The sequence below is a fragment of the Streptomyces sp. NPDC050528 genome (assembly GCF_044457795.1).
GTDB lineage: Bacteria > Actinomycetota > Actinomycetes > Streptomycetales > Streptomycetaceae > Streptomyces.
This window is the reverse complement of sequence record NZ_JBITHH010000006.1, coordinates 229,184-286,854: the sequence shown is the minus strand read 5'-3', so window position 1 is coordinate 286,854 and position 57,671 is coordinate 229,184. Positions and strand designations below refer to the sequence as shown.

At 69.5% G+C, this 57,671-nt stretch carries 39 protein-coding genes and 1 pseudogene (2 of these 40 running past the window's edge); 27 read left to right on the top strand and 13 right to left on the bottom strand.

Annotated features, from left to right (window positions below; all coding sequences use genetic code 11):
* Positions 1 to 213: pseudogene (locus tag ACIBK4_RS22730) on the bottom strand (class I SAM-dependent methyltransferase) (it extends 455 nt beyond the left edge of the window).
* A 456-nt stretch (positions 214 to 669) separates the two neighbouring features.
* On the opposite strand from ACIBK4_RS22730, the gene ACIBK4_RS22725 reads away from it, so the two are divergent.
* The 5 genes from ACIBK4_RS22725 (at position 670) to ACIBK4_RS22705 (ending at position 7,752) form a co-directional block, all read left to right on the top strand.
* Complete coding sequence (locus tag ACIBK4_RS22725) at positions 670 to 1,593, top strand: virginiamycin B lyase (protein WP_398996865.1); 924 nt, start codon at positions 670 to 672, stop codon at positions 1,591 to 1,593.
* 13 nt (positions 1,594 to 1,606) lie between these two features.
* A complete protein-coding gene (locus tag ACIBK4_RS22720) occupies positions 1,607 to 2,386 on the top strand; it encodes a methyltransferase domain-containing protein (RefSeq protein WP_398996863.1) in 780 nt (259 codons plus the stop codon).
* A gap of 242 nt (positions 2,387 to 2,628) precedes the next feature.
* Positions 2,629 to 5,343 (top strand): aconitate hydratase AcnA, encoded by a 2,715-nt coding sequence (gene acnA / locus ACIBK4_RS22715; protein WP_398996861.1) that lies wholly within the window; start codon positions 2,629 to 2,631, stop codon positions 5,341 to 5,343.
* 145 nt (positions 5,344 to 5,488) lie between these two features.
* Positions 5,489 to 6,214 carry a response regulator transcription factor gene (locus ACIBK4_RS22710; RefSeq protein WP_398996858.1) on the top strand — a complete coding sequence of 242 codons (726 nt, stop codon included), beginning with the start codon at positions 5,489 to 5,491 and terminating at the stop codon, positions 6,212 to 6,214.
* Positions 6,211 to 7,752 carry a sensor histidine kinase gene (locus ACIBK4_RS22705; protein WP_398996856.1) on the top strand — a complete coding sequence of 514 codons (1,542 nt, stop codon included), beginning with the start codon at positions 6,211 to 6,213 and terminating at the stop codon, positions 7,750 to 7,752. The genes ACIBK4_RS22710 and ACIBK4_RS22705 overlap by 4 nt, the downstream gene beginning before the upstream one ends.
* Positions 7,753 to 7,801: 49 nt before the next feature.
* On the opposite strand, the gene ACIBK4_RS22700 is transcribed toward ACIBK4_RS22705, so the two are convergent.
* Complete coding sequence (locus tag ACIBK4_RS22700; protein WP_398996854.1) at positions 7,802 to 10,069, bottom strand: NEW3 domain-containing protein; 2,268 nt, start codon at positions 10,067 to 10,069, stop codon at positions 7,802 to 7,804.
* A 607-nt stretch (positions 10,070 to 10,676) separates the two neighbouring features.
* Between ACIBK4_RS22700 and ACIBK4_RS22695 the strand changes: the two genes are divergently transcribed.
* The 3 genes from ACIBK4_RS22695 (at position 10,677) to ACIBK4_RS22685 (ending at position 15,648) form a co-directional block, all read left to right on the top strand.
* A complete protein-coding gene (locus tag ACIBK4_RS22695; protein ID WP_398997295.1) occupies positions 10,677 to 11,606 on the top strand; it encodes a lytic polysaccharide monooxygenase in 930 nt (309 codons plus the stop codon).
* A gap of 324 nt (positions 11,607 to 11,930) precedes the next feature.
* Positions 11,931 to 15,206: a GH92 family glycosyl hydrolase gene (locus ACIBK4_RS22690; RefSeq protein WP_398996852.1), complete on the top strand. Its 3,276-nt coding sequence runs from the start codon at positions 11,931 to 11,933 to the stop codon at positions 15,204 to 15,206.
* A gap of 67 nt (positions 15,207 to 15,273) precedes the next feature.
* Positions 15,274 to 15,648 carry a hypothetical protein gene (locus ACIBK4_RS22685; RefSeq protein ID WP_328828119.1) on the top strand — a complete coding sequence of 125 codons (375 nt, stop codon included), beginning with the start codon at positions 15,274 to 15,276 and terminating at the stop codon, positions 15,646 to 15,648.
* Positions 15,649 to 15,655: 7 nt separating this feature from the next.
* Here the strand turns inward: ACIBK4_RS22685 and ACIBK4_RS22680 are convergent, their stop codons facing one another.
* Positions 15,656 to 19,447: a GH92 family glycosyl hydrolase gene (locus ACIBK4_RS22680; protein ID WP_398996849.1), complete on the bottom strand. Its 3,792-nt coding sequence runs from the start codon at positions 19,445 to 19,447 to the stop codon at positions 15,656 to 15,658.
* A 369-nt stretch (positions 19,448 to 19,816) separates the two neighbouring features.
* Between ACIBK4_RS22680 and ngcE the strand changes: the two genes are divergently transcribed.
* The 9 genes from ngcE to ACIBK4_RS22635 all read left to right on the top strand — a co-directional run bounded on the left by ngcE (position 19,817) and on the right by ACIBK4_RS22635 (position 31,980).
* On the top strand, positions 19,817 to 21,265 hold the full coding sequence (gene ngcE, locus ACIBK4_RS22675) for an N-acetylglucosamine/diacetylchitobiose ABC transporter substrate-binding protein (RefSeq protein ID WP_398996847.1): 1,449 nt from the start codon (positions 19,817 to 19,819) through the stop codon (positions 21,263 to 21,265).
* A 59-nt stretch (positions 21,266 to 21,324) separates the two neighbouring features.
* Entirely contained in the window at positions 21,325 to 22,260 is a 936-nt protein-coding gene (locus ACIBK4_RS22670) for a carbohydrate ABC transporter permease (RefSeq protein ID WP_398996845.1), read from the top strand.
* Between the two features lie 17 nt (positions 22,261 to 22,277).
* A complete protein-coding gene (locus ACIBK4_RS22665) occupies positions 22,278 to 23,213 on the top strand; it encodes a carbohydrate ABC transporter permease (RefSeq protein ID WP_398996843.1) in 936 nt (311 codons plus the stop codon).
* 199 nt (positions 23,214 to 23,412) lie between these two features.
* Positions 23,413 to 24,612 (top strand): ROK family transcriptional regulator, encoded by a 1,200-nt coding sequence (locus ACIBK4_RS22660; RefSeq protein ID WP_026179345.1) that lies wholly within the window; start codon positions 23,413 to 23,415, stop codon positions 24,610 to 24,612.
* Positions 24,613 to 24,744: 132 nt separating this feature from the next.
* Complete coding sequence (locus ACIBK4_RS22655) at positions 24,745 to 25,839, top strand: sugar ABC transporter substrate-binding protein (RefSeq protein ID WP_398997293.1); 1,095 nt, start codon at positions 24,745 to 24,747, stop codon at positions 25,837 to 25,839.
* A 209-nt stretch (positions 25,840 to 26,048) separates the two neighbouring features.
* Positions 26,049 to 26,837 (top strand): ATP-binding cassette domain-containing protein, encoded by a 789-nt coding sequence (locus ACIBK4_RS22650; protein ID WP_398996841.1) that lies wholly within the window; start codon positions 26,049 to 26,051, stop codon positions 26,835 to 26,837.
* A complete protein-coding gene (locus ACIBK4_RS22645) occupies positions 26,834 to 28,147 on the top strand; it encodes a sugar ABC transporter permease (protein ID WP_398996839.1) in 1,314 nt (437 codons plus the stop codon). Before ACIBK4_RS22650 ends, ACIBK4_RS22645 begins: the two co-directional genes overlap by 4 nt.
* Before the next feature lie 195 nt (positions 28,148 to 28,342).
* Positions 28,343 to 30,271, top strand: a complete 1,929-nt coding sequence (gene dxs, locus ACIBK4_RS22640) for a 1-deoxy-D-xylulose-5-phosphate synthase (protein ID WP_366429299.1) — start codon at positions 28,343 to 28,345, stop codon at positions 30,269 to 30,271.
* A 185-nt stretch (positions 30,272 to 30,456) separates the two neighbouring features.
* Positions 30,457 to 31,980, top strand: coding sequence for an amino acid permease (locus tag ACIBK4_RS22635; RefSeq protein ID WP_398996837.1), 1,524 nt, complete (start codon positions 30,457 to 30,459; stop codon positions 31,978 to 31,980).
* A 73-nt stretch (positions 31,981 to 32,053) separates the two neighbouring features.
* Here ACIBK4_RS22635 and ACIBK4_RS22630 read toward each other — a convergent pair whose 3' ends face one another.
* A complete protein-coding gene (locus ACIBK4_RS22630) occupies positions 32,054 to 32,425 on the bottom strand; it encodes an NTP pyrophosphohydrolase (RefSeq protein ID WP_398996835.1) in 372 nt (123 codons plus the stop codon).
* A 67-nt stretch (positions 32,426 to 32,492) separates the two neighbouring features.
* Here ACIBK4_RS22630 and ACIBK4_RS22625 point away from each other — a divergent pair, with 67 nt between their 5' ends.
* Entirely contained in the window at positions 32,493 to 33,512 is a 1,020-nt protein-coding gene (locus ACIBK4_RS22625; protein ID WP_398996833.1) for a hypothetical protein, read from the top strand.
* 87 nt (positions 33,513 to 33,599) lie between these two features.
* Here the strand turns inward: ACIBK4_RS22625 and ACIBK4_RS22620 are convergent, their stop codons facing one another.
* On the bottom strand, positions 33,600 to 34,688 hold the full coding sequence (locus tag ACIBK4_RS22620; protein WP_398996831.1) for an LCP family protein: 1,089 nt from the start codon (positions 34,686 to 34,688) through the stop codon (positions 33,600 to 33,602).
* Positions 34,689 to 34,962: 274 nt separating this feature from the next.
* Here ACIBK4_RS22620 and ACIBK4_RS22615 point away from each other — a divergent pair, with 274 nt between their 5' ends.
* The 6 genes from ACIBK4_RS22615 (at position 34,963) to ACIBK4_RS22590 (ending at position 45,509) form a co-directional block, all read left to right on the top strand.
* The gene (locus ACIBK4_RS22615) at positions 34,963 to 36,081 is read left to right on the top strand and encodes a hypothetical protein (RefSeq protein ID WP_398996826.1); all 1,119 of its coding nucleotides are present in this window, start codon (positions 34,963 to 34,965) and stop codon (positions 36,079 to 36,081) included.
* 252 nt (positions 36,082 to 36,333) lie between these two features.
* Entirely contained in the window at positions 36,334 to 38,160 is a 1,827-nt protein-coding gene (locus ACIBK4_RS22610; RefSeq protein WP_398997291.1) for a stealth family protein, read from the top strand.
* Positions 38,157 to 39,128, top strand: a complete 972-nt coding sequence (locus ACIBK4_RS22605; RefSeq protein ID WP_398996824.1) for a hypothetical protein — start codon at positions 38,157 to 38,159, stop codon at positions 39,126 to 39,128. The genes ACIBK4_RS22610 and ACIBK4_RS22605 overlap by 4 nt, the downstream gene beginning before the upstream one ends.
* Before the next feature lie 8 nt (positions 39,129 to 39,136).
* On the top strand, positions 39,137 to 42,007 hold the full coding sequence (locus tag ACIBK4_RS22600) for a stealth conserved region 3 domain-containing protein (protein ID WP_398996822.1): 2,871 nt from the start codon (positions 39,137 to 39,139) through the stop codon (positions 42,005 to 42,007).
* 60 nt (positions 42,008 to 42,067) lie between these two features.
* Complete coding sequence (locus tag ACIBK4_RS22595) at positions 42,068 to 44,071, top strand: PIG-L family deacetylase (RefSeq protein WP_398996820.1); 2,004 nt, start codon at positions 42,068 to 42,070, stop codon at positions 44,069 to 44,071.
* A 49-nt stretch (positions 44,072 to 44,120) separates the two neighbouring features.
* Positions 44,121 to 45,509: a GDSL-type esterase/lipase family protein gene (locus ACIBK4_RS22590; protein ID WP_398996818.1), complete on the top strand. Its 1,389-nt coding sequence runs from the start codon at positions 44,121 to 44,123 to the stop codon at positions 45,507 to 45,509.
* Positions 45,510 to 45,584: 75 nt separating this feature from the next.
* On the opposite strand, the gene ACIBK4_RS22585 is transcribed toward ACIBK4_RS22590, so the two are convergent.
* From ACIBK4_RS22585 to ACIBK4_RS22565, 5 genes are all read right to left on the bottom strand, one after another.
* Positions 45,585 to 47,714 (bottom strand): 3-hydroxyacyl-CoA dehydrogenase NAD-binding domain-containing protein, encoded by a 2,130-nt coding sequence (locus ACIBK4_RS22585; RefSeq protein WP_366429310.1) that lies wholly within the window; start codon positions 47,712 to 47,714, stop codon positions 45,585 to 45,587.
* Positions 47,711 to 48,928: a thiolase family protein gene (locus tag ACIBK4_RS22580; RefSeq protein ID WP_390160514.1), complete on the bottom strand. Its 1,218-nt coding sequence runs from the start codon at positions 48,926 to 48,928 to the stop codon at positions 47,711 to 47,713. Before ACIBK4_RS22580 ends, ACIBK4_RS22585 begins: the two co-directional genes overlap by 4 nt.
* 375 nt (positions 48,929 to 49,303) lie before the next feature.
* The gene (locus tag ACIBK4_RS22575) at positions 49,304 to 50,581 is read right to left on the bottom strand and encodes an HRDC domain-containing protein (RefSeq protein ID WP_398996815.1); all 1,278 of its coding nucleotides are present in this window, start codon (positions 50,579 to 50,581) and stop codon (positions 49,304 to 49,306) included.
* Between the two features lie 176 nt (positions 50,582 to 50,757).
* Entirely contained in the window at positions 50,758 to 51,420 is a 663-nt protein-coding gene (locus ACIBK4_RS22570; RefSeq protein WP_030605794.1) for a response regulator transcription factor, read from the bottom strand.
* A gap of 237 nt (positions 51,421 to 51,657) precedes the next feature.
* A complete protein-coding gene (locus ACIBK4_RS22565) occupies positions 51,658 to 52,284 on the bottom strand; it encodes a DUF3000 domain-containing protein (RefSeq protein ID WP_366429312.1) in 627 nt (208 codons plus the stop codon).
* 146 nt (positions 52,285 to 52,430) lie between these two features.
* Here ACIBK4_RS22565 and hemE point away from each other — a divergent pair, with 146 nt between their 5' ends.
* Complete coding sequence (gene hemE / locus ACIBK4_RS22560) at positions 52,431 to 53,498, top strand: uroporphyrinogen decarboxylase (protein WP_398996812.1); 1,068 nt, start codon at positions 52,431 to 52,433, stop codon at positions 53,496 to 53,498.
* A 6-nt stretch (positions 53,499 to 53,504) separates the two neighbouring features.
* Here hemE and ACIBK4_RS22555 read toward each other — a convergent pair whose 3' ends face one another.
* A complete protein-coding gene (locus tag ACIBK4_RS22555; protein WP_398996810.1) occupies positions 53,505 to 54,329 on the bottom strand; it encodes a rhomboid family intramembrane serine protease in 825 nt (274 codons plus the stop codon).
* A gap of 125 nt (positions 54,330 to 54,454) precedes the next feature.
* On the opposite strand from ACIBK4_RS22555, the gene ACIBK4_RS22550 reads away from it, so the two are divergent.
* Positions 54,455 to 54,763 carry a hypothetical protein gene (locus ACIBK4_RS22550; protein WP_398996808.1) on the top strand — a complete coding sequence of 103 codons (309 nt, stop codon included), beginning with the start codon at positions 54,455 to 54,457 and terminating at the stop codon, positions 54,761 to 54,763.
* Positions 54,764 to 54,768: 5 nt separating this feature from the next.
* Here ACIBK4_RS22550 and ACIBK4_RS22545 read toward each other — a convergent pair whose 3' ends face one another.
* Both ACIBK4_RS22545 and ACIBK4_RS22540 read right to left on the bottom strand, forming a co-directional pair.
* Positions 54,769 to 56,169: an FAD-dependent oxidoreductase gene (locus tag ACIBK4_RS22545; protein ID WP_398996806.1), complete on the bottom strand. Its 1,401-nt coding sequence runs from the start codon at positions 56,167 to 56,169 to the stop codon at positions 54,769 to 54,771.
* A 27-nt stretch (positions 56,170 to 56,196) separates the two neighbouring features.
* The gene (locus ACIBK4_RS22540; RefSeq protein ID WP_398996804.1) at positions 56,197 to 57,156 is read right to left on the bottom strand and encodes a DUF4349 domain-containing protein; all 960 of its coding nucleotides are present in this window, start codon (positions 57,154 to 57,156) and stop codon (positions 56,197 to 56,199) included.
* Between the two features lie 174 nt (positions 57,157 to 57,330).
* On the opposite strand from ACIBK4_RS22540, the gene hemG reads away from it, so the two are divergent.
* A protein-coding gene (gene hemG, locus ACIBK4_RS22535; RefSeq protein ID WP_398996802.1) for a protoporphyrinogen oxidase crosses the window boundary here: on the top strand, positions 57,331 to 57,671 show its 5' portion. Its footprint extends 1,090 nt past the window's final position; only the first 341 of its 1,431 coding nucleotides appear in the window; its start codon is at positions 57,331 to 57,333; its stop codon lies off the right edge, out of view.

Here is a 57,671-nt window from a genome sequence, read left to right as displayed (position 1 = left end):
TTGACGCAGATCGGCCTGGCGGAGATCGACGTCCGGCAGCCGCTCCCGCGCCCGAGCGAGCATCTCCGGCGAGGCGTCGCAGCCGATCACACGATGGCCGAGCCGGTGCAGATGGGCGGTGTGCCGACCCGTGCCGCACGCGGCGTCCAGCGCGGTGCCGACCGGCAGCCCGTCCAGGATGCGCTGGACGACGGGCTGCTCGGCGTCGATCATCCCGTTGCCGGGGTTGTCGTAGTGCGGCGCCCAGTCCTGATAGACGGCGGCCGTACTGATCGCCCCGGGGACCGCCGTGACGCCCTCGGCACGAGCAAGCTCCGGGCTGTCCAGCAGCCTGCGGATCTCGGCGGTCCGGGCCTCGACGAACGCCTGGTCGGCGCTCCCTTCCTTGAAGCCGCGCAGCAGGGCGGCACCCTCAAGTCCCAGCAGATACCCGAGCGGACTCAGATAGGTCATTCCGGGGACGGTACTGGCGCGCGACGGGTCGGCTCCAACGGTTTTCGCGGGGGAGTGGACCACGGGGGCCGGGTACCCGTACCAGGGGTCGGGGTGGGTCTCGCGGAGCCGTATGCGGAGCCGTCGTACGTGGACCGACCGAGGCGGTCGCGGAGCGCGCTGGATAGCATCCGCAGTCGCCGAACTCCCCAGGCCCGCTGAGGAAGGAACCACCCCATGGCACACCGTCCGACCCCGCCGATCGCGGAATTCCGCGTGTCCGACAGCAGTGCCGGCCCCTACGGAATCACCTGCGGCCCGGACCGCGCGCTGTGGTTCACGATGGTCCACCACGGTCGGATCGGCCGGCTCACCCCGGACGGCGATGTCACCTCCTACCAGCTCGACCCCGCTTCCGGCGGACCGTCGATCATCACCACAGGGCCCGACGGCGCGCTGTGGTTCACCGAGTTCCGCGGCCACGGGATCGGCCGTATCACCACGACCGGCGAGATCACGTCGTTCCCGCTGCCGACTCCGGACGCCGGGCCGTTCGGCATCACCGCGGGCCCCGACGGAGCCCTGTGGTTCACCGAGGCGAACTCCGGCCGCATCGGCCGCATCACGCCCGACGGCGACGTCACCGAGTTCCCTCTCCCGCTCTCGGGAGCCTTCCCGTCGGCCGTCGTCACCGGCCCGGACGGCCGGCTGTGGTTCACGATGAACCAGGCGAACGCGATCGGCGCCATCGCACTCGACGGCCACGTCACGGTCCACCCCTTGCCCGCGCCGGACAGCGCCCCGGTCGGTATCACCGCCGGCGCCGACGGCGCCCTGTGGTTCGTCGAGATCGGCGCCGGGCGGATCGGACGGATCACGCCGGACGGGAAGATCGACGAATTCGCGCTGCCCGACCGCGCGTCACGCCCCCACGCCATCGCGGCCGATGACGACGGAAACTGCTGGTTCACCGAATGGGGAGCCAACCGCATCGGCCGGATCACCCCCGAAGGCCGGATCGACGAACACGACCTCCCCACCGCGTCCTCCGAGCCGCACGGCATCACCCTGGGACCGGACGGCGCCGTCTGGACGGCCCTGGAGATCGGCACGGTCGCCCGACTCGACACCACCAACACCCCTTCCCCTCGCCGGAGTTGATTGACTGCCTCCCATGACCTCACCAGCGTTCGAGACCACCACCCCCGACCGGACCGCCTACCTCGACCGGGTCGCCGCGACCGACCTGGGCCGCTTCTACAAGGGGCGCATGCTCGACGAACTCGACATCCGTCCGGGCCAGACGGCACTGGACCTGGGCTGCGGCCCCGGCACGGATCTCGCCTCGCTCGCCCAGGCCGTCACCGCGACAGGCACGGTGATCGGTGTCGACCACGACCGGGCGACGGTCGACACCGCCAGGGAGCGCACCGCCGACCAGTTCACCGTCACCGTGCGGCTCGGCGACATCCACGACCTCCCGCTGCCCGACGACACCGCCGACCGTGCCCGCACCGACCGGGTCCTGCAACACGTCGCCGACCCCGCTCAGGCGCTCCGGGAAATCCACCGCGTGCTACGGCCCGGCGGGCGGCTCGTCATGGGGGAGCCGGACTGGGACACCCTGGCCGTCGACCATCCGGACAGCGACCTCTCACGCGCCTACACCCGGTACGTCACGGACAAGGTCGTCCGCAACGCCCGCATCGGCAGGGAGCTCCCCCGACTGGCGGCGGAGGCCGGATTCGCGGTGCCCACCGTCATCCCCGTCACGCCCGTGTTCCGGGACGCCGAGGCAGCCGACAAGATCCTCGGACTGGAACGGACCACCCGCCGAGCCGTCACCGCCGGACACCTCACCGAGGAAGGGGCGGCGCGCTGGCTGGACCACCTCTCCACCGGGCCCTTCCTCGCGGCGGTGACGTTCTACATCGTCGTGGCCGAGCGGCCGTAGCCGCCGATCCGGCCGGGACGGGCCGCCGGGAACGGCTCCGAGCGGGTCCGGGCATGACCAGCCCGCCCCCATGTACTAGAGTTATCTCGACATCGAGATATCTGCCGAGGTGCACCGCAGCCGCACACTCCGCCGATCCCAGCAGTAAGGCTTACCTAACTTAGCCTGACCTTAGCGGATCGGCCAAGACGTCGTAGCGGCAGGATGCGGTGGGAACGCGCACATCAATGAAGGAGACTGTCGTGTCGGCGAACAGCTTCGACGCCCGCAGCACGCTGCAGGTGGGCGACGAGTCGTACGAGATCTTCCGCCTGGACAAGGTGGAGGGCTCGGCCCGGCTCCCCTACAGCCTTAAGGTCCTGCTGGAGAATCTGCTCCGCACCGAGGACGGCGCGAACATCACCGCCGACCACATCCGCGCCCTCGGCACCTGGGATTCGCAGGCCCAGCCGTCGCAGGAGATCCAGTTCACGCCGGCCCGTGTGATCATGCAGGACTTCACCGGCGTGCCCTGCGTCGTGGACCTCGCGACCATGCGTGAGGCCGTGAAGGAGCTGGGCGGCGACCCGGCGAAGATCAACCCCCTCGCGCCGGCCGAGCTGGTCATCGACCACTCCGTCATCGCCGACAAGTTCGGCACGCACGAGGCGTTCGCGCAGAACGTCGAGCTGGAGTACGGCCGCAACCGCGAGCGCTACCAGTTCCTGCGCTGGGGCCAGACCGCGTTCGACGAGTTCAAGGTCGTCCCGCCGGGTACCGGCATCGTCCACCAGGTCAACATCGAGCACCTCGCTCGTACGGTCATGGTGCGCAACGGCCAGGCCTACCCCGACACCCTCGTCGGCACCGACTCGCACACCACCATGGTCAACGGCCTCGGTGTGCTGGGCTGGGGCGTCGGCGGCATCGAGGCCGAGGCCGCGATGCTCGGCCAGCCGGTCTCGATGCTCATCCCGCGCGTCGTCGGCTTCAAGCTCACGGGCGAGCTGACCCCGGGCACCACCGCCACCGACCTCGTGCTGACCATCACCGAGATGCTGCGCAAGCACGGCGTCGTCGGCAAGTTCGTCGAGTTCTACGGCGAGGGCGTCGCCGCCACCTCCCTCGCGAACCGCGCCACCATCGGCAACATGTCGCCGGAGTTCGGTTCCACCGCCGCGATCTTCCCGATCGACGGCGAGACCCTGAAGTACCTGCGCCTGACCGGCCGCAGCGACCAGCAGGTCGCGCTCGTCGAGTCGTACGCCAAGGAGCAGGGCCTCTGGCTGGACCCGGCCGCCGAGCCCGACTTCTCCGAGAAGCTGGAGCTGGACCTCTCGACGGTCGTCCCGTCGATCGCGGGCCCGAAGCGCCCGCAGGACCGCATCGTCCTCGCGAACGCCGCCGAGCAGTTCAAGAGCGACGTCCGCAACTACGTCTCCGACGACGACGAGGCGGGCAAGGAGTCCTTCCCGGCCTCCGACTCCCCGGCCGCCAGCAACGGTGTGCCGAGCAACCCGGTCACCGTCACCGCCCCCGACGGATCGACCTACGAGCTGGACCACGGCGCGGTCACCGTCGCGGCCATCACCTCCTGCACCAACACCTCGAACCCGTACGTCATGGTCGCCGCCGCGCTCGTCGCGAAGAAGGCCGTGGAGAAGGGTCTGACGCGGAAGCCGTGGGTCAAGACGACCCTCGCGCCCGGCTCCAAGGTCGTCACCGACTACTTCGACAAGGCGGGGCTCACCCCCTACCTCGACAAGGTCGGCTTCAACCTCGTCGGCTACGGCTGCACCACCTGCATCGGCAACTCGGGCCCGCTGCCCGAGGAGGTCTCCAAGGCCGTCAACGACCATGACCTGGCCGTCACTTCGGTGCTCTCCGGCAACCGCAACTTCGAGGGCCGGATCAACCCCGACGTCAAGATGAACTACCTGGCGTCCCCGCCGCTGGTCGTCGCGTACGCCCTCGCCGGCTCCATGAAGATCGACATCACCACCGCCGCCCTCGGCACCGACCAGGACGGCAAGCCGGTCTACCTCGAAGACATCTGGCCGACCGAGGCCGAGGTCAACGACGTCGTGGCGAACGCCATCGGCGAGGACATGTTCAACAAGTCCTACGCCGACGTCTTCGCGGGCGACGCCCAGTGGCAGGCGCTCCCCATCCCGGAGGGCAACACCTTCGAGTGGGACGCGCAGTCGACCTACGTGCGCAAGCCCCCGTACTTCGAGGGCATGACGATGGAGACCACCCCGGTCTCCGACATCGCCGGCGCCCGCGTCCTCGCCAAGCTCGGCGACTCGGTCACCACCGACCACATCTCGCCCGCCGGTGCCATCAAGGCCGACACCCCGGCCGGCAAGTACCTCACCGAGCACGGCATCGAGCGGCGTGACTTCAACTCCTACGGCTCGCGCCGAGGCAACCACGAGGTCATGATCCGCGGCACCTTCGCCAACATCCGCCTGCGCAACCAGGTCGCGCCGGGCACCGAGGGCGGCTTCACGCGTGACTTCACGCAGGCCGACGCCCCCGTCTCCTTCATCTACGACGCCTCGCGCAACTACATCGAGCAGGGCATCCCGCTGGTCATCCTGGCCGGCAAGGAGTACGGCTCCGGCTCGTCCCGCGACTGGGCCGCCAAGGGCACCGCGCTCCTCGGCGTCAAGGCCGTCATCGCCGAGTCCTACGAGCGCATCCACCGCTCGAACCTCATCGGCATGGGCGTCGTCCCGCTCCAGTACCCGGCGGGTCAGACCGCCGAGTCCCTCGGTCTGACCGGCGAAGAGTCCTTCTCCGTCACCGGCATCACCGAGCTGAACGACGGCACCACCCCGAGCACGGTCAAGGTCACCACCGACACCGGCGTGGAGTTCGACGCGGTCGTCCGCATCGACACCCCCGGCGAGGCCGACTACTACCGCAACGGCGGCATCCTGCAGTACGTGCTGCGCAACCTGATCCGCAACTAGCAGACCAGGCAGGGCAGTTGAGGGCCGCATCCCCGGAGACGGGGGTGCGGCCCTCCGCGTTTGTCCGCCGCATGTCCGCGCAGGTCATCGCCAGTGCTCAGGTGGAACACAGGGTTCCCCCAGCGGGCCGGGACAGAATCAGGACATGACTGGCACATCGGGGTCCCGCAGCAGCCGCGTACGCGTGCTCATCGTCGACGACGAGCCCGCGCTCACCGAGCTGCTCTCCGTCGCGGTCACCGAGGCCGGCTGGCGGCCCTACCCCGCGCCGGACGGCCAGAGCGCGCTGCGGATCGCCCGCGCCTGCGCCCCGCACGCCGTCGTCCTCGACGGCATGCTGCCCGACCTCGACGGCGTCCAGGTACTGCGCAGACTCCGCTACGAGAACCCCCGGCTGCCCGTCCTCATGCTCACCGCCCGCGACGCGATCGAGCACCGCCTCGACGGCCTCGAAGCGGGCGCCGACGACTACGTCACCAAGCCCTTCTCCCTGGAGGAGGTCGTGCTGCGGCTGCGCGGACTGCTGCGCCGGGCGGGCGGCGAACGGACCCCGGCCGACGACTCCGTACGCGTCCTCGGTGATCTCGTCCTGACCGGCGAGACCCGCGAGGTCCGGCGCGCCGGTGAGCCCGTCCAGCTCACCGCCAAGGAGTTCGACCTGCTCACCCTGTTCCTCGACCATCCCCGCCAGGTGCTGAGCAAGGCCCAGATCCTGGACCAGGTGTGGAGCAGCTGCTTCGACGGCGGCGGCAACCTCGTCGAGGTCTACATCTCCAGCCTCCGCCGGAAGATAGACCGGGGCCGGGCCCCGATGATCCACACCGTGCGCGGCATGGGATACGCCCTACGGCCCGTGGAGGACGGCAGATGAACCTCCTGACCCGCAACCGAGGCCGCCTGCACGGCCGTTCACTCCGCACCCGCCTCCTCCTCTTCATCAGCGCGACCCTCGTCGTCGTGTGCGCCGCGATGGCCCTCACCACCGTCTTCGTCCAACGCGCGTATCTGCTCGGCAACTTGGACGACCGGGTGGGCAACGCCGCCGAACGCAGCCTGGGCGGCGCCCAGCACCACCCGGACTTCGACGGCGACCTCGGGTTCCTCATGGAGAACGGCCACGCCGTCGGGACGCTCGCCGCGCGGTTCGACGACAAGGGCACGATCATCGCCGCGGCAGTGGTCCGGCAGGACGCCCCGCCCCAGAACCTCACCGCCGCCCAGCGCGCGGCCCTCGCGGGCGTCACCGCCGACAGCGCGATGCACACCCGCACCGTGCCCGGCCTCGGCACCTACCGGCTCACGGCCCTCGACAGCGATGGCGTCCGGGTCCTCACCGGCCTTCCGATGGACGACGTCCAGGACATGATCAGCGGCATGGTGGCGGTCGAGGCGGTCGTCGCCCTCGCCGGACTGACCGCGGCGGGCTGCCTGTGCGCGGTCGTCATCCGACGGCAGCTACGGCCGCTGGGCCGGGTCGCCGCCACCGCCGTCGAGGTCTCCCGCTCGCAGCTCGGCCACGGCGAGGTCACCGCGCTCACCCGGGTGCCCGAGCGGGACACCGACCCCGGCAGCGAGGCCGGCCAGGTCGGCGCCGCGCTCAACCGCATGATCGACCACGTCGAGTCCTCGCTCGCCGAACGCCAGCGCAGCGAGGAGCAGATGCGCCGCAGCGAGGAACGCATGCGCCGCTTCCTCGCCGACGCCAGCCACGAACTCCGCACCCCGCTCGCCTCGATCGCGGGCTACGCCGAGCTGATGAACCGCGGCACCGACCGCATCGAACCGGGCCTCGCCTGGCGCCGGGTCACCGCCGAATCGGCCCGCATGACGGGCCTGGTGGAAGACCTCCTGCTGCTCGCCCGGCTCGACGAGGGCCGACCCCTCCAATCCGCCGAGGTGGACCTCGCGGCGCTGCTCGCCGAGGCGGTGTGGGACGCCCGCGCGGCGGGCACCGGCCACGAGTGGCAGCTCCAACTCTCCCTGGACGCCCCGGCGTTGGTCGTCGGTGACGAGGCCCGCCTGCACCAGGTGCTGGCCAACCTGCTGGCCAACGCGCGGATGCACACCCCGGTCGGCACCACGGTCACGGCGAGCGTCGAGGCCACCGCCGACCGCACCGTCGTCATCCGGGTCCGCGACGACGGCCCCGGCATCCCCCCGGCCCTCCTCCCCACGGTCTTCGAACGCTTCACCCGCGCCGACGCCTCCCGCACCCGCGCCGGCGGCAAGGAGGGCGGCTCCGGCCTCGGACTCGCCATCGCGACGGCGATCACCGGAGCCCACGGCGGCCGCATCGACGTGACCAGCGTCCCGGGCCGCACGGAGTTCACCATCGAACTCCCGGCGGCCACGACCACCGAACTCCCGCCCGCGGAAACGGCGATGCGCGCCCGCACGGCACCGGTCTAGAGGAGCACCGAGCACCGGACGGACGCGCATCACCGTCGTCGCCGCAGACCTACGGCGTGGTCGTGAACGAGTCGAAGTCGGCCTCGCCGGTGGTGCCCGAGGCGTGTGACGTCTGGGTCAGGCCGACGTCCTGGGTGGCCGCGGCGGTGGGGACATCGATCGTCCCGACCAGGTTCCAGGTGGCGTTGTCGGTCGAGTAATAGCCGCTGTAGCTGCTGCCGTCACGGACGAGCTTCAGCCACGAGGGGTAGGCGGCGGTGCCGGTGGAATCCTGCGAGTCCAGCTTTCCGTCGCCGTCGCTGTCCCAGTCGAGGAGGTAGCCGTTGCCCGGGGTCGCGACGAGGGCCACGTACCCGGGTGAGGTGTTCGGCTGGGTGATGTCGTTGCGGACCATGATCCCGGCCTTCGCCCAAACGTCCGTGTCCGACTGCGAGTTGAGCTTCACCGTCGTCACCGAACCGTCGTGCTCCGCACCCGGCAGGTAGATCGAGCCGTACTCGTTCGTGCCGTTGTACAGATCCGCACCCTGCGCCCGGATACCGAGTTGCGTGCCGGACTCGCTGAAGCTCGCCGTGGTGGAGGCGAACGTCCGGTAGGGGGCGGTGACTTGGTGGTTGACGGTGATCGTGTCACCGGCGGTCAGCCGGGTCTTCCCTGCGGACCGGAAGCGGTAACTCGCCGTCCCCTGGAAGTCGTTGGAGGCGAAGAGCTTCGTAGAGGGCGGGATGGAGACGGAGTAGGTGACCTTGAGCGCGTGGCCGCCGCGAATCGTCCGGGCCCGGGTCGCGGAGTGCGTGGTGATCTTTGTACCGGCCGGCCCGGTGAGGGTCAGGTCGGCATCGGTGATCGACCGGGACCCGTTGTCGGACAGGACGGCGGTCACCGTGCGGGTGGTGCTGTCGCTGGGCGCGGGCGCCCAGTTGAGCCCGAACGAGACATCCGGAGCCGCGCCGGTCACCGTGCGGTGGCTGCCGTGGACCCGGTACAGGGCCACACCGTGCGCGGGCACATTGGCGGCGATCCGGCCGGTGGACTCGGTGAGTTGGTGGCTCCACAGGTCCCGCAGGCCGTAGTCGCGCGCCTTGGACAGCCCCAACGCGGCTGCGGTCGTGGCGACTTCACGGGGAGCCGACCCGGTGTTGAACAGCCCGACCACGACATCCCCGTCGGCCTCGGTCTTGGCGAACACCTGCGAGTCGGTGTCCGAGGAGATCCGCTTGGCGTCGATGCCGTCCTGGTCGACGGCGAGGACATCGGTGTTCTTCAGCAACGCGAGGTCGGCCGGGTCGAGATGGGTGAGGTCGGTGCCGAGGATGAGCGGAGAAGCCGCCAGCGACCACAGGCTCATCTGCGTCCGGCGCTCGTCGGGGGTGAGGCCGTTGTTCGCGCCGTTCCCGATCTCCAGGGAGTCGTAGTCGTTGTAACCGCCGGGCCCGCCGTACGGCGCCCAGGCCGCGACCTGGTCGAAGCGGGAGGCGATGGAGGCCCAGGTGGTCAGGGGGTAACTGCTGTCGTTCGGACCGCAGTAGCACTCGATGTCGCCACCGGTACGCCAGCCGTTGGAGAGCTTCTTCCAGGTGGCCGCGTTGTTGATGTCGAGGTTGTTGGACAGCTCCAGGTGAATGGGCCGCCCGGTGTGGTGCAGGGCGTCCGACCAGGCCTGGACGTCCTGTTGGTCGGACGTGCCGACACCGTCGATCTTGAGATAGTCGATGCCCCACCCGGCGAACTGGTCGGCCCACGAGTCGATGAACGTCTGCGCGCCGGGCTTGGTGTAGTCGATGCCCACCATGTCGCCGCAGTTGTAGTTGTTCTCGGTCGTCGAGGTGGCGATGTCCCGCGCGTGGTACGGCGTTCCCTTGATCTCGGTGTTCTTGGCGACCGCCTGCTGCGAGATGCCGGGAGTGACGTACAGGCCGAACTTCAGCCCCAGGGAGTGGACATAGTCGGCCACGACCTGGACGCCGTTCTCGCTGCCGCGCGGCGGGAACTTGACGGGGTCGGTGACCCAGCGGCCGTACTGGTCGACGTCCGGGCCCTGGCTGCCCGGGCACTGGTACCAGAAGTCGTCGACGTTGGCGTAGACGAAGCCGTTTTTCGCCAGCCCGCTGGTCTTGAGCGCCTTGGCCTGGGCCTCGATGGTCCGCGCGGTCGGATTGCGCCGCACAAAGCTCCAACTGCTCCACCCCAGCACGGGTTTGAGCCCGACACCGTTGTCATCGGCCCGCGCGGCCTGACCGCCGGTCGCGGTGATCCCCATGGTGAGCAGCAGCGCTCCGGTGAACGCGGCCAGTGCACCGCGGATCTGTCTTCTCATGAGCTGTTCCTCCATCGCAACGCCCACTCGACTCAGAAAACGTCAAGAACCAACCCCGTGGACGCGACAAGTGAACAGGACCGAACGTCAGTCACCACATAGCGCGTTTGGCCAAAACTGGGTCAAGCCTGTGGGGTCACTGTGGTGGGAGCGGTGAGGGGAGGGGTGTGAGGCGGGGGCTGGTTCCGACTGGTCGCCGTGCGCAAGGTTCCCTGCCGCGCTCCGAGACCCGGCTCCCGAACAAGCCCGCCCTCGGCGCCACTTCGAGTGCCCCCGCCGTTTACAGCCGCCCCAGTCCGCGCTAACTTCACGGGCAAGTGGGGTGGGAGCGCTCCCACCCGCCCGGCGGTCCGGAACCCGCCGGGTGGTCGGGTCGCCCCACCCCACGCGACCACCCCCGCACGTTCCTCGCACCCGCCGACCGAAGGGACGTAGAACTGTCATGTTCGTGACAAAGCAAAGTCCAACTCCCAGTGCCGTACCGCGATTACCGCGCCCCACTCCCCACCGAGCCCTCTTCCTCGTGCTCCTCGCCCTGCTCACCACCGTCCCCGCCCTGGCCCTGATCCTCGCCACGGGTGGCCGCGCGGAGGCGCACGGCACCCCGATGAAACCCGGCAGTCGCACCTTCCTCTGCTGGCAGGACGCGCTCACCACCACCGGCGAGATCAAACCGATCAACCCGGCGTGCAAGGCGGCCCAACAGGTCAGCGGTACAACGCCGTTCTACAACTGGTTCTCCGTGCTGCGCTCCGACGGCGCCGGCCGCACCCGGGGCTTCGTGCCGGACGGTTCGCTGTGCAGTGGCGGCAACCCGAACTTCACGGGCTTCGATCTCCCGCGCGACGACTGGCCGTTGACGCATCTGACCTCCGGCGCCACCGTCGACTTCTCGTACAACGCCTGGGCGGCGCACCCGGGTTGGTTCTACGTCTACGTCACCAAGGACGGCTTCGACCCGACGAAGACACTCACCTGGGACGCCATGGAGGACACCCCGTTCCTCACGGTCGACCACCCGCCGCTCAACGGCACCCCGGGCACCGTCGAGGCCAACTACTCCTGGACCGGGCAGCTTCCGGCGAACAAGTCGGGGCGCCACATCATCTACATGGTGTGGCAGCGCTCGGACAGCACCGAGACCTTCTACTCGTGCTCGGACGTCGTATTCGACGGCGGCAACGGGGAAGTGACGGGTATTCACGACCCCGGCAACCCCACCGACCCGGTACCCGGCGTCTGTTCGGCGACCCGGCACACGACCGGCACCTGGCCCGGCGGCTACCAGTCCGAGGTGACCGTCACCAACTCCGGTGACGTCCCGATGCTCGGCTGGATGGTCAACTGGGCACTCCCCGCTGGCCAGTCGGTCGCCAGCCTCTGGAACGGCAACGCGACCTACAGCGGCCAGGACGTGATGGTCCACAACGCCGACTGGAACGGCTCACTGAGTCCGGGGCAGAGCTCCACCTTCGGCTACGTCGTGAACGGCGACGGCGGTGACCTGGCAACTGCCCTTCCCTGCCAGGTCGGTTGAGCCAGTGCTCAGGGCGGACCCGGTGGTCGGGGGCCACCGGGTCCGCGAGCCGGGCAGGGAATGGGGGTTCAGCCTGCCCGGGTGGTGCGTGGCTTGGTACGGCACTGCGGTGCGACAACGTTGTCGAATGGTCTGTATATGACTCTACCGCCCCAACGGACAACGATGTCAACCCAGTTGGCCTGCGGGCGCCGTCCGAGTGGGTGCCCCCGCGTGCCCTGCCCGCACACGCGCTCTTCCGTGGTACGGGTGGCGCACGTTACTGTCCCTGCGGCTTGTGCGACCTGTGGTGCGCGACCCGTCCGAAGGAGGAGGGGCCGCGTCATGCGTTTCCGTCCCATGTCCCTGTTGCTCGCCGCCGCACTCGCGGTCGGCGGTGCCACCCCCGCCCTGGCGGCGACCGCCGCCGCCCCGCCACAACTCGTCAAGGACCCCAGCGCCTACGTCGATCCGCTGATCGGCACCAAGAACGGCGGCAACGTCTTCCCGGGCGCCGTCGTGCCCTTCGGCATGCTCTCCTGGAGCCCGGAGAACACCAGAGGCAGCGCGACCAGCACAGCCGCGCCAGGCGGCTACCAGTACGACGCCACCCGCATCCGCGGCTTCAGCCTCACCCACATGTCCGGCACGGGCTGCGCGGGCGGCAGCGGCGACATCCCGTTCTACCCGTACGCCGGTGAGGTCACCTCCTCCCCGGCGAGCGACACCAAAGACGCCGTCTACGCCTCCGACTTCAGCCACACCGACGAGACCGCCGAACCCGGCCACTACAAGGTCGGCCTCGCCTCCGGCGTCACCGCCGACCTCACCGCGACGGCCCGCACCGGTTCCGGCCGCTTCACGTACCCCGCCGACAAGCCGGCCTCCCTCCTGATCCGCACCGCCAACTCCGAGGTGGGCTCCACCGATTCGTCGGTCACCATCGACCCGAAGACCAACACGGTCTCCGGCTCGGTCACCTCCGGCAACTTCTGCGGCTACCTCGACCCCGAGGGCCAACGCGCCTACTACACCCTGTACTTCACCGCCACCTTCGACCGCGCCTTCAAGACCACCGGCACCTGGCAGGACGACAAGCTGACCCCGGGGTCGACGTCCGCGACCGGCGGCACGGGCGGGTTCACGAACGGCGGCCGTCCCGTCGCGGGCAAGGGCGCGGGCGGCTACGTCGAGTTCGAGCCCGGCAACGGCCCGGTCGGCGTCAAGGTCGGTATCTCGTACGTCAGTCAGGCCGGCGCGAAGGCCAACCTCGCGGCGGAGAACCCGCCCAAGCGCACCTTCGACGCCGTCGAGGACGCGGCCCACCGCGCCTGGCGCGACCAGCTCGGCGCGATCAAGGTCGGCGGCGGCACCGACACCGAGCGCACCACCTTCTACACCGCGCTCTACCACTCCCTCCTGCACCCGAACGTCATCAGCGACGCCGACCGCAGATACACGGGCAGCGACGGCAAGGTGCACAAGGTCGGCCGGGGTCATCAAGCGCAGTACGGCACCTTCTCCGGCTGGGACATCTACCGGTCGCAGGTCCAACTGCTCACCCTCCTCAGCCCGCGCACGGGCTCGGACATCGCCCAGTCCCTCTACGAACTCGCCCAGCAGAACGGGGGAGTCTGGGACCGGTGGCTGCACGGCGCGAGCGGCACGCACGTCATGAACGGCGACCCCTCACCCACCGCCCTGGCCGGCATCCGCGCCTTCGGCGGCACCGACTTCGACCTGAAGGGAGCCCTCGCCTCCCTCGTCCAGGCGGCGACCGTACCCACTGCCCAGGACCTGTCCTCCTCGGGCAAGCCGGTCCTCTCGGTGGGCCAACGCCCGTCCCTGGACAAGTACTTGAACCTGCACTACATGCCGTCCGTCTCCAACGCATGGGGCGGTGCCGCCGAAACCCTGGAGATGTCCACGGCGGACTTCGCGCTCTCCCAACTCGCCACGGCGGCAGGGAAGAAGACCACGGCGTCCGACTTCGCCACCCGTGCCCAGTGGTGGCAGAACAACTTCAACATCGCCGCCGACCCCACCGGCGGCTACATCGCCAACCGCAAGGCGGACGGCAGTTGGGTCACCGGCTTCACCCCGGGCACCGGCAACGGCTTCGTGGAGGGCACGGCCGCCCAGTACACGTGGATGGTCCAGCACAACCCGGCGGGCCTCTTCGCGGCGATGGGCGGCACCGACAAGGCGCTCGTCCGCCTCGACTCCTTCTTCCATGAGGCGGACGGGAGTTGGGCCTTCACGGGCAGCGGTGGCGACAAGTCCGAGCTCGACAACGAGCCGTCCGTCAACGTTCCCTATCTGTACGACTACGCGGGCGCGCCCTACAAGACCCAGGAGACCGTCCGCGCGGCCATGAAGCAGCTCTGGACCACCGACCCGGCCGGCATCCCCGGCAACGACGACCTCGGCGAGATGTCGTCCTGGTACGTCTTCTCGGCGCTCGGCATGTACCCGCAGGTCCCCTCCCGCGCCGAACTCACCCTCGCCTCCCCGCTGTTCGAGCGCATCGAGATCACTCGCCCGCACGGCAACGACATCTCCATCCGCGCGAAGGGCGCCGCGACCGACGCCCCGTACATCCAGTCCCTGAAGGTCAACGGCCGTAGTACGCAAAAGCCTTGGCTCTCGTCCTCGATCGTCAAGAACGGCGGCACTCTCGACTACACCCTCTCCACCACCCCGAACCGCACCTGGGGCAGCGCCCCTTCGGACGCCCCGCCGTCCTTCCGGACCGGCGAGCAGCCGTACCAGATCGGCGTCGGCCCGACCGCCGCGACCCTCGCCCCCGGCGAGAGCACCAAGGTCAACATCAAGGCCCTCTCCCTGAGCGGCGGCACCGAACCCGAGGTCCGCTACACCGTCGAGACCCCCGCCGGAGTCACGGCAACTCCCGCGCAGGGCACGGTAGTCGACGGCTCCCAGGACATCACCCTCACCGCCGCCACCGACGTCCAGCAGGGCTTCTACGACGTGAAGGTCACCGTCACCTCGGGCGGCACGTCGTACGAGCAGCCGGTGTCCCTGACGGTGGCCGCGCCCGGCACCCTTCTCGCCGCCTACAACAACACCGGTGTCTCCGACGACACCGGCGAGCACGACGAGGCGGACTACGACGGGGGTGGCTGGAGTTACTCGCTCCAGGCGCTGGAGGCGGCCGGGCTGACCCCGGGCGGCACGGGCACGGTGGGCGGGCTCGGCTTCACCTGGCCCAGTTCGCCGAACGGGCGCCCGGACAACGTCTCGGCGGCCGGCCAGACCGTCCAACTCCCGCAGGCGGCAAGCATGTTGTCCTTCGTCGGCAGCGCGGTCAACGGCAATCAGCAGACGAAGGCGACCGTCACCTACACCGACGGCAGCACCGACGTGATCGACCTGTCCTTCACGGACTGGACGGTCGGCGGGGGCGGCGGCACCGTGCAGTACGGCAACGAGGTGGTCGCCAGGACCGCGTACCGCAATGTCGCGGGTGCGGACAAAGACCCGGTAGCCACTTATGTGTTCGCCACCAAGCCGTTCGCGGCACCCACGGGCAAGACCATCAAGAGCGTGACACTTCCGGACGACCCGGATCTCCATGTGTTCACCCTTGCGGTGAACTGACGTCCACTCCGTGTGCCCTCGCCGGTTCCGGTGGCGGGGGCACATCGGCGCGTGCGAGCATCCGCAGATGGTGAAACGGCCGCAGCTGCCCGAGGAGTTCCGGGCCGAGGCGCGCACCGCCTTCGCGTTCCTGGTGGGGGACGAGGGCTTCGCGCCGCCGGAGGACATAGACGGGGGCCTGCGCTATCTGCGCGCCGACCTGATGGTGCGGGTCTGGTTCCTGGGCGGCGCCGAATCGGAGGTCCTGACACGACTGATCCCCCTGGCGCCGGACGGCACCAGGGGGAGCGGGGCGTGGCTCGACGACCTGTACACGGCCGCCGCGTGCGGTCCGGCCCAGGACGTCCCCGTCTTCGCGTCGACCAGGAGAGGCGTGCTCAGACGGGTCCACCAACACGCGGAGGCGTTGCGGCGGTTGCTGCCCCGCCTCCCCGTGCCGTGACCGTGCCTCAGGCCAGCAGTTCCACCTCCGCGAGGGTCGAGGGACCGCTCAGCACCAGGCGGTAACGCGCGTACGAACCAGGTGACTTGACCGAGAAGACGCGCGTCTGCTGGTCCCAGGTGAAGGACTCGCCGGAGCGTTTGTCGAGCGTCTTCCACGTGCTGCCGTCGGCCGAGCCCTGGAGGGTCCAGCCGGTCGGCGCCAGTGTGTGGTCCTTCGACGACGTGAGCGTGTACTGGACGCCCTTGGTGGCCTTGGCGACCGGCAGGTCCACCGAGCTCACCGTCGCGTCCGTGGCCGACGTGTTGTCGAACAGGGGCCCGACACCGGCGAGTTGGTCGCTGCGGGGCGTCGGCACCTTGTCGTCCTTGGTGATCGACACCGGTGCCGCGTTCTTGCCGCTGCCCCACGACGAGGGCTTGGAGCCCATGGAGAAGTCCAGCACTCCGCCCTTCTCCAGCAGCGAGTGGGGGAGTGAAGTCTTCGTCCAGTTCTGGCCGTTGACCTTCAGACCCTGCACGTAGATGTTCTTCGTGCTGTTCTTCGGCGCCTTGACGACGAGGTCCTTGCCGTTCTCCAGGTGCACGGTCGCCTTGGTGAACAGCGGGGAGCCGATGGCGTATTCGCCGCTGCCCATCACCAGCGGGTAGAAGCCGAGCGCGGAGAAGAGGTACCAGGCCGACTGCTCGCCGTTGTCCTCGTCGCCGTGGTAGCCCTGCCCGATCTCGCTGCCGGTGTACAGCCGCGACAGCACCTCGCGCACGTCCTTCTGCGCCTTCCAGGGTTCGCCGGCCGCGTCGTACATGTACGTGACGTGGTGGGCGACCTGGTTGGAGTGGCCGTACTGGCCCATGCGGACGTCCCGCGCCTCCGTCATCTCGTGGATGACACCGCCGTAGGAACCGGCGTTGGTGGGCGAGGCGGTCTCGGGGGTGGTGAAGTACTGGTCGAGCTTGTCGCCGAGGGCCTTCTGGCCGCCGTAGAGGTTGGCGAGGCCGCGGCTGTCCTGCGGGGCGGTGAAGGCGTAGCCCCAGCCGTCGGTCTCCGTGTAGTCGTAACCCCAGATCTTCGGGTCGTAACTCGCCGAGTCCACGCGCCAGTTGCCCTTGGCGTCCTTGCCCTGGAAGAACCCGGCCTGCTTGTCGAAGAGGTTCACGTAGTCCTGGGCGCGGTTGAGGAAGTACGCGGACTCCTCCTTGTAGCGCTTCTCGCCGGTCTTCTTGTAGAGGGCCTGGCCCATCTGGGCGATGCCGTAGTCGTTGACGTAGCCCTCCATCGCCCAGGAGAAGCCCTCGCCGGTGTCGGTGCTCGTGTAGCCGAGGAAGGGCGAGGTGGTCATGCCCTTGCGGCCGACGCCGGAGGCGGGCGGGACCACGGTCGCGTTCTTCACGGCCGCGTCGTAGGCCGACTTGGCGTCGAACTTCACGCCCTTGACGTACGCGTCCGCGAACGCCACGTCCGAGGAGGTGCCGGTCATGAGGTCCGCGTAGCCGGGCGAGGACCAGCGCGAGGTCCAGCCGCCGTCCTTGTACTGCTGCACGAACCCGTCGACCATCTCACCCGCCTGACTGGGCGTCAGGAACGAGTAGGCCGGCCAGGTCGTCCGATACGTGTCCCAGAAGCCGTTGTTGACGTACACCTTGCCGTTGACGATCTTCGCGCCGGTGTGCGTCGGGGTGTCCTGGCTCGTCATCGGGGAGAACGGCGAGGCGTACTGGTACGTCGAACCGACCTTCTCGAAGCCGGAGTTGGGGTACAGGTACAGCCGGTACATGCTGGAGTAGAGCGTCGTCAGCTGGTCCGGGGTCGCCCCCTCCACCTCGACCTTGCCGAGCAGCTTGTCCCACACCTTCTGGGCCTGCTTCTTGACCGTGTCGAAGGAGGTGCCGTCCGGGATCTCCTGGCGCAGGTTGTCCTTCGCCTGGTCGACGCTGATCAGCGAGGTGGCCAGGCGCAGGGTGACCGTGTGGTCGGCGCCGGGCTTGAACTTCAGATAGCCCTTGACGCCGCTGGACGAGCCGTCCGTCACGGGCGCGTCGAACGTGCCGTAGACGAAGAGCCGCGTAGCGCCCGTGGACAGACCGGACTTGACGTCCGAGTAGCCGGTGACGGTCCCGTTGGTCTTGTCGAGGGTCAGGCCCGCCTGCTCGGTGACGTTGTCGAAGATGACGCTGGCGTCGTCGCCGGGGTAGGTGAAGCGCAGCGAGGCCGCGTGGTCGGTCGGGGCCATCTCGGCCTTCAGACCGTTCTCGAACGTGACGCCGTAGTAGTACGGACGCGCGGTCTCGTTCTCGTGCTTGAACGCCAACTCCCGTGCCGTCGGGTCGGTGTTGGGGGTTCCGGAGGCCGCCGACGGCATCACCTGGAAGGTCTGCCGGTCGCCCATCCAGGGGCTCGGCTCATGGCTCAGGCTGAGCGCCTGGAGCGTCGGCAGGTTGTCGTCGTTGTTCGCGCGTGCGTAGTCGTAGAGCCAGCTGAGCGACGACGAATTCGTCACCGGGGTCCAGAAGTTGAAGCCGTGCGGCAGCGCCGCGGCGGGGAAGTTGTTGCCGCGCGAGAAGCTGCCGCTGGAGTTGGTGCCCCGGGTGGTCAGCGCGTAGTCGGACAGATGCGCCTTCGGCTTCTCGGGCGCCACCGACTTGAGGCTCACGTCGTCCAGCCAGCCGCGGAACTTCGCGGGCCCGCTGGGGGAGTCGTAGTCCAGCAGGATCCGGTCGACGGTCTTGCCGGCCGCGACCGAACCGATCCGCGAGACCACGTTGTTCCACTGGTTGACGTAGAGGATCTTCGCCGCGCCCTGCCCCTGCGGAGTCAGCGCGAAGCCGTGCGAGTCGGTCGCGCCGAGGTCGCTCAGATACGTGCCGTCCGTGAAGGCGAGGTCGACGGAGACGTTCGTGGCGTCGTAGTCGAGGTCACCGTCGGACATCTGCGGGAAGAGCCGGTAGGAGAGCGCGGTGTCCTTGCCGACGGGGACGTTCACGTCGAAGACCTTGTTGTACGAGTACGCCCGCCCCGTGGCCGTGTGACGGCCCGCGTAACGCAGTGCGCGCTTCCCGGTGAAGCCGGCGCCCGCCTTGGCCGTGGGGGAGCCGCTGGGGCCCCGATCGACCAGCGAGAGCATGTCCTCGGGGATCGGGGCGGTGGTGCCGCCCGTCGAGAACTGGACGTCGGCGAGCTGCAGGATGCCGCTCGCGCCGTTGTTCTTCGTGATGTCGAGCCGGAAGTGCTGGTACTCGGCCGGCTCGGCGAGGTCGTAGGACTTCGTCTGGAACCGGTCGGCGAAGCTCTCGCCGGAGCGGGTGTCCAGGGTCTTCCAGTCCTTGCCGTCCGTCGAGCCCGACAGCGTCCAGTCCTTCGGATCGCGTTCGGCGAAGTCGTTCGCCGAAGTCAGGGCGTACGTCACTATTTTGGCCGGTTTGTCGAGGTCGAACTCGACCCAGCCGGTGGGCGCGAAGGTCAGCCACTTGGTGCCGGACTCGCCGTCGACGAGGTTCTCCTTCACCTCCCCGCCGCCCGTGTTCTCGGAGCTGGCCCGGACGTCGGTGACGTGGTCGGTCACATTGCCCGGGATCCCGGTGCTGTAGCCGCCGTCGACGCCCGAGGCCCGCTTGGAGCCGTCCGGCGCGGTGTCGACCGTGTTCAGCCAGTCCGGTGCCGGGTCTCCCGACTCGAACGAGGAGGCGAACTCCCCGCCGGCCGGGGCCTTTGCGGGGAGGGCGACCGCCACCCCCTGCGAACCCACGAGCAAAGCCAGTGCGGCGGTTGACACAACCGCCGTACCCCACCATCTGTGATGCATACGAGGGCATCCTCCCTGCACGCTGGACAACGTTGTCAGCTTCGATGCGCAAGGAACAGTAGGGAGTCAAGTGGCCAGGTGTGTCAAGGGTGTTGAGTGAGGCATTCGAGGGCAATAACGCGGATTTCTCCAGCATCGAACGCACAGGGCGTTCATATTTCCGCGAGGTCTCACTTCGGAAAAGACCGACAACCCACCCTGCATTCGATCTTGCTCTGTCGACCGGAAGTGGACTATACCTGTCGCGTTCGACACCGCTCTCGCAGCAGCACGCACGAAGTACTCCTGCACGACCAAGCTCGACCTGACCGCGGTGCCGGGGAGGATCCGGTTCACCGCCTGAGTCCTGTTGAAGGCGAGGACTTGAGCATGGGATCCACTTCAGCCGAGAACAACGGTTCCAATGGCGTCGGCCGCCGCGATTTGATCAAGAGGTCGGCCGCACTCGGTCTGATCTCCGTACCCACGATGAGTTTCCTGGCCGCGTGTGCGAGCGGCGGCGGGGACGACACCAGCAGCGACGACTCCACCAAGGGCACCACGTCGAAGTCGAATCCCTTCGGTGTGAAGAAGGGCAGCACGCTCGACGTCGTCGTCTTCAAGGGCGGTTACGGCGACGACTACGCGAAGGCGTGGGAAGCCAACTTCAAGACGAAGATCGGCGTCAGTTCGACCCACACCGGAACGCAGGAGATCACCGGCAAGCTGCAGCCCCGCTTCAACGCGGGCAACCCGCCGGACATCGTCGACGACTCCGGCGCCCAGCAGATCAAGATCGACGTCCTGTACAAGAACGGCCAGTTGCTCGACCTCTCCCCGGTCCTCGACGCCCCGGCGATCGACGACCCGAGCAAGAAGGTGCGCGATCTGCTGATCCCCGGCACCCTCGACCCGGGTGTGCAGGAGGGCAAGGTCGTCGCCCTCAACTACATCTACACGGTCTGGGGGTTGTGGTACTCCGGCAAGCTCTTCAAGGACAAGGGCTGGACCCCGCCGAAGACCTGGGACGAGTTCATCGCCGTCTGCCAGAAGGCGAAGGCGGCCGGTATCGGGGGCCTCGCCCACCAGGGCAAGTACCCGTACTACATCAACGTCGCCATCATGGACCTGATCGCCAAGAAGGGCGGGATCGACGCCGTCAAGGCGATCGACAACCTCGACCCGAAGGCGTTCGTCGGCTCGGCCGCCGCGCAGGCCGGCGTCGAGGCGATCTACGAGGTGGTCGAGAAGGACCTGTTGATGCCCGGCACCAACGGCCTGACCCACACCGAGTCGCAGACCCGCTGGAACCAGTACAAGGCCGCGTTCATCACCTGTGGCTCCTGGCTGGAGAACGAGCAGCTCAAGCTGACGCCCACGGACTTCGACATGAAGTTCCTGCCGATGCCGCTGCTGCCCGACAGCAAGATGCCGTTCGAGGCGATCCGGGCCGGCTCGGGCGAACCCTTCATCATCCCGGCGAAGGCCAAGAACCTCCCCGGCGCCAAGGAGTTCATGCGGCACATGCTCTCCAAGGAGTGGTCGACGCTCTTCGCCAAGGAGGCCAACTCGCTCACCATCCTCAAGGACGGTGTCGACTCCAGCGTCACGCTGCGCCCGGGCACCCAGTCCACGGTCGACGCGTCCAAGGCGGCCGGCGACAACACCTTCCGCTTCCTGTACCCCGACTGGTACAGCGAGATGGACACCTCCATCCAGAACGCGTCCAACGAGCTGATGGCCAAGCGCATCCAGCCCAAGGAGTGGCTGAAGCGCTGTCAGGCCGCCGTCGACAAGCAGGCCAAGGACCCGGCGTCCAAGAAGAACGTCCACTCCTGATCACAACGCCTGATCGCACCACCTGATCACGCTCGGGACACCAGGGGCAGGAAACGCCAATGCGCAAAGGGCAGTACAGGTTCGTCGCGGGATTTCTCTTCGTTCCCGTGGCGCTCTATCTGATCTTCGTGATCTGGCCGTACATCCAGACGTTCGGCTATTCGCTGACCGACTGGAAGGGCGAGTCACAGACCTTCAAGTTCGTCGGACTGGACAACTATCGAGCGCTGCTCCACGACGACGTCTTCAAGGAGGCCATCTGGCACAACCTCCTGTTCCTGGTGTTCATCCCGGTGATCACCATTCTGCTGGCCCTCTTCTTCGCCTTCATGGTGAACGCGGGAGGACACAGCAAGGCCGGCGGCGTGCAGGGTGTCGCCGGCAGCGGGTTCTACAAAATCGTCTACTTCTTCCCGCAGGTGCTGTCGCTGGCGATTCTCGCGGTGCTCTTCAACGCGGTGTACCGCAGTGACGGCGGCGGTCTGCTCAACGGTGTCCTGATCAAACTCCACCTGGTCGACGCCAACAATCCGGTGGAATGGCTCAACGAGCCCAACGTGGTGCTGTGGGCGCTGATGGCGGTCGTGGTCTGGCACGGCGTCGGTTTCTATCTGGTGCTGTTCTCCGCGGCCATGCAGTCCATTCCGCGGGACATCTACGAGGCCGCCCTGATCGACGGAGCGGGCCGTTCCCAGTCGTTCTTCCGCATCACCCTGCCGCTGCTCTGGGAGACCGTCCAGACGGCCTGGGTGTATCTCGGCATCATCGCGATGGACATGTTCGTCCTGGTCTCCTCCATGACCTCGAACATGGGCGCCTACGGAGGCGGTCCCGACCACGGCAGCGACGTCATGTCGACCGTGATGATGCGCAACTTCCTCTACTTCGGGAAGAGCGGCTACGCCTGCGCGATGGGCGTCGTCATGCTGCTGCTCACCCTGGTCCTGTCCGTGGTCACGCTGCGCGCCACCCGCCGTGAGCGCATCGAGTTCTGAGCGGGAGACATACGACGATGAGCGCACCCCTGAAGGAGACCGCCCCCGCGGGCGGCACCGTCCCGCCCCAGCCGTCGCCCGGGAAGTCCGGCGCCCGGTCCGGTGAACCACGCGGCGAGGGCGTCGTGCTGAACGCCTTCTCGCACGGCTTCCTGGCCCTGTGGGCCCTGCTGATCGTGCTGCCGCTGCTGTGGCTCGTGTTCAGCTCGTTCAAGACCGACGTGCAGATCGGCAACTCGGCCTTCGGCTGGCCGCAGAACTGGTCGTTCGACGTGTTCCGGCGGGCCTGGAGCAAGGGCATCGGCGACTACTTCCTGAACACCTTGATCGTCCTGGTGTTCTCGGTCCCGCTGACGATGCTGTTCGGCTCGATGGCCGCGTACGTGCTGGCCCGCTACCGGTTCTGGGGCAACCGTCTGCTGTACTACTTCTTCGTCGCCGGCGCGATGTTCCCGGTGTTCCTGGCGCTGGTCCCGCTGTTCTTCATGGTCAAGCGCCTCGACATGCTCAACACGTACCAGGGGCTGATCCTGGTCTACATCGCCTACTCGATGCCGTTCACGGTGTTCTTCATGCACGCGTTCTTCCGGACGCTGCCCACCGCGGTCTTCGAGGCGGCGATCCTCGACGGGGCGTCGCACACCCGGACGTTCTTCCAAGTGATGTTGCCGATGGCCAAGGCCGGGTTGATCAGTGTCGGTATCTTCAACACCCTCGGTCAGTGGAACCAGTTCATCCTGCCGACGGTCCTCATGCAGCCGCAGAGCGGTTCGGACCCGGAACGCTATGTCCTCACCCAGGGGCTCATCCAGCTTCAGCAGCAGCAGGGTTACGCCTCCGACCTGCCCGTTCTCTTCGCGGGTGTCACGATCGCCATGATCCCGATGCTCGTCGTCTACCTGTCGTTCCAGCGCCAGGTGCAGTCCGGTCTGACCTCGGCGACGCTGAAGTAGAGCGCCTGGACGACGCGACAGGAAGTGATCGTTCCGCCACCGCTCCCGGCAGGCCGGGAGCGGTGGTCACGTATGTGTCCGAGACCCCGGATGCGGTTCAACCTCTTGACGGGAGGCGACCCGAACAGCTCAGCTTAGAGTTCACTAGTTGGACATAGACGGGGCCTCATCGATGCGGTCCCGCGCGCAGGAGGTCGTCGTGGAGACTCCGGGGTCGCAGTCGTCACTGCACCGAGCCAATCTCGAACGGGTCGTGCGAGCGGTGCGGTTGGCCGGGTCGTTGACGCAGGCGGAGATCGCGAGGACGACGGGCCTGTCCGCCGCGACCGTCTCCAATATCGTGCGCGAGCTCAAGGACGGCGGAACGGTCGAGGTCACACCCACCTCGGCGGGCGGCCGCAGGGCCCGCAGCGTCTCGCTGAGCGGGGACGCCGGCATCGTCATCGGCGTCGACTTCGGGCACACGCATTTGCGCGTCGCGGTCGGGAATCTCGCCCACCAGGTGCTGGCCGAGGAGTCCGAACCCGTCGACGTGGACGCCTCCTCGACGCAAGGGTTCGACCGGGCGGAAGAGCTGGTCAACCGGCTGATCGCGGCGACCGGCGTGGACCGCTCCAAGATCGCCGGAGTGGGCCTCGGCGTGCCCGGACCGATCGACGTCGAGTCGGGCACCCTGGGCTCCACCGCGATCCTCCCGGGCTGGACCGGCACCAGACCCGCGGAGGAGCTGGGCAGCCGTTTGGGCGTACCGGTGCACGTGGACAACGACGCGAACCTCGGCGCCCTCGGTGAGCTGGTCTGGGGCAGTGGGCGGGGCGTCAGGGACCTGGCGTACATCAAGGTGGCGAGCGGGGTCGGCGCGGGACTGGTGATCAACGGCAAGATCTACCGGGGCCCGGGTGGCACGGCGGGAGAAATCGGGCATATTACTCTTGATGAGTCCGGCCCTGTCTGCCGCTGCGGAAACCGGGGCTGCCTGGAGACGTTCACAGCTGCGCGCTATGTGCTGCCGCTGCTCCAGTCCAGTCACGGCACCGACCTGACCATGGAGGGAGTCGTACGGCTGGCCCGGGACGGAGACCCTGGCTGTCGTCGGGTGATCGCCGACGTCGGCCGCCACATCGGCAGTGGAGTCGCCAATCTCTGCAATTTGCTGAACCCGAGCCGAGTGGTCCTCGGTGGCGATCTCGCCGAGGCCGGTGAGCTGGTGCTCGGGCCGATCAGGGAGTCTGTCGGCCGCTACGCGATCCCCAGTGCGGCGCGTCAACTGTCCGTTCTCCCGGGGGCACTTGGAGGCCGTGCGGAGGTGCTCGGAGCACTCGCTCTCGCACTCAGCGAGATGGGTGATTCGACCCTTTTGGACGGGTCGCTGACCGCGGCCACACCTGTCTTCACTTAGAGAACGCACGACGCCGTTGCCATCTCGTTAAGTATTTACTTCTTGACGCCGAACGCGCGGCCGAGTTGACTTCCAGCCACCTCGGCCGCAACGACGCGGCCTCGTCAGGGAGGTTTCAAAGTGAACACGCGTATGCGTCGTGCCGCCGTTGCAGTGATCGCCACCACGATGGCGGTCTCGATGGCCGCCTGTGGCAAGGCCGGCGACGACAAGAAGTCGGACAGCAGCTCCAGCTCCTCCGGCGGTACCACCGCCAAGATCGGCCTGCTCCTGCCCGACAGCGTCACCACTCGGTACGAGAAGTTCGACAAGCCGTACTTCGAGGCCAAGGTCAAGGAGCTCTGCTCCGGCTGCACCGTCGAGTACAACAACGCGAACGCCAGCGCCGCCACGCAGGCCCAGCAGGTCAGCAGCATGATCACCAAGGGCGTCAAGGTGATCGTGGTCAGCGCGCAGGACTCCGCCGCGATCAAGTCCTCGATCCAGCAGGCCGTGAACAAGGGCATCAAGGTCGTCGCGTACGACCGTCTGGCCCAGGGCCCGGTCTCCGCGTACGTCTCCTTCGACAACGTGCAGGTCGGCAAGCTCCAGGGTGAGGCCCTCCTCACCGCGCTGGGCTCGAAGGCCACCACGAAGTCCAAGATCGTCATGATCAACGGTGACGACGCCGACCCGAACGCCGCGCAGTTCAAGAAGGGCGCCCACGAGGCCCTCGACGGCAAGGTCGACATCGCCTACGAGCAGTCCGGCCTGTGGAAGGACACCGTCGCCAACCAGAAGGTCACGGCGGCCATCACCCAGCTCGGTGCCAAGAACATCGCGGGCGTCTACTCCGCCAACGACGGCATGGCCGGCGGTATCGCCACCGCCCTCAAGGGCGCCGGCATCCCCAACATCCCGCTGACGGGCCAGGACGCGGAGCTCGCCGGTATCCAGCGCATCGTCGCCGGTACCCAGTCCAGCACCGTCTACAAGGCCTTCAAGCCGGAGGCCGAGGCGGCCGCGACGCTCGCCGTCGACCTGGCGCAGAACAAGAGCATCTCCTCGCTCGCCACCACGACCCAGACCAGCGGCTCCGGCAACAAGGTGCCCTCGCAGCTGCTGACCCCGGTGTCGGTCACCAAGGCCAACATCAAGGACACGGTCATCAAGGACGGTCTCTACACCGTCGCGCAGATCTGCACCGCCGACTACGCCAAGGCGTGCAAGGCGGCCGGTCTGGAGTAATCACCGCCCCGCGGTGACAGAGCCCCTTCGGCGTCCGCCCCACCCTCAAACCCCGCTGTGGGGCGGGCGCCGATCGGAACCCGTGCGAACGCAGCCGTTGCCAACTGGCACCGGCCGCGCGCATGTTCATCTTGTAAATCTGTGCCTAGGCACAACCCTCCGCGGCTTTTGACAAGCGCGGCATCCCCGCCGGTCAGGCGGCGAAGGAGATGGTTCACGTGTCCGCTACGCCCGTGCTGGCGTTGCGCGGAGTCTCCAAGCGATTCGGTGCGGTGCAGGCCCTCACCGAAGTAGAGCTGGAGGTCCACGCCGGAGAAGTCGTCGCACTGGTCGGCGACAACGGCGCAGGAAAGTCCACCCTGGTGAAGACCATCGCCGGAGTGCACCCCATCGATGACGGCGTCATCGAGTGGGAGGGCAAGCCGGTCAGCATCAACAAGCCGCACGACGCCCAGGGACTCGGCGTCGCGACGGTCTACCAGGACCTCGCGCTGTGCGACAACCTCGATGTCGTCGGCAACCTGTACCTCGGGCGTGAGCTGCTGCGCCACGGTGTCATCGACGAGGTCACGATGGAGAAGAACTCCCGTGAGCTGCTGAGCACCCTCTCCATCCGCATCCCGAGCGTGCGCATCCCGATCGCGAGCCTCTCCGGCGGCCAGCGTCAGGTCGTCGCGATCGCCCGCGCGCTGATCGGCGAGCCCAAGGTCGTCATCCTCGACGAGCCCACCGCCGCCCTCGGCGTCGAGCAGACCGCACAGGTCCTCGACCTGGTCGAGCGGCTGCGCGAGCGCAACCTCGGCGTCATCCTCATCAGCCACAACATGGCCGACGTCAAGGCGGTCGCCGACACCGTCAACGTGCTGCGCCTGGGCAAGAACAACGGCTCCTTCCCGGTGAAGGACACCAGTCAGGAAACGATCATCGCCGCGATCACCGGTGCCACGGACAACGCCGTGACCCGTCGTGCGGTGCGCAGCACGGAGGCGGCAAAGTGAGCGACACGTCAGGCACCGTGAAGAAGGACGCGGTGGAACCGATCACCGCGGCCGAGGACCCCACGGCGGCGGCCGGTGCCGCCACCGTCGTCGACCCGCGTCTGCTGGTCCGCCAAGAGGGCTTCGGGGGCTACATCACCGAGTTCAAGCGCAAGGTCAAGGGCGGTGAGCTCGGCTCGCTGCCGGTCGTGGCCGGCCTGATCATCATCGGCATCATCTTCCAGGCGCAGAACAGCCGGTTCCTGAGCGCGGACAACCTGTCCAACATCAGCTACTACCTGTCCGCGACCGGCATGCTCGCCATCGGCCTGGTCTTCGTGCTGCTGCTCGGCGAGATCGACCTGTCCGTCGGCTCGGTCAGCGGTCTGGCGTCCACCCTGTTCGCCGTCTTCGTGGTCAACCACGGGATGAACGGCTGGCTGGCGCTGGTCCTCACGATCGTCACGGGCGTCGGCATCGGCGCGCTGCACGGCTTCTTCTTCGCGAGGATCGGCGTACCGGCGTTCGTCGTCACCCTGGCCGGCTTCCTCGGCTGGAACGGTCTGATGCTGTGGCTGCTCGGTTCGAGCGGCACCATCAACATCCCGGACGAGGGTCCGGTGCACCTGCTCGGCCAGGGCTCGTTCTTCATGGACCAGTCGATCGCCGGTGCCTACATCCTGGCCGCGCTCGGCGTCGCCTCCCTGGCCTACGGCTCGCTCGTCGAGCAGCGCCGTCGCAAGGCGGCCGGGGTGCCGTTCCGGCCCACCAGCGAGATCGCGCTGCGGGTCGGTCTGCTCGCCGTGGCCGCGTTCGTCACCGCGGCGGTGCTGAACTCGTCGGCGGGTGTCTCCAACTCGCTGGTGATCTTCCTCGCCTCCCTGGTGATCGTGGACTTCGTGCTCCGTCGTACCCCGTACGGCCGTAAGGTCTTCGCGGTCGGCGGCGGCATCGAGGCCGCGCGCCGTGCCGGTATCAACGTGTCCATGATCCGTATCACCGTGTTCGCCATCTCCGGCGGCTTCGCGGCGGTCGGCGGTATGTTCTTCGCCGGTCAGACCCAGAGCGCCACGCTCAACGCCGGTGGCGGCAACACCCTGATGCTGGCCATCGCGGCCGCGGTCATCGGCGGTACGAGCCTCTTCGGCGGCCGTGGCACCGTCTGGTCCGCCCTCCTGGGCATGCTCGTCATCCAGTCGATCCAGACCGGCCTCGACCTGCTGAACATGAACACGTCGATCCAGTACATGATCACGGGTGGCGTTCTGCTCGGCGCGGTCGTCATCGACTCGGTGTCCCGCAAGAGCCAGAAGGCGTCCGGTCGCGGCTGATCTGCCCCTTCGCGCAGACTGTGCCCGGTACCGATCGCGGTACCGGGCACAGTCATGTCGTACGAAAGGCTGTTCTTGGGTACAGCCGATCGCGTGACGTATGACGCAGAGCCCGAGCGCGTTCCGCCAAGGCGGAACATTAGACTCGACAAGCCCGGCAACAGCTCGATCAGCTCTACTCGCAAGGAGGCACGGGTGCCGCTGCTGACCCGCATCAGGGGACCGCGCGATCTGGACCGGCTCAGCCTGGAGCAGCTGGACCAGCTGGCCGAGGAGATCCGGACCTTTCTCGTGGACGCCGTCTCGAAGACCGGCGGCCACCTCGGCCCGAACCTCGGTGTGGTCGAGCTGACCATCGCCCTGCACCGCGTCTTCGAGTCGCCGAAGGACCGGGTGCTGTTCGACACCGGCCACCAGTCCTACGTCCACAAGCTGCTCACCGGCCGCCAGGACTTCTCCAAGCTGAAGCAGAAGGGCGGCCTCTCGGGCTACCCCTCGCAGGCCGAGTCCGAGCACGACGTCATCGAGAACTCGCACGCCTCGACGGTCCTCGGCTGGGCCGACGGCCTCGCCAAGGCCAACCAGGTCCTGAAACGCGACGACCACGTGGTCGCCGTGATCGGTGACGGCGCCCTGACCGGCGGTATGGCCTGGGAGGCGCTGAATAACATCGCCGACGCCAAGGACCGCCCCCTCGTCATCGTCGTCAACGACAACGAGCGGTCCTACGCACCGACCATCGGCGGCCTCGCGAACCACCTGGCGACCCTGCGGACCACCGACGGCTACGAGCGCTTCCTGGCCCGCGGCAAGGACCTCCTGGAGCGCACTCCGGTCGTCGGCAAGCCCCTCTACGAGACGCTGCACGGCGCGAAGAAGGGCCTCAAGGACTTCATCGCCCCGCAGGGCATGTTCGAGGACCTGGGCCTCAAGTACGTCGGGCCGATCGACGGGCACGACATCGAGGCGATGGAGTCCGCGCTCGCCCGTGCCAAGCGCTTCGGCGGCCCGGTGATCGTCCACGTCCTCACCGAGAAGGGCCGCGGCTACCAGCCCGCCCTCCAGGACGAGGCCGACCGCTTCCACGGCATCGGCCCCATCCACCCCGACACCGGCCTGCCCATCAAGGCCTCCGGCGCCGACTGGACCTCCGTCTTCGGCGACGAGATGGTCGCGCTGGGCCAGGAGCGCGAGGACATCGTCGCGATCACCGCCGCGATGCTCCAGCCCGTCGGCCTGAAGAAGTTCGCCGACGCCTTCCCGAACCGCATCTACGACGTCGGCATCGCCGAGCAGCACGGCGCGGTCTCCGCGGCCGGCCTCGCCACCGGCGGACTCCACCCCGTCTTCGCCGTCTACGCCACCTTCCTCAACCGCGCCTTCGACCAGGTGCTGATGGATGTCGCCCTCCACAAGTGCGGGGTGACCTTCGTCCTGGACCGGGCCGGCGTCACCGGCACCGACGGCGCCTCCCACAACGGCATGTGGGACATGTCGATCCTCCAGGTCGTCCCGGGCCTGCGGCTCGCCGCACCGCGCGACGCCGACCAGGTCCGCGCCCAGCTCCGCGAGGCCGTCCAGGTGAAGGACGCGCCCACCGTGGTCCGCTTCTCCAAGGGCGCGGTCGGTCCCGCCGTGCCCGCCGTGGGCCGCATCGGCGGCATGGACGTGCTGCGCGCGCCCGGCAGCGACGCCCCGGACGTCCTGCTCGTCTCGGTCGGCGCCCTCGCGCCGATGTGCCTGGAGATCGCCACGCTCCTCGACCAGCAGGGCATCACCACCACGGTCGTCGACCCGCGCTGGGTCAAGCCCGTCGACGAGGCCATGGCCCCGCTCGCCGAGCAGCACCGCGTGGTCGTCACCGTCGAGGACAACTCCCGTGTGGGCGGCGTCGGTTCGTCGATCGCACAGGCGTTGCGCGACGCCGGCGTGGACGTTCCGCTCCGCGACTTCGGCATCCCGCCGCGCTTCCTCGACCACGCCTCCCGCGCCGAGGTGATGACGGAGATCGGCCTCACCGCCCCCGACATCGCCCGCCAGGTCACCGGCCTGGTCTCCAAGCTCGACGGCCGGTTCGAACGGCCCACCGCCGAGGTCGACTCGGTGGAGCCCGCGCGCGACTGAGACGGCAGGCGACACGGCCGGACGGGCCGCTTCCACCACCCTTTGCAGTGGTGAAAGCGGCCCGTTCGCGTGAATCCACTCGCGCCGGGGCATACGGTCCCCCAGTCTCGGCTTCGCTCGACCGGGGGTGCCCCCATCGCCCCCTCTCGATCATGTCGAGGACGCCAAGCGTGGGAGGTACACCCGTGAGCAGCACACTCTTCCGGACGAAGAGAGTCGAACAGTCCATCCAGGACACCGAGGAACCCGAGCACGCGCTCAGAAAATCCCTCTCGGCCCTGGATCTGACGGTGTTCGGCGTCGGAGTCGTCATCGGCACCGGCATCTTCGTCCTCACCGGCACGGCCGCCAAGAACACCGCCGGTCCCGCGGTCGCCCTGTCCTTCGTCGTGGCCGGCGTCGTCTGTGCCCTCGCGGCGCTCTGCTACGCCGAGTTCGCGTCCACGGTCCCGGTCGCCGGCTCCGCGTACACCTTCTCGTACGCCTCGCTCGGCGAGTTCCCCGCCTGGATCATCGGCTGGGACCTGGTCCTCGAACTCGCCCTCGGTACGGCGGTGGTGGCGGTCGGCTGGTCCGGCTACATCCACTCGCTGCTGGACAACGCGGGCTGGCATCTGCCCGAGGCGCTCAGCGGCCGGGACGGCGCCCACGGCTTCGGCTTCGACATCCTCGCCGCGCTGCTCGTGCTGGTCCTCACCGCGATCCTCGTGCTCGGCATGAAGCTCTCCGCACGCGTCACCTCGGTCGTCGTCGCCATCAAGGTCGCCGTCGTGCTCGTGGTGATCGTGGCCGGCGCGTTCTTCATCAAGGGCGACAACTACAAGCCGTTCATCCCCAAGTCGCAGGCCGTGGAGGCGGGCGGCAACCTCAAAGCCCCGCTGATCCAGCTGATGTTCGGCTGGGCGCCCTCCAACTTCGGCGTCATGGGCATCTTCACCGCCGCCTCCGTGGTCTTCTTCGCCTTCATCGGCTTCGACGTCGTCGCCACCGCCGCCGAGGAGACCCGCAACCCGAAGCGGGACGTGCCGCGCGGCATCCTCGGCTCGCTGGTCATCTGCACCACGCTGTACGTCGCCGTCGCGATCGTCGTGACCGGCATGCAGAAGTACAGCTCCCTGTCGATCGACGCACCGCTCGCCGACGCGTTCAAGGCCACCGGACACCCGTGGTTCGCGGGCCTGATCAGCTTCGGCGCGGCGATCGGCCTGACGACGGTCTGCATGATCCTGCTGCTGGGCCAGGCCCGGGTGTTCTTCGCGATGAGCCGGGACGGCCTGCTGCCCCGCTTCTTCTCCCACGTCCACCCGCGCTTCCGCACCCCGTACCGCCCGACCATCCTCCTCGGCGTGGTCATCGCGATCGTCTCGGGCTTCACGAGCCTCAGCGAACTCGCCGAACTGGTCAACATCGGCACGCTGTTCGCGTTCATCGTGGTCGCGATCGGCGTGGTCATCCTCAGGAACAAGCGCCCCGACCTCCCCCGCTCCTTCCGCACCCCGCTGGTCCCGGCCCTCCCGATCGTCTCGGTCCTGGCCTCCCTCTGGCTGATGCTCAACCTCCCCGCCGAAACCTGGCTCCGCTTCGCCATCTGGATGGCGATCGGCTTCGCCGTGTACTTCTTCTACGGCCGCACCCACAGCCGCCTGGGGTTGCAACAGGCGGCGGAAGCGCGGGAATCGGCGACGCCGCCGCCCGGAAACGCTTCGTAGACAGGCCAGTTGGCGTACGGCCCCGCAAGTCCCGCTCCGTGAAGGGGACTTGCGGGGCCGTAGCGCGTATGTATCAGCCGCGTACGCTGCGCGGTCCCGTGACCTCCGCGCCCAACTCCGTTACTCTGCGCCGCAGTTCGCGGTCCGCGGTCACCACCAGGCACGGGCGGCCGTCGGCCTCGGCGACCAGTTCGACCATGCGGTCGTCGCCGCTCGCGGGGGCCGAGTCCACTCGTACGCCCGGGACGGACGGCACGCCGCGGGCCGCGCCCTCCACGACGAGGACGAGTTCGACGGGGTCCGTGCGGCCCGGCAGGCCGTTGCTCGCGAGGTGGTCGCGGAGGCGTTCGGCGGCGCCCTTGCGGTCGCGCCACCAGCCGTCCGGCACCGAGCCGACGACGTTGGCGCCGTCGACGATCACGAGCAGGGGAGTGTCCTCGTCCATGGGGAAAGGGTCGCACGGGAGCGGGGGCGCCCCGCGCGGAGGCGACCGCCCCAATTACAGTGAAGCGGTGAACGGCGACTGGCTCCTCCGCGGCCGCGACGGCCGGCTCAGTGTGTATCTGCCCTCGGGTGACGCCGTCCTGTGCCGGGCGGAACGCGGACCCGGCGGCCTCTGGAGCGCCCCGCGCAAGGTGGGCGGCGACCAGAAGCTGCACCCCGGGCTGCTCGGCATCGGGCAGGGCGCGGACGGTTACGCCCACCTCGTGTCCTGGCGCCCCACGGCGGCCGGCGAGTCCGGACTGGTCCACTCCACGCACTTCCGCCCGCTGCTCGCGGCCCTCGACTGGAGCCCGGTCGGCCACCCGGACAAGAAGGGCGACCGCACCGGCGTACCGGCGGTCGCGGTCGACGCGGAGGGCCGCGCCCATGTCTTCGTGCGCAACGGGAAGGGCGGGGTCAGCCTGTTGGCCCAGCGGGAGAAGGGCGGCTGGGACCCGTGGCGCGACCTCAAGGGGAGCGACGTCCACGAGGACCTGGCGGCGGTGACGGGGGAGTCCGGCACGGTCGAGCTGTACGCGGCGGTACCCGGTGCGATCCTGCACTGGCGTCAACTGGAGCCGGGCGAACAGCCGGTGCTGGAGGAGGCGATGGAGGCCGGCGTCCGCCCCGGCACGCTCAGCGCCCTGGCCACTTCCCCGCAGAGCACCACCCTCTTCTTCACGGACGACTCCGGCGACCTCTGCGCCTGGCGCCCCGGCACCAAGCCGGTCACCCTCCTGCCCTCGGCCGGCCCCGGCCCGGTCTCCGCGATCCGCTGCGAACTCGACGGCCACGACTGCACGTTGCTCGCCCAGCGCTCGGCGAGCGGCCGGGTCGCCTTCGCCGCGTACCCCACGGAACAGGAGTCGGCCGGTGCCTGGTGGACCGAGTCGGGGCCCCAACTCCCGGCGGACGCCGAGGTGTCGCTGACCGTGGACGAGAGCGAGCGCATCGCCGCCGCGACGGTGTCGCCGTCGACCGGTCAACTCCTCGTCACACGACGGAAGGACGAGGCGGGACTGGCGTTGGAGGCCTGGCGGGAGGTGTGAGCGACCGCTCCGGATCCGCCGATCAGCCGCGGACGGACGGCAGTTGGCCCGCCCACGGCATCCGCTCCCGGCAACCGCCGCGTCCCGTCAGGACGAAGTCCCGCCCGTGGCCGGTGACTTCTTCGCCGACTCGGGGATCGTCGAGTCGGTGCGGAGGGCCTTCCACAGCGTCGTCGCCTGGGGCTCCGCCGCGACCACGCGGTTCGGGTCGACCTTGTCGTACGCCACCGGGAGCATGATCGTCTCCATGGTGGACGGGTTGACGCCGTTCAGGCTGCGGCCGAACTCCGCGAGCTTGGTGAGCGAGGCGAGTTCGGAGTCGGTGGTGAGCGCGGCGGTGAGCTGGTCGGCGATCTTGTACGCCTTGACGGGGCTGCCGAGCAGGTCCTGCTTCTGGATCTCGGTGAGCAGGGCCAGCATGAACTGCTGCTGGAGGCCGATGCGGCCGAGGTCGCTGCCGTCGCCGATGCCGTGCCGGGTGCGGACGAACTCCAGGGACTGGGTGCCGTTCAGCTTGTGGGTGCCCTTGGTCAGGTCGAGGCCGCTGGAGGTGTCGTGGATGTCCTGGTCGACGGTGACGGTCACGCCGCCTATCGCGTCCACCAGATCCTTGAAGCCGGCGAAGTCGACCTCGACGTAGTGGTCCATGCGGACCCCGGACATCTGCTCCACCGTCTTCACCACACAGGCCGGACCGACCTGCGAGTAGATCGAGTTGAACATCACGCGTTTCGCCGACGCGGCCGAGGAGCCGTTCGACCTGGTGCACTGCGGGCGGGTCACCAGGGTGTCGCGGGGGATGCTGATCGCGACGGCCTTCTTGCGGCCCTCGGGTATGTGCATCACCAGCGCGGTGTCCGAGCGGGCGCCGGAGACGTTCCCGGTGTTCAGCTTCGCGTTGGCGCCGGCGCGTGAGTCGGAGCCCAGGATCAGGATGTTCTGGCCCGACGTGGGCAGCTTCTCCGGCCTGTTGTCGCCGATCGCCTTGTCGATGTCGACGTTCTTGATGTTGCCGTCGATCCCGCTGTAGAGCCAGTACGCGGTACCGGCTCCGGCGAGGACCAGGAGGGCCAGGGAGAGCAGGATCCAGCGGCCGGTGCGGCGCCGACGGCGGGGCGTGCCGCGCCGCGAGGGGCGCTGCGATCTGCTCGGGCTGTCGACGGCAGGGGTCGTCATTCGGGTGCTGTCCTCGTCTGGTGCGGACCGGGTGCGTACCGGGGCGGAAAACTGCTGGGCGATCGGACAGACCGGCGACAGACGCCTTGCGTTGTACATCAGTGATCCACATCACGTTAACTTCGCCGATTCGAGGCACCGTCAGACGCTGTGGCCGTTCCCGCGCGGACAGCGGGCCCGCTGTCCGAGCCCGGGGAGTGTAGGACCCATGCATATGATGTGGCGAATTTCTGGTCCCCGCGTCGAGGTCGGGCACGTCTTCAGGGAGTCCGTCATGGTGATGCGGGGTCGTTCCGCACGGGTGGAGCAGCACCGACGTTCGCCCGAGCCCGCCGTCGCCCCGGCGTTCGCGGTGACGGGCACGGCCTCGGGTTCCTGGCTGACGCGCGGCAAGGACGGCAGGCTCACCGCGTACGCGCCGGCCCGTGGCGGGCTGCTGCGCTGGACCGAGACCGGCCCCGCCGGTGCCGGGTGGTCGGGGCCGGACTTCTTCGCGGTCGCGGACCTGACCCACCTCACCGTCGTGCAGGGAGCGGACACGTACGTCCACTTCCTGGGGCGCCGGGAGCGGCGCCGGGCCGACGGCTCCGCCGACGTGGACGTCGTGCACGCCATCCAGTACCAGCCCGGACGGCCCGTCACCGAGTGGCGCTCGCTCGGCAGTCCGCACCGGGAGCCGGAGCGGGCGCGTCGACTGGGGGTGCCGGCCGGGGCCGTGGACACCAACGGTGACCTGCACGTCTTCGTGCGGAACGCCGGCGGCGGCCTGATGATGCGCCGGGAGGGCAAGGGCGGCAAGTGGGAGCCCTGGGCCGACCTGCGGGGCTCCGGCATCCAGGACGGGGTGACCGTCACCGCCGCGTCGGACGGGCGCGTCGAGGTGTTCGCCCCGGCCGGGGAGAGCGCGCTGCACTGGGTGCAGCCGGAACCCGGAGCGGTGCCGCAGCGGTCGTACGACATCCGGCCCGGGGCGCTGCCCGGCTCCGCGGTCGCGCTGGAGACCGGGCCCGGTCGGCTCACCCATGTGTGGACCGATCCGGCCGGGTCCGGCCTGCTGTGCCACCGGCCCGGCGGCTGGGCGATCCCGGTCGGCGGTGCGCCGGGGGACGGGGGCAACGCGGTGCTGCGCACCGTCCTCGACGGCTACGACTGCACGGTGATCGCGCACCGGGGCGCGTCCGGCGAGGTGCTGGTGGGTGTGTGCGGCACGGAGTCCGAGGCTTCGGGGCTGTGGTGGAACGGCACCGGGAGGTCCTGTCAGGGGACGCCCGCCCTGGCGCACGACGCGTGGGGGCGCGTGGTGCTCGCCGCCTTCGACGCGGACGGCGCGCTGTGGGTGGGGCGGCAGGCCCCGGATCCCGGGCTGGTCTTTTCGGACTGGGTGCGCGCCTGACCTGCCGTCTCTGTGCGGGGGTTGTGCGAATGTGGCCTTCGTGACAGAAGTTTCACAGAAACCGATTGCTTCTGGACAGGTTGCGAACCAGATGTAAACATTCTGTCTGATCAGTAAGACGCAAGTAAGCCGCAAGTGTGACTTCGGTAAAAATTTGGTCAGATCTACTGGTTCGGCGGCGGTCGCACAGGGGGTGCGGCAGTCGGTCAGGGTGGGGAAAATCCGCCGGGGGTGACCCTGGCCACGACTTGGATGGTGCGGAAACAGGTGAGCCTCAACAATCCCGAGGCGAGCGCGTTCGTGTCGACATATCGATCTTTGGTGCCGGTGGGGGCGCGTCGCAAGATCGTCAGGCGGCTGCCGAGCCCTTTGCGCACCTCCGTGAAGCGCTCGCTCGCCTCCGCCGACGCGGTGCGGTCGGCGGTGGTGGTGCGGGCACTGGGCGGCAGTCGCAAGGGGGGCCGCCACACCACCGAGGGCCGGCTGCGGGTCGTCCGCGTGAGCGGCCGGCACCTCCGTGCCATGGAGGTATCCGGCGCCACAGCCTGGGCCGCCCGGGCCCGCAACCTCCACCTCCTCGTCGCGGTGCTGGAAGAGGCCGGCATCGACTATTTCTGTGTGCGGGGCACCTCGGCCGCCGTCCCGTGCGTCGCCGTACCGGCCCGGCTGCGCCCGGAGCTGGAGGCCGCGCTGCGGCTGGGGTCCGAGGACGGCGCCGGCTACGTCGGCACCGTCTCACCCGGCCAGATGCGGCCCGGTGCCCTCACCGCGAGCTGGCGAGGGCTGCGCGACCAGCGCGTGCTGCGCCTCGCCTGGTACGTCTGCGACCCGTCCGGGAACCTGGTCTTCGGCCGTGAGTCCGGCTGCGACCTGGAGTTCTGGGAGGAGCGGGACGGACAGCTCGTCGCACCGCGGCCCAACCGGGTGATGACCGAGGTCGCGGTGGACGCCGGCCGCTGCTGGACCGAACAGAAACGATTCAGCCCTGTTCCGGCCCCCTACGCCACCGGTCACGCCCGCACCCTGCCCGAGTTCGCCGCCGCGCTCCCCGACGACCACCTCTTCCCGATCGACGTCGTCTACACCTGGGTCGACGACTCCGACCCGGTGTGGAGCGCCGGCCGGGACGCCTTCCGGCGCGGGCTCGACGGCGGCCGCGCGGACGGCGGGAGCCTGCACGAACAGGCCGCGAACGACTCCCGCTTCACCAGCCGCGACGAGCTGAAGTACTCCCTGCGCTCCATCCACCAGTACGCCCCGTGGGTGCGCGACATCTACCTCGTCACCGCCGGCCAGGTGCCCGCCTGGCTGAACACCGACTTCCCCGGCATCCGGGTCGTGGACCACCGGGAGATCTTCGCCGACCCGTACGCCCTGCCGACCTTCAACTCGCACGCCATCGAGAGCCAGCTGCACCACATCAAGGACCTCTCGGAGCACTTCCTGTACCTGAACGACGACGTCTTCTTCGGCCGCCCGGTCCAGCCCGGCCACTTCTTCCACCCCAACGGACTGACCAAGTTCTTCCAGTCCAAGGCCCTCATCCCGTCCGGCCGGGCGAGCACCGAGGACCTCCCCGTCAACGCGGCCGGCAAGAACAGCCGCGGCCTGATCGCCCAGCACTTCGGGACCGTCATCTCGCAGAAGATGAAGCACACCCCGCACGCCCTGCGGCGGAGCATCCTGGCCGAGATCGAGCAGGTCTACGACAAGGCCCACCGGGTCACCCAGCACTCCCGCTTCCGCTCGCCCAGCGACGTACCCATCGCCTCCTCGCTGCACCACTACTACGCCTACCACTCGGCACGGGCCACGGTCGGCGACATCCGCTACGTCTACGTCGACCTCGCCGACGACCTGGCCGAGCGCCGGCTCAACAACCTGCTGGCGCGGCGCAACTTCGACACCTTCTGCATGAACGACACCGTCACCGCCGCCGACCCCGAGGCCCAGAACCGCATGGTGGAGACGTTCCTGGAGGCCTACTTCCCGGTGCTCAGCCCCTTCGAGACCGCATCCGGCATCACCGCACCCCGGCCCGCGCCGCGCGTCGCCGAACTGGGGCGCGCCGGCTCATGACCTCCCGCCCCAAGCCCTCCGCCGGACCGACCGGCGGAGCGGCCCGACCACGCCGTGCGCGCGCCCGCCTCGGCGCCCTGCGCGACCGGCTCATGCTCGGCCTCTTCATCCCCCTGCGCCGCCGCCGGGCCGCCCGGCTCCACTACGCCGCCATCCTCGACGGCCAGACGGTGAACCTGCACGCCGGACTCCCGCCGTCCGCCGGACTGCCGGACCGGGCCGAGATCCTGGTACGGCGCGGCCGGCGCCGCCACGCCGTCGAGGCCCGTGTCTACGAGGGCCCGGCCGGCGAGGCACTGGTCGACGCCGCCGTCCTGCTGGGCGCGGAGGTCGGCGGAGTCCCCGTCACCACCGGACGCTGGCGGCTGCGCCTGCGCCTGTACACCGGGCGCAGGAAACGCTCGCTGTCCCTGCTGCTCCTTGAGCCACCGGTGCCCTACGAAGGACCGACCAAGCCCATGATGGCGTCCCCCGTGACCGGGGAACGCCACCGGATCGGCCGCTCCGTGCGTGGCAGCGCCCGGGTCGTCAGCGCCGGGGTCCGGCCCGCCGTCGAGGTGACCAAGGTGCACCTGACCCATGCGGGCGTCACCCTGGACTTCCGGGTGCTGGGCGTCACGACCGACCGGCCGTGGGCCGAGTTCGTCGCCTCCGGACGCCGGTTCGAGCAGCCCGTCACCGCCGACGCCAGCGGCGGCTCCGGCGTCTTCCGGGTCGACGTACCCCTGGACCGGATGACCCCGCGCGGCGCACGCCCCGAGCACTGGGACGTCGAACTCCACGACCACGGCGGCCGGTCCCTGCGGCTGGGCCGCCGACTGCACGACGTACGCAACCCGCTGCGGGTCTTCGCCATGCGCAGCATCGCCATCACCCCCCAGGGCCGACCGCCCCTGATCGTCCAACCGCGCTACACCCCCGCAGGAAATCTACGAGTCACCTGCACGCGCATGTCCGAGGCAGGCTGAACCGACCGATGAAGATCACATTCCTGCTGACCACGGCCGACGCCGTGGGCGGCACCGAACGCGCGGTGTTCAACCAGGCGTCGGAACTCGCCGCCCGCCACGACGTACGGGTGCTCAGCGTCTTCAAGAGCAGGCCGGCCCAGTTCTTCACCCCGGACGAACGCGTCCGCCTCGACCACCTGGTCGACCTCACCGCACGCACCCCCCGCCCCACCCGCGCGACCACCGTGGACGACTCGGTGTGGGCCGGGCTCGCCGCGCAGCCCAGCCAGATCGTCGACCGGGCCTGGGAGTCCGCCTTCAACCGGCTGGCCGACCTGGAACTCGAACTCGCCCTGCAGGACACCGACACCGACGTCCTGATCACCACCACCCCGGCGCTGATGGCCCTCGCCGTCCAGCTCGCACCGGCCCACGTCATCACCGTCCACCAGGAGCACCGGGTCTCCGAACTCCGCGGCACCAGCGGCGAACCGCTGCGCCGCTACGCCGCCCGGCTGGACGCGCTCGCCGTGCTCAGCGAACGCACCCGGGACTGGTTCGCCGAGACCCTGGGCGACGCCGCGCCCCGGCTGGAGGTGGTGCCCAACGCCCTGCCCAGCGGCTTCCGGCCCCGCTCCACCTTGCAGACCCGCACCGTCGTGATCGCCGGCCGGCTCGTGGCCGAGAAACAGATCGACCACGCCGTCACCGCCTGGGCCACCGTGGCCCGCCACCACCCGGACTGGCAGCTGCGGATCTTCGGCGACGGCCCGCTCAGCGGCGCCCTGCGCCGGCAGATCGACACCCTCGGACTGCACGACTGCGTCCAGCTCAACGGCAACTCCCCCCACCTCGCGGAGGAGTGGGCCAAGGCCGGCATCGCCACCCTCACCTCCCGCAACGAGGCCTTCGGCCTGGTCCTCGCCGAGGCACACGCCGCGGGCGTCCCGGTCGTCTCCTACGACTCGCCCAACGGCCCCCGCGAAGTGGTCATCGACGGACAGACCGGCGTCCTGGTCCCGCCCGGCGACACCGACGCCCTGGCCTCGGCCCTGATGCTCCTCATCCAGGACGGCGAACTGCGGCAGCGGATGGGCGCCGCGGCGCTCGCCTCCGTCAACCGCTTCGCGCCCGCCGTGGTCACCGCGCACTGGGAGCGCATCCTCCACGAACTCGTCGCCGAGCGGGACACCGGCCGCCGGGCCGTCACCAAGGCCGAACGCCAGGCCGTGCACGCCTACTACGGCGGAGCCGACGGCATCGTGCCCGCCGCGGTCCCCGCCCCGGCCACCACCGTGCGCACCTCCGACCAACGGGCCCTGGAACAACGGCTCCTGAAGCGGCGCGGCACGGTCAGCGACGGCGGCCAGGTCTGCCGGCTGCTGGACTGGGAGTCGCCCTGGGACGTCGTCCAGCAGAACCTCGCCCTGGTCGCGAACGCCCTCGAAGCCGCCGACATCCCCTACCTCGTCGTGCGCGACCACCTCGTCCGGCACACGGTCGCCGTGCACGCCGTACACCGCGAGGCGGTCTTCAAGGCGCTCGCCGAGCGGTACGCCACCGAGCCGGTCTACGCGGCCGTGCTCAACGAGGGCCAGAAGACGGTGGCCACTGTCCTCGCCGGACTCGTCGCGCCGTACGCCGGCGAGACCTCGTCCGGGGTGCGGATCTACCAGAACGTGGTCTCGCCCTCGCGCATCCTGCGCCTCGGCGCCGTCTACGGCTGCACCGTCTCCTTCTGGGAACACGACCCCGAGGACGAGACCCACCTCAAGGCGCCCGCCCGCACCCTGATCGGCGACCGGGTGCCCAACAGCGCCATGTACCGGAGCACGCTGACGCTGGGGGGCCGCCCCTACCCGACGATCCACGCCTTCGGGCAGACGCTCCACGGAGACGTCACCTTCCCCGTGGACGCCGTCTACACGTGGGTGAACGGCTCCGACCTCGCGTGGCTGGAACGGAAGAACGCCGTGCTGGCGGCCCTGGGCATGGAGACGGAGGACGCGGCGACGAGCGCGGCGCGCTTCCGGGACCGCGACGAACTGCGGTACTCCCTGCGCTCCATCGACATGTACGCCCCCTGGATCCGGAACATCTACATCGTCACCGACCAGCAGATCCCGCACTGGCTGGACCTCTCCCACCCACGGATCCGCGTCGTGGATCACACCGAGATCTTCGGCACCCGGGGCGCGCTGCCCACGTACAACTCCCATGCCATCGAGAGCCAGTTGCACCACATCGACGGCCTCGCCGAGCACTTCCTCTACTTCAACGACGACGTGTTCGTCGGGCGGACCCTGCAGCCCAGCATGTTCTTCCACGGCAACGGGCAGGCCAAGCACTTCATGTCGCCCACCTCCGTCCCGATGGCGCCGCCCTCCTACGACGACGAGTTCAACATCAGCGCCGCGAAGAACAACCGTGCCCTGGTGGAGCACTCCTTCGGACAGACGCTGGTCCACTCGTTCCTGCACGCCCCGCATCCGCTGCGGCGCAGTGTCCTGGCGGACATCGAGGAGAACTACCAGCAGGCGGTCGCGACCACCGCGGCCAACCGGCTGCGCGACCACAGCGACATCTCGGTCGCGTCCTCGCTGCACCACTACTACGGCTTCCACACCCTGCGCAGCGTGCCGGGCAGCATCTCGTGCGGCTTCGTCAACGTGGGGCTCAGCGAACACCAGCCGCGGCTGAGCCGACTGCTGACGGCCCGCCCGCACGACGTGTTCTGCCTGAACGACTACCACGACGGCGATGTGCCCGAGGACGAACAGGACGCGACCCTCAGGGCCTTCCTGCCGAGCTACTTCCCGGTGCCGAGCCAGTTCGAGACCGGATCGCTGCGCAACCAGCGCGCCCACGCGGGCTATCTGCCCCCCTGGCCGCTGTGACGCCCGGCACCCCGGCACTCCACCGCCCGTCCGCCCGTCCGCAGCCGAGGGAACACCGCCATGCAGTCCGCTGAGGGAAACACACCGCACGCCTCGCTCCTCCAGGTGCTGGCACACCCGGACGACGACCTCTACTTCATCAACCCCGACCTCCAGCGGGCGCTGGAAGCGGGGCACCGGGTGACCAGCGTGTACCTGACGGCCGCCGAGGCCGACGGGCGCAACATCGACACCCGCGACCCGCACCGCCTGGACAGCCCGCCGGACTACCCGGGCTACGCGGAGGCCCGTCAGCAGGGGCTGCGCGCGGCCTACGCGACCATGGTGACGGGCAAGCGCGAGAGCGAGTGGGCACGGGACGTCGTCTCGTTCTCGACCGGAGTCACCGCCGAGCGCTCCACCCTGCTGGCGGCACCGCACGTCCAGCTGTTCTTCTTCGGGCTGCGCATGGTCGACGACCGGCACGGGTTCCCGGCCGACCGCCCGGCGGCCCGGCTTGCCACCCTGTGGACCGGGCAGTCCGGCACCCAACTCACCCTGAACGCCGCGGAGTCCCCGCTGCGGCAGCCGCAGGAACTCACCCGGGACGCGCTGCTCGGCTCCCTCGTCGAGGTGCTCCGCCACACGCGGCCCGACCACTTCTGGACCATGGACCCCGACCCCTGGCACACGGCCTGGGACGAGAAGCGGGGACCGACGTCCAGCGACCACCAGGACCACACCGCGACCGCCCAGTTCGCGCTGGCCGCCCTGGAGCACTACGTCGCGGAGGGCGGCGTGCCCCCGCTCGTGGACCACTGCGTCGGCTACGGCAACAAGCTCTGGCCCAGCAACCTCACCGAGCACGCCTGGGCCGAGAAGAAGCGCGTGGTCGAGGTGTACACATCGGCCGACGGCCACGACTGCCGCCACCGATACTGCGGCGACCGGCAGTTGTCCGACGGCTCCGACATCCGCCGCTACGGCTGGAGCACCCGGGCCCGCTACGAGGGCGGCACCGACTGGCTCCACCTCCAGGCCGACGGGCGGCTCGCCGCGTACGCCGTGCTCGGCGGCCGGGTCGCGGTCTGGACCGAGGGCGTGCCGGGCGGCGACAACTGGGGCCGGCCGGCCTTCCTGCCCGGGGCCGGTCTGACGCCGGCCCTGTCCGTCGCCCCCGACCGCGCCGGCGGCGTGCACCTCGTCGGCCTGCGCCGCACATCGGGGCCGGGCGGTCAGGTGGACGTGGAGGTCGTCCGCATGTGGCGGCAGGCCCACACCGGGGCCGTGGCGCCCTGGGAGGAGGTCGGCAACCCCAACGCGCGGTCCAACGACTGGCAGCGCTGCCGGGAGGTCGGCGTACCCGAGGCCGTGACCGACCCCTCGGGACGGCTGCACGTCTTCATGCGGAACTTCGGATCCGGGATCAGCGCCCGCCGCGAGACCGGCGAGGGCTGGGCCGCCTGGGAGGACCTGGGCGGCCGCGGCATGCAGGACTGTCTCACCGCGGTCCTGAAGTCCACCGGCCGGATCCAGCTGTTCGCCGCGAACCGCGTCGGCGGCGTGCACTGGTACCAGGAGGACGTGTACGGCCCGTACCAGCTCCAGGACGGTGTGACGACGGCCGACCCGGACGCCTGGCGGCCCGCCGGCGGTCTCACCCCCGTGCAGATCGGCCGCTCCCGCATGGCGTTCTTCTACCGCGAGGAGGACTCCGGCGAGGTGATGTGCGTCCGCCAGCGGCCCGACGGCCGGTGGAACGGACAGGCCGAACGGCTCGGCGGGCACGGCGGGACCGGCCGGATCGCCGCCCTGAGACAGCTCACCGACCGGCACGACTCCCTCGTGCTGGCCCGCCGCAACGCCCACAACCGGCTGAGCCTGGCGGTCCTGCCCACCCAGGGCCGGCCGCAGGCACCGGACTGGTTCGACCACGACGTGCTGATCGCCCGTCCGCCCGCCCTCGCGCTGGACCACGCGGGCCGGGTCGTGGTGGCGGTGCTCGGCACGGACGCGCGACTGCGCGTGATGCGGCAGAACACGCCGGACGTGGCCGACGGCTTCGGACCCCCGGTGATCGTGTGACCGGCTCCGACAGCGGGCGCGCAGGACATCGGGAAAACGTGAGGAACACATGAGCAAGATCTGCATCATCGGGAACTCGGTGGCCGCCTCGCGGACCGAGGAGGAGGCACCGCTGGCCGGCTGGGGCCAGTACCTCGGCACGTTCCTGGGCGGCGACCACGAGGTGCGCAACTACGCCCGCGACGCCATGACGTTGCGCGGCTACTTCACCGAGCGCCTCGCCACCCTCCTCTCCGTCCTCAACCCCGGCGACCTGGTCCTCATCGCCTTCGGCAACGTCGAGCAGCGCGTCAACCAGCCCGAACGCCACCACGGGCCACGGGAGTTCAAGGAGTACCTGCGCCTGTACGCCCAGGCCGTCCAGGCCGAGGGAGCCCTCCCCGTGCTGGTCACTCCGGCGGCGCGCTGCACCTTCGACGAGGCCGGTAACGTCCTGGACACCCATGACGGATACCCCGAACTCACCCGCGAGGCCGCGGCCGAGACCGGCGCCGCACTGATCGACATGACCGCGTTCACCACCACGATGCTCGCGGAACTCGGGCCCACCCGGGCCCGCCGGCTCTATCGCTGGCTGGATCCCGGCGAGCACCCGAACCACCCCGACGGCATCATCGACTCCAGCCACTTCAACGAGGCGGGAGCCCGCGAGGTGGCCCGGCGGCTGGCCGCGTCCGTCCTGGACAACCCGGGCCTGCCGCGCGACCTGGTCGACCCGCAGCGGCTGGCCCCCGACACGTTTCCCGCGGTCCTCGCCGAGTTCACCGTGAGCCGCCCCGAACTGGCCCTCACCATGCAGCCGAGCCTGCCGGACCCGCCGGTCTTCACCTCGCCCGCACCCGGCGAGCCGGTCGGCGCCGCCCGCAGACTGACCGGCAAGGCACCGGCCGGGACCGACTACGTCCTCTTCTACGAGCAGGGCCGCTACCTCGGCGGCACCTCCGTCGCCCCCAGCGGGACCTGGCAGTGGCGCCGGGTCGTCAACTGGCCGGCCGGTCCGCACACCGTCGAGGTGCTCGGGGTCGCGGGCAACAGCGTCTCCCGGACCTCCGCCGTGGACTTCCACGTCCTCGACCGGCTGGAACCGCCGCAGATCGTGGGCCCGAGGCCGAACGCCTGGTGCGGTCCGCGCCCCCGCTTCTCCGGCAGGGCGGCCCCCGGCGTCACGAAGGTCATGGTGCTGGAACACGGCAGACTCATCGCCCAGGCACCCGTCCAGGACGACGGAACCTGGCGGGTCACCCACGCCCACGACTGGCGGCCGGGCACCTACACGGTCGAGTTCGTGGCGGTGTTCAGCGCCATCCACTCGGCGCCCGCGCCCCTGACCCTGCGCGTGCATGGCATCCCCGAGGACAACTGGCTGCACACGTCGCTGTCGTCCCGCGAACCCTGCTCCGGCAGCTGCGAGCACTACCCGGCGATGCCGACCTGGTGAGCCACCGGCACGGAACGGCAGAGGGCCTCCGCCCAAGGCGGAGGCCCTCCCCAACTCACGTCCGTACGACGGTGGTTACGCCGGAACGCTCGCCACACCCGGCGCCAGGAACGGCTTGCCGTTGACCCGCTGCGACACACCCTCCCGGTCCAGGTACGGCGTGATGCCGCCCAGGTGGAAGGGCCAGCCGGCGCCCGTGATCAGGCACAGGTCGATGTCCTGCGCCTCGGCGACGACACCCTCGTCGAGCATCAGCCCGATCTCCTGCGCGACCGCGTCCAGGACCCGGTCCCGCACCTGCTCCTCGGTCAGCACCGAGTCGCCCTGCTGGAGCAACGCCGCGACCTCGGGGTCGAGTTCGGGCTTCCCGCTGTCGTAGACGTAGAAGCCGCGCTTGCCCGCCTTGACGACGGCCGCGAGGTTCGGGGAGACCGTGAAGCGGTCCGGGAAGGCCCGGTTGAGGGTCTCCGAGACGTGCAGACCGATCGCCGGACCGACCAACTCCAGCAGAACCAGCGGGGACATGGGCAGCCCGAGCGGTTCCACGGCCTTCTCGGCGACGGCGACCGGGGTGCCCTCGTCGATGACGTTCTGGATCTCGCCCATGAAGCGGGTGAGGATGCGGTTGACGACGAACGCCGGGGCGTCCTTCACCAACACCGCTGTCTTCTTCAGCTTCTTGGCGACGGCGAAGGCGGTGGCCAGCGACGCGTCGTCGGTCTGCTCACCGCGCACGATCTCCAACAGGGGAAGAATCGCAACGGGGTTGAAGAAGTGGAAGCCCACGACCCGCTCGGGGTTCTTGAGCTTCGACGCCATCTCGCTCACCGACAGCGAGGAGGTGTTGGTGGCGAGGATCGCGTGCGCCGGGGCGACCGCCTCGACCTCCGCGAACACCTGCTGCTTGACGCCGATCTCCTCGAAGACGGCCTCGATGATGAAGTCCGCGTCGGAGAAGCCCTCGGCCTTGTCCAGCACACCGGTGACCAGGGCCGTGAGGCGGTTGGCCTTGTCCTGGTTGATACGGCCCTTGCCGAGCAGCTTCTCGATCTCGGCGTGGACGTAGCCCACACCCTTGTCGACGCGCTCCTGGTCGATGTCCGTGAGGACGACCGGCACTTCGAGGCGGCGCAGGAAGAGCAGGGCGAGCTGCGAGGCCATCAGACCGGCGCCGACCACACCCACCTTGGTGACCGGACGCGCCAGCGACTTGTCGGGCGCACCCGCCGGACGCTTGCCGCGCTTCTGCACGAGGTTGAACGCGTAGATACCGGCGCGCAGTTCGCCACCCATGATCAGGTCGGCGAGGGCCAGGTCCTCGGCGTCGTAGCCCTGTTGGAGGTCGCCGTTCTTCGCGGCCCCGATGATGTCGAGGGCGCGGTAGGCGGCCGGGGCGGCCCCGTGCACCTTGGAGTCGGCGACGAAACGGCCCTTGGCGACGGCCTGGTCCCAGGCCTCGCCGCGGTCGATCGCCGGACGCTCGACCTTGATGTCGCCCTTGAGAACGTTGGCCGTCCAGATCAGCGACTGCTCCAGGAAGTCGGCGCCCTCGAAGAGCGCGTCGGCGATCCCGAGGTCGAAGACCTGCTGGCCCTTGAGCTGCTTGTTCTGGTTGAGGCTGTTCTCGATGATCACCGAGACGGCCTTCTCCGCGCCGATCAGGTTCGGCAGCAGCGTGCAGCCGCCCCAGCCGGGGACCAGGCCGAGGAAGACCTCGGGCAGCGAGAACGCCGCGATGTGCTTCGACACCGTGCGGTACTCGCAGTGCAGACCGACCTCGACACCGCCGCCCATGGCCGCGCCGTTGTAGTACGTGAAGGTCGGTACCGCGATGTCCGCGAGGCGCTTGAAGACCTCGTGGCCGCCCTTGCCGATGGCGAGCGCGTCGTCGTGGTTCTTGAGGAGCTCGACGCCCTTGAGGTCCGCGCCGACGGCGAAGACGAACGGCTTGCCGGTGATGCCGACACCGACGATCTCGCCGGCCGCCGCCTCCTTCTCGACCTGGTCGATGGCGGTGTTCAGGTTCGCCAGCGAGGCCGGGCCGAAGGTGGTCGGCTTGGTGTGGTCGAAGCCGTTGTCCAGCGTGATGAGCGCGAACCGCCCCGCGCTGTACGGCAGTTCGAGGTGACGGACGTGCGCGGACGTCACGACCTCGTCCGGGAACAGCTCGGCCGCACCCTTCAGAAGCTCGGTGGTGGTGCTCACTTGTCCCCCTCGAAGTGCGGGTTCTCCCAGATGACCGTGGCGCCCATGCCGAAGCCGACGCACATCGTCGTCAGGCCGTAGCGGACGTTCGGCTGCTCCTCGAACTGCCGGGCCAGCTGCGTCATCAGACGCACACCCGACGAGGCCAGCGGGTGACCGAAGGCGATCGCGCCGCCGTACTGGTTGACGCGCTCGTCGTCGTCCGCGATGCCGTAGTGGTCGAGGAAGGCCAACACCTGGACGGCGAAAGCCTCGTTGACCTCGAAGAGGTTGATGTCCTCGATACCGAGACCCGCCTTGGCGAGCGCCTTCTCGGTCGCGGGGATCGGCCCGTAGCCCATGACCTCCGGCTCGACACCGGCGAAGGCGTACGAGACAAGCCGCATCTTCACCGGCAGATTGTGCTCGCGTGCGAAGTCCTCGCTGGCGATGATCGAAGCGGTGGCACCGTCGTTCAGCCCGGCCGCGTTACCGGCGGTGACCCGCCCGTGCACACGGAACGGCGTCTTCAGACCAGCCAGGTTCTCCAGGGTGGTCCCGGGCCGCATGGGCTCGTCGGCGGTCACAAGCCCCCAACCCACCTCGCCCACCTGGTCGTTGGTGTTGCGCACCGAGATCGGGACCAGGTCCTGCTGGATCTTGCCGTTGGCGTACGCCTTGGCGGCCTTCTCCTGCGAACGCACCGCGTACTCGTCGGCACGCTGCTTGGTGATGTGCGGGTAGCGGTCGTGCAGGTTCTCCGCGGTCATGCCCATGAACAGAGCGGAGTCGTCGACCAGCTTCTCGCTCACGAAGCGCGGGTTCGGGTCCACGCCCTCGCCCATCGGGTGACGGCCCATGTGCTCGACACCACCGGCGATGACGGCGTCGTAGGCACCGAACGCGATGGAGCCCGCGGTGGTCGTGACGGCGGTCAGCGCGCCCGCACACATGCGGTCGATCGAATAGCCCGGGACGGACTGCGGCAGCCCGGCGAGAATGCCCGCGGTCCGCCCCAGGGTCAGCCCCTGGTCACCGATCTGCGTGGTCGCGGCGATCGCGACCTCGTCGATCTTCGCGGGGTCGAGACCGGGGTTGCGGCGCAGCAGCTCCCGGATCGCCTTCACGACGAGGTCGTCGGCCCGGGTCTCGTGGTAGATGCCCTTCGGGCCCGCCTTGCCGAACGGGGTACGGACGCCGTCTACGAAGACGACATCCCTGACGGTACGAGGCACGATTGGCTCTCCTCCAGGGTGCGGGATCGGCACTGCTGCGATGCGCTGAGCGCGCGCTCAGTACCCATGCTACTTACGAGTAACCAAGCTGCCCAGTCCCGGGGCCCCAAGCGGCGAACGTCACACTCCAACGACCTCTTGCGCCCTACATGCCTGCACATGTCGCCCAAGGATCTTGGCGTGATCTCGCCGTTCCCGGCCCAGCTGACGCGCGCCCCAAAGGGGCGCGGGGCTGTGCCGATTTGCGGCTCCGCCGCGCGGGCGCGACCAGCCACCTCGACACCCCGGTCGCGCTTCCGAGGCCCTTGTCTTTAGGGGCGCGGGGAACTGCGCGACCAGCCACAACGGACCCGCACCCGCAAAAACGCACAACCCCTACGGCGCCTTCGCGGTCAACGCCTCCACCAATACCGGCGCAACCTGCTCGACCTGCCAAGCCCGAGCCCCATACCCGGCAAGAGCCGCCCCCACAGACTCCACATCCACATGCTTCGGCGGCTCCCAACAAACCCGCCGCACAGTATCCGGAGTAATGAGGTTCTCCTGAGGCATGTTCAGCCCCTCGGCCACCGCAGACACCGCAGCGCGCGCCGCAGACAACCGAGCCGCAGCCTCAGGATCCTTGTCGGCCCACGCACGCGGCGGCGGCGGCCCGGTAACCGGCTGCCCAGGCTGCGGCAGCGCGGAGTCGGGCAGGGCCTTGGCCCGATCAACAGCCGCCTGCCACTGCTCCAGCTGCCGCCGCCCCATCCGATGCCCGAACCCGTTCAACGCGGCCAGCGCCTGCACATCGACGGGAAGAGAGAGCGCGGCCTCGACAATCGCCGCGTCCGACAACACCTTCCCCGGCGACACGTCCCGCCGCTGCGCGATCCGGTCCCGCGTCTGCCACAGCTCCCGCACGACACCGAGCTGCCGACGCCGCCGTACCTTGTGCATCCCGGACGTACGACGCCACGGATCCTTGCGGGGCTCGGCGGGCGGCGCCGCCGCGATCGCGTCGAACTCCTGCCGGGCCCAGTCGAGCTTGCCCTGCCGGTCGAGTTCCTTCTCCAGCGCGTCCCGCAGATCGACGAGGAGTTCGACGTCGAGGGCGGCGTAGCGCAGCCAGGGTTCGGGCAGCGGGCGGGTGGACCAGTCGACGGCGGAGTGCCCCTTCTCCAGGACGAAACCGAGCACACTCTCGACCATCGCGCCCAGTCCGACCCGCGGGAATCCGGCGAGCCGACCCGCCAGCTCGGTGTCGAAGAGCCGCGTCGGCACCATGCCTATCTCGCGCAGACACGGCAGGTCCTGGGTAGCGGCGTGCAGCACCCACTCGACGCCGGAGATAGCCGCACCGAGGCCCGACAGGTCGGGGCAGGCCACGGGGTCGATCAGTGCGGTGCCCGCGCCCTCACGGCGCAGCTGAACCAGATAGGCACGCTGCCCGTAGCGGTAGCCGGACGCGCGCTCGGCGTCGACGGCCACGGGACCCGTGCCGGCGGCGAAGGCCGCGATCACCTCGGCGAGGGACTCCTCGTCGGCGATCACGGGCGGAATGCCCTCCCGGGGCTCAAGCAAAGGGATCGGCGCCGTTTCGACGTCGTCCGGAGGGGCGCCTCCGGTGGTTCGCAGTGAGCTGTCTGCTGCGGTTTCTTGGGCGTCGGTCACCTGTCAAGGGTATCCGTGTATGGACAACGCCCGCCGACGGAACGTTCCGTCGACGGGCGTCTGGGGGTCGTAAACCAGTCAGGTAAGTGAAAGATCCGGTTCACGGCTCGAAGGGGGAGCGGAAAGGGGAGCCGAAGGGGAGGTGGGGGACGGGGTGGAGGGGCGGCGGGACGGGGTCAGTGGATGATTCCGGTGCGCAGCGCCACCGCGACCATGCCGGCGCGGTCACCCGTGCCGAGCTTGCGGGCGATGCGGGCGAGGTGGCTCTTGACGGTCAGTGCGGACAGGCCCATGGAGACGCCGATCGCCTTGTTCGACTGGCCCTCGGCGACCAGACGCAGGACCTCGACCTCACGGCCGGACAGTTCGCGGTAGCCACCCGGGTGGCTCGGGGAACCCGGGGGGCGGCGGTGCATACGGGCGGCGGCGGAGCCGATGGGGGCGGCGCCGGGCCGGGTGGGGAGCCCGACGTTGGTGCGGGTGCCGGTGACGACGTAGCCCTTGACGCCGCCCGCGAGGGCGTTGCGCACGGCACCGATGTCGTCGGCGGCGGACAGGGCCAGGCCGTTGGGCCAGCCTGCGGCTCTGGTCTCGGAGAGCAGGGTGAGACCGGAACCGTCGGGAAGGTGGACGTCTGCCACACAGATGTCGCGGGGGTTGCCGATGCGGGGACGAGCCTCCGCGACGGACGAGGCCTCGATGACGTCGCGCACACCGAGCGCCCACAGGTGGCGGGTGACGGTGGAGCGGACGCGCGGGTCGGCCACGACCACCATGGCGGTCGGCTTGTTCGGGCGGTAGGCGACCAGGCTTGCGGGCTGCTCGAGGAGAACGGACACCAGGCCTCCTGGGGTGTGGGACGACTTTCAAGGTCACAGTCGTCTTCGGCACCAAACCCCAGGTCCTTTAGAGAAAGATCACGATTTAGTGAGTAGCAATCAGTGCAATTCGGACACGCTGTCGATCGTTCGGTGAACGAAACGGCTCGTTCGATGGGCCACTCCTGATTGAAAGTGGCCGTATCGACAAAGACACCGGAAGTGGTCGGTAAGACCTCGGTGTGCCTCGGGTAAGGCTCAGCGTGACTGCGGGCCCCGGCGCTGCGGCAGCGTGACGATGGACGCGTCGCCCGGACCCGCCGGCGGCAGGCCCGCGACCTGGGCCAGCAGATCGCACCAGGAGGCCAGATGTGCCGCCGTGTCCGGTACGCCGCCGAGCCCCTCGCGCGGTGTCCACGAGGCACGGATCTCGATCTGCGAGGCGGACGGCCGCTCGGACAGTCCGCCGAAGTAGTGGGAGCTGGCCCGTGTGACGGTGCCGCTCGGCTCGCCGTACGTCAGTCCGCGCGCCTGGAGCGCGCCGGTCAGCCATGACCAGCACACGTCGGGCAGCAGCGGGTCCGCCGCCATCTCCGCCTCCAGCTCCGCGCGCACCAGCGTCACCAGCCGGAACGTGCCGTGCCAGGCGTCGTGCCCGTCCGGGTCGTGCAGCAGCACCAGCCGGCCGTCGGCCAGGTCCTGGTCGCCGTCGACGACGGCGGCCTCCAGCGCGTACGCGAACGGGGCGAGCCGCTGGGGAGCGGGCGTCGGATCGATCTCGATCTGCGGCCTCAGCCGACTGTTCTTCAGGGCCTGGACCGCGGCCTGGAAAGCCGGCGGAGCCCCACCGCCCCCATCCCGGTCCCCCTCCTTGGAGTCGTCCATCCCGTCAGCGCCATCCGACAATCGTCCCTGAGCCGCAGCCATGCGGGAAGATTAAGGGGAACGGAGGCATCGTGCGGGACTAGACACCCGCTCTTCGGCTCAGCACACCGTGTAATCGCGTTCTGGCGCCGTGCGAGACTTGCCCCGTGAGTGCCAACCAGAGCCCCGCGGGCCAGCAGCCGACCGCCACTTACGACTCCGCCTTCATGAAGGCGTGCAGGCGTGAACCCGTGCCGCACACCCCGGTGTGGTTCATGCGGCAGGCCGGGCGCTCACTGCCCGAGTACCACAAGGTGCGCGAGGGCATCCCCATGCTGGAGTCCTGCACGCGGCCCGAGCTGGTCGCCGAGATCACGCTCCAGCCGGTGCGCAGGCACAAGGTGGACGCGGCGGTCTACTTCAGCGACATCGTCGTCCCGCTCAAGGCCATCGGCATCGACCTCGACATCAAGCCCGGCGTCGGCCCGGTCGTCGAGAAGCCGATCCGCACCCGCGCCGACCTGGACCGGCTCCGCGACCTCACCCCCGAGGACGTCTCCTACGTCACGGAGGCCATCGGCCTGCTGACCGCCGAGCTCGGCCCGACCCCCCTCATCGGCTTCGCCGGCGCCCCGTTCACCCTCGCGAGCTACCTCATCGAGGGCGGCCCGTCCCGCACGTACGAGAACGCCAAGGCGATCATGTACGGCGACCCCGAACTGTGGGCCGACATCCTCGACCGCCTCGCCGACATCACGGCCGCCTTCCTCAAGGTCCAGATCGAGGCGGGCGCCAGCGCCGTCCAGCTCTTCGACTCCTGGGCCGGCGCCCTCGCCCCGGCCGACTACCGCCGCTCGGTCCTCCCCGCCTCCGCGAAGGTCCTCAAGGCGGTCGAGGGCTACGGCGTCCCCCGCATCCACTTCGGTGTCGGCACCGGCGAGCTGCTGCGGCTGATGGGCGAGGCCGGCGCCGACGTCGTCGGCGTCGACTACCGCGTCGCGCTGGACGAGGCCGCCCGCCGGGTCGGCCCCGGCAAGGCCCTCCAGGGCAACCTCGACCCGGCCGTCCTGTTCGCCCCCACGGAGGCCGTCGAGGCGAAGACCCGCGAGGTCCTCGAAGCGGCGAAGGACCTGGAGGGCCACATCTTCAACCTCGGGCACGGCGTGATGCCGAACACCGACCCGGACGCGCTCACCCGGCTCACCGAGTACGTCCACACCCAGACGGCCCGATAAGCGCGCTCACCACGTGTGCCGGGGCCGCGCCCGCCTGCCGAACAGCAGGCCGCGCGGTTCCGGCGGCGGGGGAGTGCCCGCCTTGAGCGGCCAGGCGAGCACCATGCCCACGAGGAACCCGACGACATGCGCCTCGTACGCCACCGTGCCCGCGTCGGAGACGCCCTCGCCGGACGAGTAGAACGCCTGGAGCACGAACCAGAAGCCCAGCACCAGCCAGGCGGGCAGCCGTAGCGGCAGGAAGAACAGGAACGGCACCAGGACCCACACCCTGGCCTTCGCGTACAGCACCAGATACGCGCCCAGGACTCCGGCGATCGCTCCGGAGGCGCCGATCAGGGGGTCGGCCGAGTTGTCGTTGAAGAGCGCGAAGCCGTAGCCCGCCGCGTAACCGCACGCCACGTAGAAGAGCGTGAAGCGGATGTGGCCCATGCGGTCCTCGACGTTGTTGCCGAAGATCATCAGGAACAGCATGTTGCCCAGCAGGTGGATCCAGCTGCCGTGCAGGAACATCGCGGTGAAGACGCTCAGCGGGGCCGACTTGTCGTAGGTCGGCGGTCCCGCCGCGCAGCTCGCGCCGCCGGGGCCCGCCTGGACGGCGCCCGTCGGGACCAGCTGTGGCATCTGATGGTGGATCAACTCCCTTGGTACGGCCGCGTAGTGGTCCAGGAACGCCTGGAGATGGCACAGCTGCGAGAGGTCGCTGCCGCCCGCCACGGAACCCGCCATTCCGGGTGTGGACAGGAAGACGAGCACGTTCGCGGCGATGAGCGCATACGTCACCCAAGGGGTGCGGCGCACCGGGTTCACGTCATGGACGGGGATGACCACAAGGGATTAGTGCCCCCGATCCGCGCGGCGAACCGGTGAACACCGCCGTCCGCCTGTGCGTATGACTCCTCAACCGCCCGCGGTGCGGGGAAGGCGTGTCGCGGGGACGACGTGAGGAACAGGCGATGAACGACCGTATTTCCCCTCAGATGACCGCCACGCCCGACGGCGAGGCCGAGATCTCCCTGGTGGTGCGCCTCCCCTGGGAGGACGTCGCCCGGCTCGGCCAGGAAGCGGGACGCCTGGCCGCGCAGATGCAGCGGCCGGTGACCCTGGACGAGGCGGTGAGCAACCGGCTGCGGTCCAACGCGCTGGGCGCCCATGCCAAGCCGGCCGCCATGGTGCCGCCGAGCGCGTCCGTCTCGTCGCTGCCCGCCAGGCCGCCGGCCGAGCAGGCACGGCAGGCCATAGACCGCATCAACGGCACGGCGTAAACGCTTTACCGCAGGCCCGCCTGGATCTTGGCGGCCGCCTTTCGGGCCGCCACCAGGACCGGGTCCCACACCGGCGAGAACGGCGGGGCGTAGCCCAGGTCCAGGGCCGTCATCTGTTCCACCGTCATACGGGCCGTGAGGGCGACCGCCGCGATGTCGACCCGCTTCGCGGCGCCCTCCCGGCCGACGATCTGCACGCCCAGGAGACGGCCGGTACGGCGTTCGGCGAGCATCTTCACCGTCATGAGGGCGGCCTCGGGGTAGTAGCCCGCGCGGCTGGTCGACTCGATCGTGACCGTCTCGAACTGCAGGCCCGCGCGGTGCGCGTCTTTCTCGCGCAGCCCGGTACGGGCGATCTCCAGATCGCACACCTTGCTCACGGCCGTACCGACCACCCCGGGGAAGGTCGCGTAACCGCCGCCCACATTGGTGCCGATGACCTGCCCGTGCTTGTTGGCGTGCGTCCCCAGGGCGATGTGCCGCTCCTGCCCGGAGACCAGGTCGAGCACCTCCACACAGTCGCCGCCGGCCCAGATGTTCTCGTGCCCGCGCACCCGCATCGCCAGGTCGGTGAGCAGCCCGTCGTGCTGCCCGACCGGCAGCCCGGCCGCCTTCGCGAGCGAGGTCTCCGGCCGGACACCGATCCCCAGCACCACGACGTCCGCCGGGTACTCCGCGTCCTTGGTGACCACCGCCCGCACCCGCCCGTCGTCCCCGGTCAGCACCTCGGTGACCTGGGCGTCGTCGACCATGGTGATGCCCAGGCCCTCCATCGCCGTGTGCACCAGCCGCCCCATGTCCGGGTCGAGCGTGGACATCGGCTCCTTGCCCCTGTTGACGACGGTCACGTCATACCCGCGGTTGACGAACGCCTCCGCCATCTCGACCCCGATGTACCCGGCCCCGACCACCACGGCACGACGCCCACGCGTGCGTGCCAGCGAGTCGAGCAGCGCCTGCCCGTCGTCGAGCGTCTGCACCCCGTGCACCCCGGGCGCGTCCACCCCGGGCATGTCGGGCCGGATCGGCCGCGCCCCGGTCCCGATCACGAGCTTGTCGTACGACGTCCAGGACTCCTCCCCGGAATCGACGTCACGCGCGCGTACCCGCCCGCCCGCGACGTCGAGCTCCACGACCTCGGTACGCATCCGCAGGTCGATGTCGCGCTCGCGGTGCTCCTCCGGGGTGCGGGCGATCAACTCCTCCGGGGCGGACACGTCACCGCCCACCCAGTAGGGGATGCCGCACGCCGAGTACGAGGTGAAGTGGCCGCGCTCGAAGGCGACGATCTCCAGCTCGTCCGGCCCTTTCAGACGGCGGGCCTGCGACGCCGCGGACATGCCCGCGGCGTCTCCGCCGATGACGACCAGTCGTTCCCGGGTACCCCTCGCACGGCTCATGCTCATGCGAACACGCTACGGGGACCGATCATTTCAGTCCTGCCTGCCCTCCTCCTCAGGTCGTACCGGACGGGCTTCCGGGAGTGGTCCCACCCCGGTGGCCGCCGGCACGGTCGCCGCCCGGCGCGGCCGTACGAGACGGAGCCACACGACGAGTGCCAGGGCCGCCACGGCAGCGAACGGCAGGACCGCGCCGAGTGACAGGGCGATCCAGCGCAGCATCGTCACGAAGACGTGCCAGCCGCCCGCCACGGCGTCCACGAAGCCGGGGCTGTCGTCCTTCGCGGCGGCCTTCGCGACCGGGGTCTGCGACTGGGACAGCGTGATCGTGGCCAGGCTGGTGCGGTCCTTCAGGGAGGCCTGTTGGGCGAGCAGTGCCTCCAGGTCGGACTCGCGGGCGCTCAACTCGCCCTCCAGCTCCACCACATCGCTCAACTTGGTGGCCCGGTCCATCAGTTCACGCACGCGTGCCACGCTGGCCCGCTGCGAGGCGATGCGGCTCTCCACGTCCACGACCTGGTCGGTGACGTCCTGCGCCTTCGCGGTCCGCGAGAGCAGCTTGCCCGCGCCCTCCAGGTCGGCGAGGACCTCGTCGTACTTGTTGCTGGGCACCCGCAGCACGACCCGCGTGCGCTCGTGGCCCTGTCCGTCGCGGCTGGTGGACTCGTTGCCGACGAACCCGCCCGCGGTCTCCGTGGTGGTGCGGGCCTCGTCGAGGGCCTTCGGTACGTCCTTGACCCGCACGGACAGCGAGGCCGTACGGATGATGCTGCTCGCGGTGAGCTTGGGTACCGCCTTGGTGTTCCGGGCGTTGCCGCTGCCGGACGCGCCCTCCTGCCGGCCGGCGTCCGGGGCGACGGCCTTGGCGCCCGCGCCGGAGTCGCTGGCGCTCTTGTCGCTCGCGCCGGCGCTGCACCCGGCCAGCGCGAGCGCCGAGGCAAGGAGCAGGCTGGCGAGGGCCTGGACGGGTCGTACGGAGAGTCGTGCGCGCATGGTGTGGGTACCCCCGAGGTTCGTCGTGACGACTGACGCACCTTCGACGCCGGGACCGGGCGGGACGTTGGCGGGAAACGGTCCCGATGCGGTCACGGTCGGGACTCGCACCGGACACCGCGCCGGACACCGGGCCGGAGTCGGACTGTCAGTGGGGTCTGAGAGGCTGGGTGCATGCGTGAAGTGGAGACCCGTACGGGCACAGGGCATGTCGTCGTGATCGGCGCCGGGATCGGCGGGCTGGCCGCCGCACACCGGCTGCTGGACAGAGGCGTGCGCGTGACCGTCGTCGAGGCGTCGGAGCGGGTCGGCGGCAAGCTGCTGCCCGGCGAGATCGCGGGCGCCCGCGTGGACTTCGGCGCCGAGTCGATGCTGGCCCGCCGCCCCGAGGCCGTCGCCCTGGCCCGCGAGGTGGGCCTCACCGACCGCCTCCAGGCGCCCGCCACGGCCACCGCGTCGATCTGGACCCGGGGTGCGCTGCGCCCCATGCCCAAGGGCCATGTCATGGGCGTCCC

Coding starts and splice junctions, on each gene's coding strand:
- ACIBK4_RS22725 (WP_398996865.1), top strand. CDS start 670: ATGGCACACCGTCCGACCCCGCCGATCGCGGAATTCCGCGTGTCCGAC.
- ACIBK4_RS22720 (WP_398996863.1), top strand. CDS start 1,607: ATGACCTCACCAGCGTTCGAGACCACCACCCCCGACCGGACCGCCTAC.
- ACIBK4_RS22710 (WP_398996858.1), top strand. CDS start 5,489: ATGACTGGCACATCGGGGTCCCGCAGCAGCCGCGTACGCGTGCTCATC.
- ACIBK4_RS22705 (WP_398996856.1), top strand. CDS start 6,211: ATGAACCTCCTGACCCGCAACCGAGGCCGCCTGCACGGCCGTTCACTC.
- ACIBK4_RS22700 (WP_398996854.1), bottom strand. CDS start 10,069: ATGAGAAGACAGATCCGCGGTGCACTGGCCGCGTTCACCGGAGCGCTG.
- ACIBK4_RS22695 (WP_398997295.1), top strand. CDS start 10,677: ATGAAACCCGGCAGTCGCACCTTCCTCTGCTGGCAGGACGCGCTCACC.
- ACIBK4_RS22690 (WP_398996852.1), top strand. CDS start 11,931: ATGCGTTTCCGTCCCATGTCCCTGTTGCTCGCCGCCGCACTCGCGGTC.
- ACIBK4_RS22685 (WP_328828119.1), top strand. CDS start 15,274: ATGGTGAAACGGCCGCAGCTGCCCGAGGAGTTCCGGGCCGAGGCGCGC.
- ACIBK4_RS22680 (WP_398996849.1), bottom strand. CDS start 19,447: ATGCATCACAGATGGTGGGGTACGGCGGTTGTGTCAACCGCCGCACTG.
- ngcE (WP_398996847.1), top strand. CDS start 19,817: ATGGGATCCACTTCAGCCGAGAACAACGGTTCCAATGGCGTCGGCCGC.
- ACIBK4_RS22670 (WP_398996845.1), top strand. CDS start 21,325: ATGCGCAAAGGGCAGTACAGGTTCGTCGCGGGATTTCTCTTCGTTCCC.
- ACIBK4_RS22665 (WP_398996843.1), top strand. CDS start 22,278: ATGAGCGCACCCCTGAAGGAGACCGCCCCCGCGGGCGGCACCGTCCCG.
- ACIBK4_RS22655 (WP_398997293.1), top strand. CDS start 24,745: ATGCGTCGTGCCGCCGTTGCAGTGATCGCCACCACGATGGCGGTCTCG.
- ACIBK4_RS22650 (WP_398996841.1), top strand. CDS start 26,049: ATGGTTCACGTGTCCGCTACGCCCGTGCTGGCGTTGCGCGGAGTCTCC.
- ACIBK4_RS22630 (WP_398996835.1), bottom strand. CDS start 32,425: ATGGACGAGGACACTCCCCTGCTCGTGATCGTCGACGGCGCCAACGTC.
- ACIBK4_RS22620 (WP_398996831.1), bottom strand. CDS start 34,688: ATGACGACCCCTGCCGTCGACAGCCCGAGCAGATCGCAGCGCCCCTCG.
- ACIBK4_RS22615 (WP_398996826.1), top strand. CDS start 34,963: ATGGTGATGCGGGGTCGTTCCGCACGGGTGGAGCAGCACCGACGTTCG.
- ACIBK4_RS22610 (WP_398997291.1), top strand. CDS start 36,334: ATGGTGCGGAAACAGGTGAGCCTCAACAATCCCGAGGCGAGCGCGTTC.
- ACIBK4_RS22605 (WP_398996824.1), top strand. CDS start 38,157: ATGACCTCCCGCCCCAAGCCCTCCGCCGGACCGACCGGCGGAGCGGCC.
- ACIBK4_RS22600 (WP_398996822.1), top strand. CDS start 39,137: ATGAAGATCACATTCCTGCTGACCACGGCCGACGCCGTGGGCGGCACC.
- ACIBK4_RS22595 (WP_398996820.1), top strand. CDS start 42,068: ATGCAGTCCGCTGAGGGAAACACACCGCACGCCTCGCTCCTCCAGGTG.
- ACIBK4_RS22590 (WP_398996818.1), top strand. CDS start 44,121: ATGAGCAAGATCTGCATCATCGGGAACTCGGTGGCCGCCTCGCGGACC.
- ACIBK4_RS22565 (WP_366429312.1), bottom strand. CDS start 52,284: ATGGACGACTCCAAGGAGGGGGACCGGGATGGGGGCGGTGGGGCTCCG.
- ACIBK4_RS22550 (WP_398996808.1), top strand. CDS start 54,455: ATGAACGACCGTATTTCCCCTCAGATGACCGCCACGCCCGACGGCGAG.
- ACIBK4_RS22545 (WP_398996806.1), bottom strand. CDS start 56,169: ATGAGCATGAGCCGTGCGAGGGGTACCCGGGAACGACTGGTCGTCATC.
- ACIBK4_RS22540 (WP_398996804.1), bottom strand. CDS start 57,156: ATGCGCGCACGACTCTCCGTACGACCCGTCCAGGCCCTCGCCAGCCTG.